The organism is Membranihabitans marinus, assembly GCF_019802045.1.
Lineage (GTDB): Bacteria > Bacteroidota > Bacteroidia > Chitinophagales > Saprospiraceae > Membranihabitans > Membranihabitans marinus_A.
This window is the reverse complement of sequence record NZ_JAHVHU010000008.1, coordinates 115,343-173,013: the sequence shown is the minus strand read 5'-3', so window position 1 is coordinate 173,013 and position 57,671 is coordinate 115,343. Positions and strand designations below refer to the sequence as shown.

Below are 57,671 nucleotides of genomic sequence, written 5' to 3'. Positions count from 1 at the left end.
ACAGGAACACGTCCTGGAGTACGATTCCAATCCTTCGGCGAAGTGAATCCAGTTTATATTGTTTTGTATTGACTTCATCAATCAGAATCTCACCGTGGCGGATTTCATAAAATCGCGTCAGGATATTTATTAAAGTGGTTTTCCCCGATCCCGTACTTCCTACGACCGCCAATGCGTCTCCCGGATCAACCCGAAAATTAATGTCTTTCAGTACATCATTCTCCCCATCGTAGCTGAAGTCCACATTACGAAATTCAATTTCACCTTCCAATTTTTCGATCTCAATATCACCAATATCTTCGATCTGATCCCGACGATCCAGTAAATTGAAAATTCGTTCACCGGCGACAATTCCCATCTGCAGCGTATTGAACTTATCCGCTAGCATACGCATCGGGCGAAAAAGCATATTGAGAAAAATAGGAAAGATTACCAGACTACCAAAAGTCACATCTCCTCCAATGATGCCCCGGGCTCCCCACCATACCAGCAAGGCCAAAGCCAAGGCTGATATGATCTCTACGACCGGAAAAAATATAGCATAATACAGGATCGAATCCAGATTGGCCTGTGTGTAATTCCGGTTTATGGTTCTAAATTTCTGCTTTTCTTTCTCCTCAGCATTAAAGATCTGAACAATATACATCCCACTCAATCGCTCCTGGAGAAAAGCATTCATATTCGCAATCTGCGCCCGGACTTTTTGATAAGCAAACTTGACTTTTTCTTTAAATATATACGTCGCAAAAAGGATCAGTGGCATCGTAATAAGTACGATAACCGTCAGTCGAACGCTGACCACCATCATCGTAATCAACACGGCCACAATCCGAAGTACATCAGCAATCATGATCAGTACACCTTGAGTGAACACCTGATTGATGGATTCAATATCATTGATCGTCCGGGTGGTAGAGGTTCCGACCGGCGTCCGGTCAAAGTAGGTTGGATTCAGTGAAAGTACATGTCGAAATACACGGGTTCGTAAATCCCGAATGACATTCTGTCCCAAGAGATTGGACAAATAAATAAAAAAGTATCGGAGGACAACTTCAGCCAATAACACCGCGATCATAACCAAGGTAATGGTCAGTAATCCTTGAAAATCAAACTGGAGGATATAATCATCAACGGCTTTATTGATCAACAACGGCCGAACAATACTGACTGGAGCGAGTACTACCGCCAATACCGCCGAAGTGACAAATAAGGTCTTATAGTTCCCTCCGAGGGAGAGTATCCTCATGAGAATCGACCAATCGAACTTATTTCCTTTTATTTTTTGTGTCGCCATCTACTAATCTGCAAAGATAATATTACATAACCGTTTTTGAAGAAAGAATGTTTTTTATTGTTGAGAGTTTAGTTAATCAGAAGGTTAAGGTAGAGGTAGAGGTTAAGATATCGATTTTAATAATTTATTGAGTTGATGAATTAATTCATCGTAATGGTTGACAAATTTCTCACATTCTTTTTCTTGAAAACAGCCTAACGCAGTTTCATCTATAAGATGATCTTGAGCTTCAAAAGTGGAGCCTCTTGCCATGTCATATAAGTTCTTTATCAGCTCAAGTTCGTCTTCCATAACCTTCAGCAATATTACTTGAAACACTATTCGTACATCGCCTGATCTGAGCGTTCTAAGCGTAAACCTTATACCTTGGTAAGTGCTTTGTAAGTTTCGCTAATTATTATGAAAGTGACATAGACAACTTCCACACCGCCATATCTCGAAATGATTGAAAATTTGACATAAAATCATATTTTAAATTCCATCAACCTCATCCTTAACCTCATTAAAGGCGTCCTTCATCCGAAAAACTATAAAATCCATGCGCGGTAATAATGATGTGATCCAAAACCTTCACATCAAGATGTTCTCCGGCTTGTTTGAGTTTTTTTGTCAGGTTAATATCTTGTTGGGAGGGACTTAGATTTCCCGAAGGATGATTGTGACTGAGGATCACATGGCTGGCAAATCGTTCGAGCGCCGGCTTAAACACCAACTTTGCATCAACTAATGTTCCTGCGACACCGCCCCTGCTGATCTGTTCCTGACCGATCACTTTATTGCTCCGGTCAAGCAATAGCACCCAAAACTCTTCATGGTTCAGATCCTCGAGATGCGATTTTAAATATAAATATACATCCTTGCTGTCTCTGATCCGGTAATGATCGCCCAATTCAGACTTTTGGCGACGACGACCAAGTTCCAATGCAGCTGCGATAGATACCGCCTTGGCTTCACCGATGCCCTTAAACTTCATCAGATCATTCATGGTCAATCGGCTGAGCATCACCAGATCGTGATTTACAGACTTCAGGATGCGTTGACAGAGCTGAACGGCGTTTTCTTCCCGATTACCATGTCCAATAAGAATAGCTAACAGCTCGGAATCGGTGAGGTCAGCACTGCTTTTTGCCATCAGCTTTTCACGAGGTCGATCAGAAACTTTCCAGCTCTTGATATTGGAAGAATATGGCTTTTTAATGGACATACACACTATGTTTTCACACAGATCCAGTGTCTTACAAAATACAATTTTTATTTTAATAATTCACCATTAACCCAAAATTGACTCTACTTTGTTCCAAGGACAAAGACTGATTCCGCTGAGCTCCCACCGCATAGGAAATCCCGAAGATACCCGCTTTGGTGCCCAGATTGAGACCAATCCCAAAGCTGTAGGGAAAATTCCAGTTATACGGCGCATCCGGCTCGTGTAAAAATCCAAAATCAGTAAACACATAGGCATTGCTTTCTTCCCCAAATAAAAAACGATACTCAGTCGTCAAAGTGGAATAAGCATCCGCCCGGAATGATTTGTCAGGAAAACCTCTGAAATCCTGAAAACCACCCAGCCGCAGCTGCTCGTTTTTGAACAATGGCGCGGAACTCCAGATCCAGCCAGCCTGGACTCCAACCCGAAGTGAACTATATTGACCGACCGGCACATACCCATCCCATTGTACATCCAGCCGGGTTTTCAATGTAGATTGTGACACACTATCGTATTGGGCTGAAAAGGAAGTCTCGTTAGTGGGTAGTTCTAAGGCTAGAATCTGTCCATTGCGAACCAATCTCTTCAGGCCTGCCGTAATCGCTACAGAAAACACCCGTCCCTTTCGTGGATTGATCATATGGTCCAGGGCTTGGTGGCTGATATTAATCCCTGCTGCGGAATAATTATAATCCAATTCTTCGGGCAACTGGCCGCTTGTCAACAATCTCCGTGGATTTACAGAGATTAACCGAGACTGATCCCGCTGTAAGAAAACAGCGTATTTCATAGTAGGGCTCCATCGGTACTGAACGCCTAGTTTGCCATAGACATCAAGCACCGTGGAATCCCGGCGGTCAATCAGACCTTCTGCCAGGACCCCTGATCGAATAAACGGAAGATAAGGAAAGTCAAACCTCAAGTCAATAGATTGGCTGGTGTTCGCATATTTGTCAAATCTAAAGTAGATCCGTTCAGCCATCCGGAGCTGGTTCCGAATATCGAGGTAGGCATTGCCCGTGATTTCATATTTTTTGTCCACCCGGTTGCTTGGCACCAGACCAATTAGTAAGTCAAATCGTGATGGCTGGCTGGGCTCAATATGGTAATTTAGATTGACCGCATAAGGATTGAAGTCGTATTCCAAATTCTTAAGATCTGCAAAATCCCATTGTCTGATAACTTGCCGGGTTCGTTCAATCCGGTCAATGCTAAAATAATCCCCTGCTTTCATCCCAATCATCGTCTCAAAAAGGGATTGATTCATGGAAAACCCACCTTTAATAATGATCTCCTGGATATATATCCGACGTATAGTATCCAGCTCGTACTCCAGTTGCAAGGTATCATGAATTATGGCAATAGGATCAGTCATCAGCCGAGTATAAGGATACCCTTGGTTAGCCAGGGTTGTTAATACCTTATTCCGCTGTTCCACAACCTCATTCCATGGAACAACTTTCTGCCGTGTATATTTGTCCAACAACTCCTGCACCTTTTCATCTGTCCAACGAATAGATACAAAATTGATGTGTGGGCCACAATCCAGACTATATACTGGTGTGATCTCGCCAGCTCCCGAACTGGAATCAATCGACGCGTAAGGGTAACCTTTTTCAAAAAGCCGGTCCAGTAATACCTGCTTCGTAAGAAGGGTATCCAGTCCGGTGATCTCTTCCGGACAATTATTCATGTCTGAAAGAAACATGGAATCCTGCTGACAATATGATATCTTTGCCCCCATTATGGTCAGAAACAGAATGATATTTACCAGTTTTGAATCCATTGTGCTCTGTAAATAACGATAAATCTACAAACAACATCTACCCCTTTGGCAGGAATTTATATCCATATTCCATTTTGTAAACAAAAGTGCAGCTACTGCAACTTTCATTTTTCCACACAGCTGCAGGGAAAAAATGATATCCAGCAGGCCCTTCTCAAAGAACTAGACCTTCGACAGGAAGAAATAGCGATGCAGCCGATAGAGACTATTTATCTGGGGGGCGGAACCCCATCGCTTTGGTCACCGGAAGAATTGGTCCAGTTGTTTACCAAAGTACAATCAATTAACCTGGACAAAAACCTGGAGGAGATCACGATCGAATGCAACCCAGATGATCTAACGGAGGATTATCTGAGAGACCTGAAAACACACACCCCGGTCAACCGGATCAGCATCGGCATCCAATCTTTTCATGAGGATGACCTCCTCTTAATGAATCGGTCTCATAACTCATCAGAAGCACGAAGCGCATTGGAAAATATATTCAAAGCGGGTTTTGATGAGGTTTCTGCAGACCTGATCTTTGGTTTACCAGATTCAGATACCATAAAATGGCGAGATAACCTGAAGATCATCACAGAGTATCCCATCCATCATGTTTCGTGCTACAATCTGACGATCGAAGATAAAACGGTTTTTAAACACCAACTGGAACACGGAAAAATCACCGTCCCGGATGATGAAGCCACCATTGACCAGTTCTACATGGCCAGGGACTTTTTCTCCAGTCGTGGTTTTCTCCATTATGAAATTTCCAACTATGCAAGACCAGATCATTTGGCACTCCACAATACCAACTATTGGAAAAATGTCCCTTACATCGGCATCGGCCCATCAGCTCATTCCTATGACGGTTATCGGCGAAGATGGAACGTGGCGAATAATCAGAAGTACATTAAGGAAGTATCGGCTGGCAATGTATATTGGGAAAACGAAGAACTGAGTGAAAAGGACCGGTACAATGAGTACATCATGACCGGCCTGCGGACGGTGTGGGGCATCGAGTCAACCCTGATTGAAACCTTCAGCATGCCCATCCAGAAGGAGTTTTATAAATTATTGGATCAGGAAATGAAAAAAGGAAACGTGGAAAGGAAGGATTCTGCCTACCGCCTGACCACCAGCGGATTGGCTATTGCGGATCAGATTATGTCGGAATTCTTTTATTTATAATGGCAAGGCTTGGACTCGCACGATCACAACAATATTATATTATTCAAGGAAATACTACAAGTACTTTCTTCGAATGAAGTTCTCTCAGTGTTTTTCCGTTATTTTTTTCGAATGATCTCTATATCGCGCGGATCTGCTTTTCTTATAGGATTATGATAAAACCGCCAACAAAAACACAAATAAAATGAACAGTTAATCTGATCCAGCTTACCAATTCACCTCAACAACTCAACACAACAACCTTATCAAATTTTTCAAAATACTTTACCCATCATCAATCACTTTCTTTTCTTCCCCCTCCTCGGGTACTTGTTCTTCGATGACAATAATGCGAATCGCTCTCAAATAACGGGCTATTTCTGTTTTTACCTGTGGCGCCAGTATAACCAAGCCGATCATATTGGGGAAAACCATGGCGAATAACATCGCATCAGCAAAGAAAACCACAGATTCCATGCTCGAAGAGGCACCGATAATAATGAAAAACAAAAACAGTGCTTTATAAGTCAAATCTGCCACTCGTCCTTTTCCGAACAGATATTTCCAACCCTGAATTCCATAGTATGACCAGGACAGCATGGTAGAAAAAGCAAAAAGAATCACTGCAATAGTCAACACAATGGAGAAATGTGGAATTGTTGATTCAAAAGCTATCGAGGTCAGATCGACTCCACCAAGTGACTCACCGGTGGCATTGAGAATTACATTCCCACTTTCATCCAGATTGGCATAATCAAATAAGTTATTCTTCAGATTCGTGATAACGATCACCAGGGCCGTCATGGTACAGATTACCACTGTATCTACAAAGGGGCCAATCGACGCTACCAGACCTTCACTAGCGGGATACCGGGTACGAACTGCGGAGTGTGCTATCGCCGATGAACCCACACCGGCTTCGTTCGAGAAGGCGCCCCGTTGAAATCCGACGATCATGACTCCTATAAATCCACCCATAGCAGAACGGGCATTGAATGCGCCATCCCAGATCAATCCAAAAGCGGTCGGAATTAAATCATAGTTGATTGCCAAAATGAGTAATGCGGACCCCACAAACATAATTGCCATAAATGGGACTACACGTTCCGTAACCATTCCAATTCGCTTGATTCCGCCAATAATCACCAATCCGACCAAGATGGCGATAACAATACCAAACCAAAATCCGGACTCCAGATCAAAAAGCAATTGAAACTGTGAAGCGGCCTGGTTGGATTGGAACATATTTCCACTACCCAATGATCCTCCAATTACACAGATCGCAAACATTGCAGCCAGGATTTTACCTAAGATCGGCATATTCTTATTAGCAAGTCCCTTTCTGAGATAATACATCGGACCGCCATAAGTTTTACCCTCTTCATCGATCTCACGATATTTGACTCCCAGCGTAGCTTCACCAATTTTAGTTGACATTCCGAGCAAGCCGACCAATATCATCCATATCGTAGCTCCGGGTCCCCCCAATGCGATGGCAATAGAGACACCGGCGATATTCCCCAATCCAACGGTGGCAGATAAAGCTGCTGTAAGCGCCTGAAAATGCGTCACCTCCCCATGCACTTCTTCCTTGCGAACCGTTTCTATGATGTCTCCACCAGGTGTAGAGTCACCTTCTGCTTCATACACCCCATACAGGTCAATTTCATCATATTTTCCCCGCGTCGCATTCACGGCAACCTTAGCTAATCGGATATTGGCGAACTTGAAGTAAATAGAGAAAAATATTCCACCAAGGATTAATATTAATACCACGAAAGGCATTTCATATCCCCCAAATGATATGGGGTAAAATACCAACCAGTAAATAAAATCAGAGATTGGCTTAAACCCTTCTTCAATACGTTGGTCGATGGATTTGCCAGATTCCTGAGCGAAAAGGAAAGCAGGAAAAGTTAGAAATAGGAGCGCTAATACTTTTCTAAAGAGCATATTATGAATTTCAATTGATTTTTTCAAAGGATCGCCCAAGATGTAAAAATATTGTCCGTCCCCCAAATTTGCCCGGTTTTTCTTTCAAAATACCAGCAGTGATGCGCCACTATCCATCCTCATTTATTAATCACACCCGATCAATAACGAACCATTCACCATCAACACTAAATTATTATCCTTTTTCTGCTTTCAGATCAGGATCCGGATTTTCGATCGGCTGGTCCAGTTCATCAATGACATCCTGAAAAAACAAATCTACCCGAATCATATTTTTCATATCAAGCAGCTCTGCATAATTCCATATAATTTCTGTGTATTTCTGGTAGTCCTGGCCATCGTACTTAGCAATTGATTTTTTCAGAGTCAAAGATCCCGAAGATATCAGCTTTTGTATCAACGCATTATTCAACTTCGGAAAACGCTTTGGTTCATACGTGATCAAAATTTCAGAAATCATATTCATTCCGACTCCTTTAATTTTCCGGGCGTATTCCTGACCGTTTTCAAAAACATACCCTGGAGCTTCCTTGCGGTTTTCTTTTACAAAACGCACCAAATCCCGAAAAACCTCAAATTGCTGTGTAATTGCTGATTTTGAACCCTGGAACCCATTTGCGTTCCACAAACCCGGTTCACCTTTTGATCCGATGAGCCGATTCAGGTGGGTGGAAGCTTCTTCTTCTGTCATCAACTTTTGGGACGCAATCCGATTTTGAACTTTTCGGGCCAATCGGTAACTATCAATTGTTTCAATAGCATGTTCGGCATTTTGCGCCAATTTCAACCATGCTTTAGAACGTGCTATCAGATGCTCATCATTATTGATAAACAACTGAGATTCACCCCAGGAAGACGCTGCGTTTTCTTGATTGTTGCTGATTTCTTCATAATACGTTTCATATCGGGCGATAAAGCGTGTGGTCAAAGGGTGTACTACTGATGATCCTATAAGATCTTCGATGTAATGCTTTGCCTGATTCCACAGTTTCTTCTTCTTCGATTTTTTCTGATTCACCGATGCTTCCATGTCGGTCTCCAAGGCTTCTTCCGTGCATGGAGCACTCCCGATCACCAGGTGGTAGTTGTTTTTAGTTTTGAACAAATATACATTGGATTGGAAAATCACTTGATTTTCAGGCAAAGCGACAAAATGTTTACCAGGTAGTTCTTGCTGGAGCTTTGTCAAAGCTACCGGGTCGGTGATCGCAAAATTACCTCCAGTTATGAATCGCACTTTTGGTTTGTTCTTATTTTTGGAAATCCGCTTTATGATAAAATCAATCGATGCCTCATCGGAGTAGGCCGTCACGATATCAATCGAATATGCTTTTTTAAGCAACTTTCTAAACAGGTCTTTGTGTGTTTGATCGGTATTGGTAATTAATTTCATGTATGGCGATTATTTGAGGAAATCCAGCGTTGGTAAGGTACCAAATTTTTTTTATAATTATTGATTTCAGAATTTTGAAACAACACTCAGGGAAAGGCGATTTCATTATTAACCATTGAACAAAATACACCCTATCACTGGCTGAGTCTTCATTGTAAATAACCAATTCCCTACCCTTAAAGCTTCTAACCGACCACCTAAAACTCCTCATTCTACTCCTCCCAACTTTTGTGTATGTGACTTCCCTTTTCAGCATCATTTCGTATGTAAAGATTCATCGCTATCTCATCTTGAAGCGATTCAACGTGCGAGATCACACCAACGACCCGACCTTCTTTTCTCAGCGCTTTTAGAGATTCCATCACCAAACGCAAAGCATCCCCGTCTAACGTTCCAAACCCTTCATCAAGAAAGAAAAAATTCTGATGAGATTGGTTTTGATTCTGCAGACTCTCCGCAAGTGCCAATGCCAGACAGAGCGAAACCTGGAAGGTCTGTCCACCGGATAGGGTTTTCACACTACGAATTTGCCCGTCGTGAAGAAAATCACGTACAAGGAATTGATTATCTTCGCCGAGTACCAACGAATAATGATTATTGGTCAACGCCTTAAACCGGCGATTGGCAATTTCGCAAATCTCTCGCAGATAAACCGTGCTGATGTAATCAACAAATTTTTTTCCTCTGAATAGCCCTTCCAGGACCTTCAGGTTTTCGGCACGTCTGTGCAATCTGGATAGTTCTTCGGTCAATTTCTTCTTTTCATCCAATCGTTTTTGAAACTCTTTGAGCATTTTGCGCTGGTAATTCAATTCCTCTCTGAGCTTTTGCAGCTCTTTTTCCGATTTTTCATGTTGTTGGATCAATTTATCGTGTGCTTCACCGTCAAATGTCAGATCACCAATTTTGGCGTGCAAATCGCGCAAGCTCTCAGTAACCATATGCATATCCCGATCATGGTCCTGAATTCTTTTTTGCACCATTTCAACATCAATATTTTTGTCCAGTACCTGACGAACTTCAGCCAAAGTTTGAAAATTTGACAAAGACAGGATTTGCTCCAATTCTTCTTCTGATTGTCGAAGTTGCTTCTTATCCTTATTAAGATACTCTTTGGTTTCTTTCAGGGAAGTTTCCAGCTGGATGTATTCTTTCATAATCTTTTCCCGCTCATCAGCCACCTTGCGAAATTCTTCCTTTTCCTGTTTTATTTTGCTCATCATTTTTTGGGAAAGAGCATGCCATTCTTCCGCAGAATGCTGATCCAGTTGGTGCAACACAGAATTGACCAGACTGGATTTCAATGAATTGATCTCGCCCCGCATCTGATCGCATTCACTTTTAAATTGATCGACTTTTTGCCGGTACTTATCAAGCTTGGTGGTTTCTTCACGAATTTCTTGCCGGACTCTTTTTATCTCAAGTTCAGATTTTTCCAAAGTCTTTTTCATTCTGGCTGACCGAACCAAATCCCTTTCAACGAGATCAAAATCTGGATACCTCTCGGCATGTTTTTTTATTTTCATTTCGATTTCCCGAAGGGACTTCTCCAGATTTTCCACCTCCTTCCGTTCGTTCACTTCTTGATGCATCCAATCTTTTTCGGCATTGTTTATACTTTTCCATTCCAATAATGCTTTTTGATGCTTATTCTGTTGGGACTCCAGTCCTTCAATTTGAGACTGGGCCTTTTCAATTTGCTGTTCGGCAGCTTCAAAGTGCGCTGGTGCCGGGTGATCTTTGGATCCACACAACGGACATGATTCTCCAGCGGTCAATTGCTCTACAAAGCGCGCCATTTCAGCCTGGACCTGCATTTGATGCAAATTATCACGATGGTTTTGTTTCTTCATCATGCATTGTGAAATTCGTGATTTCAATTCAGATGTAACTTTTGAATTATCATTCACATACTCCGTCAGGTCAAATTCTTCAAAAAAAGCTTTTTTATGATCCAGGAAAGTTTGTCGCGACCGCTGTGTTTTTTCTTTTAATTTTTCAATCTGACTTAATAACTCCTCCTTTCGATCAAATGCACTTCGGAGCTCGAGTAATAGTTCTCGGTCTGGAAGATTGGACTTTAACTCCGCCACTGTCCCTTCCAGTTTATCGACCGTAATCGCTTTATTTTCTATTTTATCCTGCAGATCAATTACTGACTTCATCCCATTCTTGATTCGTTGATCTTTTTGATCAAGAGAAGTCATACTGGTACGAAGTTTACCCGCGATGCCAGCAGATTCAGCATCTTCCCGTAGCACTTCATGACCTTCAATAGCCTTGTTTAGTTTTTCGTAGTTTTGATTAATCTGCTCTTTCGAAGCATGGAGCTTCATTTCTTTTGAGGCGAGACCATCTAAAGTCTTCTGCAGTTGTGACACAGTATCCTTTCTTTGATTGATCTGAGATATCCTGGCTAGAAAATCCCGCCGGGCTTCCTGAAAGTGCTTTAATTCAGTTTCGGCGGCGCGTACATCCGGTTCCTTTTCTGTCATTTCTTTCAGAGCAGTCTGACGAGATTTCAACTGGTCATCCAGTTGCTTAAGCTCAATAGAATCAGCTAGTTTCGTATGTAAATCCTCGTATTCTCGAACACTCTTTTCCACCTGCGACTGAAGCAACTGGAGTTGTTCCCGGGCCCCTTTGATTGCTTCCGGTGTCACCTCTTCATATCCGGTCAGTTGACCTTCCAGGCGATGGACGAGTTCTTTGTTCTGGGAAGTTAATCTCGTTGTTGCTCCAGCCAGGTCATATTTATCCAGTGCGAATAAATCCTGAAGCATCTGTGAGCGTCCTCCGGGTGTCAGTTCCAGAAAATCCTGAAATTTACCCTGAGGTATTATCACCGTTCGTTTAAAATTCTCATAGGACAAACCTGTGACCTGTTCACCATTGCAATGGCCCAAAGATAGCCATTCGCCATCCACCCATTCTGAAGCCATCCGACGATAGGTATTCACCTCATTATACTGTTTGCTATTTCGACGCCCTTCACACTCAAACCGAAATATTTGTCCGGCATAATTTCGAAACTCAAAACCAATATATAGGCGGTCTGATCTCAAGTTCATCATGTTATAATTGCGGTCATCCCGCTTGTTGAGACGTTCGATCTCTCCATACAAAGCCATGCTGATGGCTTCCAGGATGGACGATTTGCCTGACCCGACGGCTCCGAATATTCCAAAAAGACCAGCGTCAAGTAGCGGTCCAAATTCTATAGTCTGCGGCGTTCCCTGATATGAGTATATGCCCTGCATCGTTAATCGTATGGGTATCATAGGTTCTGTTCTGATTGTATTTCCTGGAATAATTCCATCAACTCACCGGAAGGTGTTTGACCATGGCGGAAAATAAAATAATCCTGAAACAATTCGTTCATGGATCGGTCCAGACGAATTTGATGGGTGTTTTCCGCTTCTTCTCGATGATCAAAAGTCACCTCCGGAATGATCGTTACAATGCCATCGTGCGCTTCATACAGTCTTTTTTTATCTGAGGACTTCAGATATTGATCAGAGACCAGCGTGAGTTCTACTAATGTGTCGGGATGTTGATTCAACCAGTCGACGGCATCATCTACAGTATAAAATCGTTTTCTAGCCAGTGACTTCCCTGCTGTAAGTCCTATCTTGTTCAGGCGAATCTCTTTTGCCGGATCCGCATCGATCACTACTGCGTATTTGGTCTGACCAGCCTCTGAAAAACTGTAACACAACAAGCTGCTGCTGTAGACAATTGGATACGCCTGGCCTCTGATGTGCTGATACCGGTGCAGGTGGCCTAAAGCCGCATATTGAATCCCTTGTGGAAGATTATCAGAATAGATGACCTGAGCATTCCCTATGACAATGGGTTTCTCACCGTCAGGTTCTTCAGGAAGTGGTTTAGTCCGTTCAGATACATACAAGTGGGTCATCAAAATATTGACTCCATGATCATCGCAATAGGTATCAGCTATAGATTGCCAATGATCCTGCAACACCGCCCGAAGTTGGTCGTCCATATTCTCAGAGCCCAGATAGGTTTTCATGCGATATTCGTTGGCAAACGGGGTATGTATAATCCGAAGCGGTGGCCGGTCATCTAAAAACTCAATCTCCAAAAAACCGGGGATGGTTCTCGATATCTTCCATTGGTCTTCCACCTGAAAGACAGGTACTTCTGTCTGTGGATGACCAATCAGAACAATGCCACATGATCTGGCCAATGGATCCGACACTTCAATCCGGTCCGGTGAATCATGATTTCCTGCAATAACGATCACAGGTCGCTGTCCCTGGCGAGTCAATTGCTTCAATGTGGAATAAAACAATTCCATAGCTTCCGTAGAGGGGTTAAACTGATCATAAAGATCTCCCGCGATCAATACCGCATCAACCTGTTCCTGGTCGGCCAGGTTCACCAGCTCATGAAGCACCTCTTTTTGTTCTTTTAATCGGGAATACGGACCCAGTTTTTTTCCCAAATGCCAATCCGCGGTATGCAATATTCGTATCATGAAGAGATCTATTTGACTCAAAAATAGGACAATAGTTTTAGTTCTGAAAAACCAGCAATAAAATCCGTTAATTATGTGAGGTTACCCTATTTATTTACCAGATTATATTTACCTTAAGCCAATAATAATAAACTTCAAATAAAGCACAAGATGATATTTATATACATTATTATCTGTCTGGCACTTTTGGTTTTCATCCTCAGTAGTGTCGCACCTCGATCTTATAGTGTAGATCGGAAAATCAACATCAATCGTCCCCTGGAAGCCGTTTATGAGTATCTCCGATATCTACGCAATCAGGATCACTGGGCAAAATGGAATAATATTGATCCAAATATGAAGAAAACCTATAAGGGGGAAGATGGGAAAATCGGATTTCAATCTGAGTGGGAAAGTGATCATAAAAAAGTGGGAGCCGGGCAACAGACGATTACTTCATTGGATGAGAATAAAGCCATTTATACCAGATTGGAGTTTTACAAGCCCTTTAAATCAGAGTCAGATGCCTATCTTCGGATAGAAAAAATCGACGAACAAAATACAGAAGTTACCTGGGGTTTCACCGGTGAAATGAATCCCCCGATGAATATCATGTTGCTGTTTATGAATATGGACAAGCAGGTAGGAAATGATTTTGAGGAAGGACTGGCTAACCTCAAGCAAGTGCTGGAAAATAATGGAAAGGTGAAAGTTTAAGGTTGAAAACCATTTAAAAATTCAGAAAGAACTTTGGAACACTTCCCCGGGAAGCATGAGTTCCAGTTCTTGGTAAAAATAAAGCACACGAGACGGAGCGAGCTAAGTCCGGAGCTATTCTCGACGTATCCTCTTTTTTCACCACGTCAATCTGCAATGGCACATAATATGCGGTGCATCAATTGTTTACATTTCATGATTGGCCATATTACATAACCAAATTTTGGGTGACGGTTGACTTTATCGGGGTAGCCGAGGCAATTACATTCCCATTTTCGGATATACCAAATAATATTTCGTGGTCTCATGTCGGGTATCGCCCAGGTCCGATATTTCCTCAAAGGGACGGATCCGACCATCCTTCATCAAAAATTTGATCTGACGAGGTTTCCAATCATAGAATTGTGTGGTTTCCGATCCAGAGAAGATCAATTGACGAGCCGTGTTTTCATCTATATCCAGCGTATTAACCAATTGTTCCAATATTTTTTCAGAAGTATCAACTGAAAATGGTTTTGTACTAAGTCTGCTACGAAATAATTTACGTTTTAGAATTCCCTCGCTGAGGTATGAAAGCAAAGGATCAGAAAACATTTGATGATTCTTTAAGGCATATATCGCATCTGTATCGTCCAATTGCAGAAACAATTCCAGTGAATTATCCCCTGCCAATAATCTGTGAAATTTTTGGCTGCACTGCGGCACTCCATTTTTATCAATTATCATCTGCATACGAGACACAGCAGAGATTAACATTTTCTCCACGGCCAACACTGTTTTGTGCATATATACCTGCCAATACATAATTTTCCGGGCCATCAGAAATTTCTCAATAGAATACAGTCCTTTTTCTTCGATGACCAACTCGTCATCGACCACGTTCATCATTTTTATGATTCGGTTCGTCCCGATCTTTCCTTCGACCACTCCAGTATAAAAACTATCCCGCCCCAAATAATCCAAGCGATCCACATCAAGTTCACCGGATACCAATTGGTGTAAAAACACCCGTGGATATTCCCCCGTAAATATTTTAATCGCCAATCCCAGATCACCTCGAAACTGATCATTGAGTGCATGCATGATCTCTAGTGAGAGGTCTTCGTGGGATTTTCGAATGAGCGTTCCTTCTAGTGCGTGAGAAAAGGGACCATGGCCAATGTCGTGTAATAAGATCGCTGTACACGCTGCCCGGGCCTCCTCTTCAGTAATCGATATCCCCTTCCCACGCAGCAAACCAATGGATTCCCACATAAGATGCATAGCTCCTAAAGCATGATGAAAACGACTGTGCGTCGCACCCGGATAGGTCAGCTGTGTAAGTCCTACCTGAGAAATACGACGGAGTCTTTGGAACCAGGAATGCTCCATCAGATCGAACAGAATCTCATATGGAATGTTAATAAACCCATAAATGGGATCGTTTATGATCTTCTTTTTATTCATTGACCGAAAATATTGTAATATAAAATTTAAACATAACGTTTTTGAGAACAGCATTGCGGCTGTCCTTCCAAAAATTCAAAATTAAAAATTAAACACTCAAAATTAACTTATGAGCGATATTCGACTACTGTGGGCTGATGATGAAATAGATCTTCTCAAACCCCAATTGATGTTTCTTCAAAAAAAAGGCTACGATGTCACTACCGTATCCAACGGTCATGATGCTTTGGAAGAAGTCACTGACAACGAGTCTTTTGACTGCATCTTTCTCGATGAATCCATGCCGGGTTTGACTGGCCTGGAAACCCTCCATGAAATACGACAAATCGATAAAAATGTTCCAGTAGTCATGATCACTAAGAATGAAGCAGAGACATTGATGGATGAAGCGATTGGTTCGGAAATATCCGATTTTTTGCTCAAACCTGTCAATCCCAATCAGATTCTGCTGAGCTTAAAAAAGATTATCGATAATCGCCGACTGGTCCGCGAAAAAACCGTTCATGACTATCAGGTCGAATTTCGCAAAATTCTAATGGAGATTAACAGTAACCTCAACACCAGTGAATGGGTAACCATTTACCGAAAAATCATCAATTGGGAACTGCGTTTAAGCGATTCTCAAAGTGATCAGATGCAGGATATACTGACCATGCAAAAAAGTGAGGCCAACACGGAATTCTCGAAGTATATCGTCAAGAATTATATGGACTGGATGGAGGAAGAGAATGCACCTGTCATGTCCCATAATTTACTCCGTGAAAAGCTATTCCCCAAAATGGATGAGCGACCGACCATTTTTCTGCTTTTGGACAACCTTCGTTATGATCAATGGATGATTCTTGAATCAATTTTCAACGAAGATTTTCGCATTCTGGAAGAAGACTATTTTTATTCTATACTTCCGACCGCTACGCAGTATAGTCGCAATGCTATTTTCGCGGGAATGATGCCCCGGGAAATCGAAAAGAATTTTCCCAATGAATGGAAAAATGACAACGAAGAAGGTGGAAAAAATCTTTACGAAGAACTTTTTCTCGAGCACCAATTAAAGCGGACTTTCCGCAAAGACATCAAATGGGAATACACCAAGGTATCCAATGCTTGGCAAGCTGGTGAAATGGAATCAAAGGCATTGAATTACCTCAACAATGATCTGACGGTGATCGTGTATAATTTTATCGACATGATGTCTCATGCACGCACAGAAATGGAAATGCTCAAAGAACTGGCTGGTGATGAACGAGCTTATCGATCTCTGACCCGTTCATGGTTCCTGCATTCTTCATTGTGGAGCACCTTGCAAAAATTGGCAGAACACGATATTCAGTTATTCGTGACTACAGACCATGGCACGATCCGTGTCAATGATCCTTCCAAAGTCGTCGGTGACCGGGAAACAACCACGAACCTCCGATATAAAGTCGGTCGGAACCTTAAATATAATGCGAAAGATGTACTGGAGGTAAAAAATCCTGAGGATGCACATCTTCCGCGCCCCAATGTGAGTTCGACATTTATCTTTGCGAAAGAAGCGAAATTCTTCCTGTATCCGAACAACTACAATTATTACAATAACTACTATAAAGATACTTTTCAGCACGGCGGAATCAGTTTGGAAGAAATGATTTGCCCCTTTGTTAGTCTGACCTCCAAATAGATACTTTTAAACATACTGGGAATAATTAGTCACATTCTGGATTTTATTTATTATTTTAAGGTCTTTATTATTGAAAACACACTTTAAATAAAATGAAAATCACTAATTTATCCCCCGTCCTGCTTGTTGCATTCATGTTGTTCTTTGCCTGTAACAATTCTTCCAATCAGGAAGAAGAGGAACTTGTTGAAGATAAGCAGATGGAATCCATTGAGCCATCAGCCACGATGCTTTGGAAAACAGACACCTCATTTGTGGGTTCGGAATCAGCATTGTACCATCCTGAAAAAGACATCATTTTTGTATCGTGCGGTAATACAGATGCAGCGAAAAAAGATGGGGATGGATTTATCGCCATACTTAACCCCGATGGGAGCGTGAATGAAATGGAGTGGACCACAGGTCTGAATGCACCAAAAGGCATGGCTATTTTGGGCAACAGTCTCTACGTAACGGATATTGACGAGATTGTGCAGATTGATTTGTCCAGCGGTGATATCATAGAAAAATATCCGGTAGAAGGAGCACAATTCCTCAATGATGCAGCCACGGATGGATCGGTGATCTTCTTTTCTGATATGAAAGACAACAAAGTTTTTCAACTCGCCGATGGCGAATATGAAGTTATCGCTGAAAACGTGCCCAGTATCAATGGGCTGGAATCCTACAATGGTACTTTGTACGGGCTGAATGGCGAAGGACTGATCAAATTTGATGATAACAGAGGATATGAAATCCTGACCGATGAAGTACAAGGTGGAGACGGACTTGTTATACTGGATGAGGACACTTATATTGCCAGTCGATGGGCGGGAGAGATTTATTACATCGATGGCGATCAGGTTACTAAAATTGTTGACACTACACCCGAGAAGTCCAATACAGCGGACATAAGCTACATTCCGGAAGATAAAATAATCATCGTTCCGACCTTTTTGAAAAATGAAGTGGCAGCGTATCAGTTGAATCTGGGATCGGATAATTAATGTTTTTGATTATTTTGGTGGATGGCTGGTCAAATCCACAATCCGCACGATCGATTTATGAAATCCCTCCTGGGGGATATTCATATAGCCAGGCAATATTTTGAAGCTTTTCTGCCAGGCCATCTAAAGGAAATTCTTGACCTCGCAAAGCTAGAACATTCACCAAATAGTTTTATCTCGGACCGGCTACGAGAGACTATGGCAGATATTGTTTTAAAATGCCCTTTGAGAGAGAGAAATGGAGAACAACTGCTGTATCTGAACTTACTGTTTGAGCACAAGAGCACACCTTACAAGTTTATTTCTATCCAGATCGGTGGATATCTTTTTGACGCTTACCGGGATCAAGTAAAGAACGACCAAGATCCACTTATCCCGGTCATCCCTTTCTTATATTATCACGGGAAAGATCAATGGGTACCTCTTAAAATGGACGAATTATTTGACGAGCCATATTTAAAAACCAATGAATTTATTCCCAGTATTAAATTTCTTTTTGAGAATATTCAAAATTACAGTGATGATCAGATCAGGCAATTGAGTGAAGGGTTATTGACATCCGCACTTTTAACCCAGAAATACACTGGGGAACCCGAGCTTTTAGCTGAAAAATTCAATAATATATTTTCTATATTAGAATCTTGGCAAAATCGGAACCTACTCGAATCTCTTATTGTTTATTATTTCGACATAATTGTTATTGAGAAAAATAGGTTGAAAAATTTAGTTGAAAAATTACCTGAGGTTATGAAAACAGAATTCATCAGTTTAGCGGATCAGCTCAGACAAGAAGGACGTGAAGAAGAATTAAACCGTAAAAACTGGACCGCCACAAAAAACATGTTACTTAAAGGGGTAGATGCGCCTTTTATATGTGATGTATTAGACGTCACCCCAGAATTTGTTAAAAAAGTAAGAAAAGAAATGGAAGCGGGAAATTAATCGAAGCCCATGTGCATTTGAGTCTGCCTCGACTGTTAAGCACCACATCGATCATACCATTCCAGCGCATCATCACGTTTCAATTTAGTGACCTTTATTCTTTATAATCATAACCTTCCGAAAAATGAGATCAAAGCTATTATCTGCCATACTCTGCCTATTATTCACCCTCCCGGCTTTTGCCCAATGGCAGCTCTCACCTATTGTGGGTTTGAACATTTCAAAATTTCGAACCTCCAGCAATTATTCAACTGAAGGTTTTTCTTATGCGTATAAGAATGGTTTGATGGGAGGACTTAATATAAAATATACACCAGATAATCCTTTAAATATTCAATTAGAAAGCACCTTTTCCCAAAAGGGAACTGAGCATAATATTGACGACGAACCTGGTCGAAACATCGTTGATTTAAATTATATAGATCTGGGTGTTATAATAGAATATCCCTTGAACGAGATCATTGCGGTGAATGCCGGCGGAAGTTATGGAATCAATGTAGGTGAGAAATATAATGGAAAAAATAATCCGGCTGGGAAACTACATAATGGAACAGATTACGGTGCGATCGGAGGTTTAAAGTTCTATATCGGGAAGCTATTTATCCGGACCAACTACTATCATGGATTGAATCCGATTTTAGAAGGAATCATTACAGATGAAAATGGTGTACCTACTGGAGACGCTGCTAATGAGTACAATCAGATGTTTCAAGTATCGATAGGCTATTATTTTCTTTAAATTTATTCAATGTACTTCTGCAATAAAAGCAAAGGTGGCCGCGACTCGGAATCATTTATCTAATTCCAGAGGTTGACAATAACTATGAAATTATCCGTCGGTTAGAAACCGCAGCTAACACAGCTCCCGCCATAATACTAATCTGGAACTAAAAGATCGCCCTGAATTTTTTTTATGAAGGAAACTGTAAATTGCCCCTTGCTTAAGTCCAATTAAAAATTCAACATTAAGAATTAAAAATTACGATCCCGCCATTTCCGGCTCCTCCTGCTGTACCCGAACTAGCATCGTCGTATCCAATCCCGAAATGATCTCCGTGTTCAACCCATCCGATATTCCCGTCTCCACTTTCTTCCGATCAAATCCATCGCCATTTTTTATTTCGACGTAGGTCTTACCGTCACCGTCATAAATAATATCCCGCTCCTTTATCGCCAGAACATTATCCTTCTTATGAATAATGATGTCCCCGTTGGCACTATAGCCGGCCCGCAAAAACCGATCACCGGTCTGTTTCACAGCCGCTTTGACTTCAAACTTTACGGTCCCTTCTTCCTTGACACCTTTTGGTGAAATATATTCCAGTATAGCATCGAACTGCTGATCAGGAATAGCGCCTATCTTCAGCAGAATAGGCATCCCTTCATCTATGGAACCTACATCGGCTTCGTCCACCTTGCCCTCGAAAATCAGTGTATTCATATCAGCGACCGTTGCAATCGTCGTGCCTTCATTGAAGTTGTTCCGTTCAATGACTGAGGTACCTTCCTCCAGCGGCACATCCAGGACCATCCCGGCTACGGGTGAATTGACAACATTAGCCACCTGTTTGGAGTTCTGATCAACGCCTTCTTTGAGCAGTCGCAAGTTGGATACAGCGCTGTTCAATTCCTGCTGAGCAATGTCGACCTGGGTTTCGTATTGTGACAGACTGTTCGTGGAAGTAATTTTGGCATTCTCATAAGCATTTCGTCGCAGCTCCAATTCAAGTTTATATTGATTGTACTGCTGTTCGGAAATCACCCCTGCATCAAACAGTTGTCGTTGACGTGCTTCTTCCTGGCGTGCATTCTCAAAATTAGCTTTTGCTGTTTCCACATCCAGGTTGTCTTCATGGATGGTTCGCTGCCGTTCTAGTTCGCGCTGAGCATCTGTTAACCGAAGGCGGGCCAGTTCGACCTGGGACTGTGCCTGGTTAATATTGACCTGACTGGGGACCAGTTTGATCCGGGCCAGTTTTTTACCTTTTTCGATGACCTCACCGGCCACTACGAACAGCTCATCGACCACGCCTGAAACCTGCGGTTTGATGTTGATCTCCTGCCGCGGATTGATGGTTCCCGTCGCGACCACTTTCCGCGATATATCAACGTATGCTGGTTTTTCGGTGGTATTCCTCACAGAGGATCCCTTATTCTGATAAACAAAATAATACACCAATCCGGCTGTCAATAAAACCAAGACCACAATCGTACTTATAAAACATCCTTTCTTCATTCGAATTAATTTAATACCTACACGCCCGGAAATTTAATTCTCCGGGTTGAATTATTCATCTTTCAAAGCCACCACGGGATTGACACGAGCAGCCATCAGTGCTGGAATCAATCCGGCTAAAGTTCCCGATACCACTAAAATCAATAACGCACCTATAGCCACTTGAAAACTTACCTGCGGATTGTAAAACATATCCACATCGACTTCTATCCATTCCATCACCACATCTATGCCTCCGATGACCACCACACCAGCCAGCAACCCCAGGTACCCTGAAATCAGCGTTATAAAAACAGATTCTGTCAATATACTCCGAATAATCATTCCTGGTGTAGCTCCTATAGCCTTTCGGATTCCTATCTCTTTGGTACGTTCTTTGACCGTAATAATCATGATGTTGCTCACCCCAACCACCCCAGCGATCAGCGTCCCAATCCCTACAATCCAAAGGAACAAGCCGATTCCATTGAACAATCCATTGATTCGATCAAACTGCTCTTCCAGATTAAACCCTCCAATCCCCCGCGGGTCATTGGGAGCGACATGGTGCCGGCTTTTAAGTATGGAATTGACTTTGTTTTCAATATCACTTACCTTATAATTTGGCAGTGCAGACAATGCAAAGTAATGGATGCGGCCACCGGTACCAAATGACCGGTGCATCGTCGTCAATGGAATCACGGTAGCCTCCAAATCACTTTCTGTCCAAGGCTTTATTCGTTCCGGTCCAAAAACACCAACAACTTTAAACTCTACACCATTTGCAGTAAGGGATTGACCGATGGCCGCTTCCCAATTACCGGCACCAAAAAGCACTTCTGCCACTCGTTTACCGATCACAATCACCTTCCTGGATTCGGCAACATCCGAAGGATGGATGTAGCGACCTTTATACACTCTGAACCCTTCGACTTTGATCATATCAGCTAATTCACCGCGGATCTCATAGCTTTCTACGATCTCTCCTTTGGTAATATTTCCCGGAACTGTCGTTCGTGGAGCGATATAATCCACTCCTTCTACGTTTTCCAGAAGATAATCCACATCCTCCATGTTCAATCTGGGGGTTCGACCAGGCTGAAACCCCTGATAGGGAAGCGATGTACCACTCGACCATACGTACATGACATTTTTGGCATGGTTTCCAAAATCTCGAAATATAGCATTTCGCAGTCCAGAACCCATACCAAGCATAAAAATCAGCATAAATATTCCCCAGAACACACCCAACGCCGTGAGTGCAGTTCGCAATTTATGCTTCTCAAGTGAAGCAAATATCTCCTGCCATGTATCCCGGTCAAACATATATTAATTTATCTGTATGAGTTCATGATCGCATCGCTTCAATGGGATTAATCTTAGCTGCCTGACGTGCCGGAATAAGACCGGCCAGGGTTCCGGCTATGACCAGAATAAGAACGGCAGCAAAACCGACTCCCAGGTGAATCTCAGGATTTCGGAAAAAATCAGAATCAACACCACTGATCAAATAAAGAACAACTACACCGAAAAAGAAGCCCATGTAGCCGGCCATGAACGTGATAAAAATCGCTTCAGAAAGGACCATTGAAATAATGGATTGCGGCGTCGCTCCCAATGCTTTGCGAACACCGATTTCCTTGGTGCGATCTTTTACAATAATCAGCATGATATTGCTCACCCCGACGATCCCGGCCAAAATACTTCCAACACCTACAAACCAGAGAAAAGCCTTAATGCCAAAAAATAAATTTTGGACGTTTTTATAATCTTCATACCGATTGTTGACGCGAATCGCCCGTTCATCAGCCGGGTTAAATTGATGATTGGCAGCAAGTATATCGATAATACCTTCTTCAAGAGCTTGTACTTCTCCTTCATTCATATCACCGGTTACCAAACCCAGATTACTTATATTTTCATTGCCCTGATAAACAACCTGTCCAACACTTATTGGAATAAGAATCTCCCGCTGTGCCCGATCACTTTCCGCATCAAAGGAAACCCCAATCACGTAGTATGCAGTAGAGCCCAGCATGATTTCCTTTCCAATTGGATTCTCCCCGCCAAAGACATCCTGCCGTACGATCTCACCAATTACGGCTACTTTGCGGATATCACGCTGATCCTTTTCATTGATAAAACGGCCTTTCGTGATATTTATATTCTCGATGTGTCTCATGTCCGGATGTATCGCCCGTACGGAATATCCAAGACTTTTATCTTTATATTTTAATATAAGATTATTGCTCAGGTAGACCCGGCCTGCAAGATATGGAACCTCTGGAAAACGATTAGATATTTCAAGGTAATCATCATTATTAAAGATTATTCGTCGATTCTTAGGAAGACCATTAAACTCCAATGAAGTAGATCCGCCATATATCCATAGACTGTTGATAGCATCGGATCGAAATTGCTGGGCTATTCCATTTTGAAGGCCCTGACCAGCCCCCAGGAGTATAACCAACATAAAGATGCCCCAAAAGACGCCCAATGCAGTTAAAGCTGTGCGCAGTTTATGCTTGCTGATCGAGATAAATATCTCATTCCATTTCTCCGTATCGACCCATTTCATACTTGTTGTGGTGTTAAGATGACACCATCCTGGATCTCAATGATCCGTTCTGTCACTTTAGCAATATCTTGTTCATGGGTCACGATCAGGACCGTTTTTCCCTGTTCATTAATCTTCTGAAACAGTCCCATCACTTCATGTGATGTTTTCGTATCCAGGGCACCAGTTGGTTCGTCTGCCAATAGCACCTTGGGCTCTGTGACCATCGACCGTGCGATAGCGACCCGCTGTTGTTGTCCACCGGAAAGCTGGGTTGGCAAATGACCAGCCCAATCTTTTAACCCGACCATTTCCAGATAGTGCATGGCTTTCTCATGTCGTAGTTTACGATCTACCTTTCGATAATACAACGGTAATGAAACATTTTCTACAGCAGTTTTAAAATTGAGAAGGTTAAAGGACTGGAAGACAAATCCTATAAATTGATTTCGATAATAGGCCGCTTGTTTTTCTGAAAGATCCTTCATAAGCTGACCGGCTAAGTGATACTCGCCGGAATCATATTCATCCAGAATGCCCAAAATATTTAATAATGTGGATTTGCCCGATCCGGAGGATCCCATTATAGAAGCAAACTCTCCCTCCTGAATATCCAGATCAATTCCTTTCAACACTTGCAGACTGGTAAATTCTGTTTTGTACGCTTTGTGTATATCTCGTAATTTAATCATTGAACCATTTCCCCATTTATTTAATATGGACTGACGTAAACTACACAAATACATGGCGTCGACGAACATAAATTCTGCAAGAACTTCTGTATTATCGACCAAGTATTCATTTCATCGATTTTATAGGTTAAAATTGCTTGTAAGCTCCTCAGTATATGGTGGAATAGCTCCAGCATGAGAGGCGACATATCCGCCCAGTTGATTTCCTTTTTTTAGGGATTCTTCCACATCCTTCGTTCGGACCCATGTATGCAAAAATCCGGCACTAAAAGCGTCCCCAGCACCAACCGTGTCTTTTGTTTTCACTTCATCACTGGTGGCCTCAAGCATATTGCCCCGATACCATGCTTTGGAACCTGCTTTACCCCAGGTATACACCACCAGATCAATCAGGAAATCTGCATTAAGTCGTCGAGCAAAATCCTCCGGAAATAGTACCTCGTCATAGATCAATTTTGAGGCTACTTTTATTTCATGCTCATTGAACTTTCCTATATTGGCAAAATGCAGCGATTTTTCCAAAACAGACTTTGTAAAAAACTCTTGCCGAAGATTACAATCAAAATAAATCCATGAAGCCTGAAGCTGGCTAAATAATTTATGATAAAAAGTTTGATTGTGCGTACTGCGTTGGGCCAACGACCCCAGGGCCACTACAGACCATTTCTTTGTACTGATTCGATCAAAATCAACCTCCAGATAATCCCACGCCACATCCCGAACGATCTCGTATTCCGGTTCCCCATTCTCAAATTCTACCTGTACGGTCCCTGTTTTCTTTTGTGCGTTTTGAAAAATCAGATCCGTGTTTACACCCAGATCCTCAGCTTCATTAATAATCTGGTCGCCCAACTCATCCTGTCCCACTGCAGAGAGTATAAAACTTTCGTTGCCCAGCTTAGCCATATGTGCCGCGACATTGAACGGGGCGCCTCCCAGCTTATATGCACCATTGATTACATCAAACAACACCTCTCCGACAGCCAATACTTTATATTCCGTCAAAATAATTTTCTTTTATTTATGTTTTCACAACACATCTGCTCCGCGATCTGTTGCGTATTTGCAACATCCAAGATAATAAATAAATTAAATGCGCGTCCATGAAAAATCTTCTTTTACTTATTATTACTCTTACGATGATTTCCTGTAAAGTATCCAAATTCAAGGGGGAATCATCCCCCGTGAGCCACACCATTTGGGATAGTTTACTCATGGCCCATGTTGCTGACAACGGATTGGTCGACTATCAGGGATTTATCCAGGACAGCGCCCGTTTGAACCAGTACCTCACTGCTTTATCTACTCATCATCCGAATGACAAATTCTGGACCGAAGATGAACAGCTCGCTTACTGGCTCAATGCTTACAACGCGTATACTATAAAGTTGATTACCGATCATTACCCGGTCGCAAGCATCAAAGATATTAAGCCCGGGGTTTCATTTGTTAATTCTGTATGGGACATTAAATTTATCAATATTGAATCCAGAACCTATGATCTCAACAATATAGAACATGGAATTATTCGCAAACAATTTGATGAACCCCGAATCCACTTTGCGGTTAATTGTGCCTCCATTTCCTGCCCCAAACTCCAGCAAAGGGCATATACTGCGAAAAACCTAGATCAACAATTGACCCGCGCTGCCAAAGAGTTTCTTTCGGATTCCAGCAAAAATAAGATCACAGAAACCAAAATAGAGATCTCACCCATAATTAAATGGTTCAGTGGTGACTTTACAAAGAACGGCAACCTGATTGACTTCTTAAATCAATACAGCCCCGTTAATATCAATAATAACGCAACCATCATTTATCAAACCTATGACTGGAATCTCAACGACACAAAATCAGTTGGTGGATAGTGATTGATTGAAAAAACATATGGTGTAATTTTTAGAAGATTTTTTTTGGTCATGGGTCTTCCTTTTTTGACACCCCTGATTTTCAAATCACAAAAGTAAGATCAGTCTCTATACTTATCCTTCGTTGGAAGAGAACAATCTGGCTTACCCTCCTATCAAATCCTAATCTAAGAGGGATCCAAACCACTATATTTCACCCAGGAGAAGGATGTTAAATTAACAATTGATGTATATTTTTTTTATATTTATGGCGTTATGCATTTTACTAAAGAGCTCTGGCAGCTCCCATTCATTTAGAAACTAAAACAAATAGTACACATGAGAAACTTATTCAAAGTAACTATGACCGCGCTAATCGGCCTTTTTATGGTGGTCGGCTTACAAGCGCAGAATGAACACCCCGCTAAAAAAGAACATCCTTCATCCAATGAACACCCTGCTAAAAAAGAAGCTAAAGCCAGTCCGGCCAAAGAGGCTTCCGGTAAAATCGGTGATGCAACGATCACCATCAACTATAGTAGCCCCGGTGTTAAAGGTCGGAATATTTGGGGGGAGCTGGTACCACTGAACAAAGTATGGCGCGCTGGTGCGAATGAAGCTACCACATTTAAGACAGATAAAGATCTCTTGGTGGAAGGAAAAGAATTACCTGCAGGTACATATAGCTTTTTTGTAATTCCCCACGAAGATGCAACGGCTACTGTAATTTTCAACAAAGAAGCAGATCAATGGGGTGCTATGAAATATGATGAAAGCAAGGATGCACTTCGGGTTAATGTTTATCCCAGTCAAAGCAACATGACCGAACGACTCGAATACAAGGTTAATGACGACGGCATCGTTATGGCTTGGGAGTATTACAAATTACCTATAAAAATCAAGGTCAAATAATTATTCTTCATTTGACCCTAAATAAAAAAGCGATAATGGAAATTCCATTATCGCTTTTTTTATATTCATGAATTTAGTTGCTGCAAGATATCACATCAACAGCCTTACCAGTTTAAAATCATTTTGATTCCGCTTCCTCTTTCGGTGTATGTACCAACAGGGAAACTTCATTTTGTAAAAGCTCCACAAAACCTTGATCAATCAAAAAAGATTCCATTTCACCATTTGATTTTTTGATTTGCACCCTGCCTTTTGTCAACGCAGAAACGATGGGGGCGTGATTATTTAAAATCTGAAATTGACCATTGATTCCAGGAACCGTCACCGATTCGATTTCTCCAGAAAACAGTTTTTCATCGGGCGTTATTACATCAAGAAGCATATATGTTAGTTGTAAGTTCTTAGGCGCTGCGCTTATAGTAGTATGGGCACAGCGCTTTTAGTTCGTTATTTAAATATCATTCTTACGGTCGCTAAAATAGCTGTCACAAAAAACTTTCACCACTCAGCGAACATAATCGCCGGCAGCCTCTAATTCCAAAGGTATCTGTCGACCAAATTGGAAACCGCCAGTCTATATCTTAAGTCGTCTGGCGATCGAACCGCCAAACTACACTTAGGTATTAGGCTTCTTCCGCTTCAGCAATTAATCTTTTCCCTTTCTCAATGGCTTCATCAATAGTACCAACCAGGTTAAAAGCAGCTTCCGGATATTCATCCACTTCCCCATCCATGATCATATTGAACCCACGGATGGATTCTTCGATGGGCACCAATACACCCTTCAATCCGGTAAATGCTTCGGCCACGTGGAAAGGCTGAGAAAGGAATCGCATCACCCGACGCGCACGGTGCACGACGATCTTATCTTCATCACTCAACTCCTCCATACCGAGAATAGCAATAATATCCTGAAGTTCTTTATTTCTCTGAAGCAGGTTGATCACGCGCTGTGCTGTGTTATAATGCTCATCGCCCAATATCTGCGGGCTCAGGATCCGTGAAGAGGACTCCAGAGGATCGATCGCCGGATAGATACCCAAAGAAGCCAATTTACGGCTCAGAACCGTAATGGCATCGAGGTGCGCAAAAGTTGTTGCTGGCGCCGGATCCGTCAAGTCATCCGCAGGCACATATACAGCCTGTACAGATGTAATGGATCCTCGTTTCGTAGAAGTAATTCGCTCCTGCATAAAGCCCATTTCCGTGGCAAGTGTCGGCTGATACCCCACTGCTGAAGGCATACGCCCCAGAAGTGCAGACACCTCAGACCCCGCCTGGGTAAATCGGAAGATGTTATCCACAAAAAACAGTATATCACGTCCGCCAGCTGGATCACTCATATCACCGTCCCGGTAATACTCTGCGATGGTCAATCCGGACAAAGCTACTCGTGCCCGGGCACCTGGAGGTTCGTTCATCTGACCAAATACAAAGGTTGCTTTAGAATCTTCCAATTCCGTGTAATCGACCTTGGTCAGATCCCAACCACCTTCTTTCATGGATTCCATAAAAGCATCTCCATATTTGATGATATCAGCCTCCAACATCTCTCTCATCAAATCATTTCCTTCACGCGTTCGCTCCCCTACTCCTGCAAATACAGATATTCCATCATACCCTTTTGCAATATTATTGATCAACTCCTGAATTAGAACAGTTTTTCCTACCCCCGCTCCGCCAAACAGTCCAATTTTCCCTCCTTTGGCATAGGGTTCGACAAGATCAATGACTTTGATCCCGGTATACAGCACTTCGGTATCCGTAGACAAATCCTCGTAAGAAGGTGGTTTCCGGTGAATCGAGTAGGCCGTATCCCCCTTTTCTGTCGGTTTCAACCCATCGATGGGCTCTCCCACAACATTGAATAATCGTCCTTTGATCTGATCACCCACTGGCATCCGAATTTGCGCACCGGTATCAATCACTTCCTGACCTCTGATCAATCCATCGGTGGCATCCATCGCTATCGCACGCACACTATCTTCACCCAGGTGTTGTTGGACTTCAAGAATAAGATCATCAAACCCATCGCGTTTGATCGCCAATGCGTTTAGGATCTGTGGTAAATGGGATTTTTCATCCTGAAAACTAACATCCACTACAGGGCCAATGACTTGCTTTACTTTACCTATATTTGCCATAAGAATTATTAAATTGGGTAATTGAACTATATAAATTTTGCGCAAAGATAGCGTTTTATATGGAATGGCAAAAGGGAACTTTGAATATTCAAAATAATTTCATCCTCCCATTTTTATTTCTTCAAACAGCACTTTCGCCATAAAGACTAAAATTTTGAACTTAAAGAGACAAAAGCTTCTTCAAACACAACTATTGCTGAGTCATACAGATGCTTCACCCGAAGAATATCAAAAATTCTTTACTCATTTAATCGAGCACCGATTCCGGAGACTTCTTTCTATCTATGGTCACAAAGATAAGCAACAGTCTTTTCAGACAATTGAAGCACCACTTCCCCTGGAACACGAATTGAATCATTTGCTGCAATCCGGACATCCGGAACTTTTCTTTAAAAATGTGTTGTATCATCTTGGTCGCACTCTTAAAAAGATCCCAACCGGTATAGTCCCTACCCTATTGACTCTATTTAAAAACCATCCAACAATGTGGTCCACCATTTATGCACAGCATCCGGAATTGACGTTGGCGCTTTCGCGAAATCATGGGACCTGGAATTACATCCTTCGCGCTTTTGATCATAAACTAACCCTGGCCATAGGAAGTCCGGGCTATTATGACGCCCTGAAGGTGCGCATGGAGGTCTTGCCTTTGCCCACCTTTTCCTATATTAAAGATATCTATCCGAAGGTCTCCGCCCCCCAACAGGCCAGGCTATTGGATATTCTCCATAAAGATCTTTCACCCGATGTCGGTCAATTCATCGAGACCCAACTGAGCCATTCCCGAAAACCCGTTCGGCTGGCTGCCCTGAATGCATGCGTGTTACGAAAAGTAAAAAGCGTCTATGATCCGTTAAAAAATGAATTACTGAAATACATTAAAGCTCCCCAAAATGATGATTCGCTCATCCGGCTTCCTCCATTATTATCCTGGAAAGACCTCGAAGGCCTTGGACATAAAACAACTAAGACAGACATCCTGATTGCATTGGTCGATCCGGATGATTATCTGAATAAACAATCTAAGTCATTTCAATCAGAGCATCAACCTGCACTTATCGAAGCGGCTACCCTTCATCGGTCTCAAAAAACGCTAAGCCACCTCGCGCAGGGAACACCGTCGCTGCTTCATGATTCTGCATTCGTCAAGGCTCTCGATGGCTCTACTGCGCTTGACATTTTGAAAATTTTTATTGACGATCCGCATTCTTCCTTTGATCAACAATTTATCAACCTTCTAAAAAAAATCCATCCTTTCCTGAATGAATCTGATTCAGATCTGGTATGGCAAAGATTTGTAAAGCAATGGGCCGAAATGCCGTTCACAGTCGAAGAACTAGCGCTCGAAGTCCTGGCACTTCGCATTCATCCCAACCGGATCAGGCCGATCTGGCAACATTCATTATTGCAGGACACCGCTCCACCACTGCAGAAAATACGCGATATATTGAAAAACCGGCTGGAATTGATGAAGAAATGCTATGCATAGTTCTTAGTTGATAGTCGTTGGACCTTAGCCCGCTTAATTCACCACGTCAATCTTTTATGATACGTAAGATGTAGTGCATCAATTGCTTAAAATCCAAAATTGGGCATATGACATAGCCCAATTTTGGGTGACGTTTGACTTTTGTGGGTTAGGTTAGAATAAAACATTGAATCTTCTGAAAACTCAACAAAATAAAAACCAAAATTTAATTCTGACTGATCTCATATAACACTGATTATCTTAATTTTTTATAGATGATGACAAAACATAACTACATCAGCAGCTCCCCGACCTTTCAATCTTCACACAGACTGGAAAGCCCAAGATTGCTTCCATGTTTTTACCGGGGCGAAAAAGCACGGGCTATACATCCGTAAACTGAGCCATCTGAGCAAGTTCAAAGATTAACCATTAATAATTATAAATTCTTTCTCATCTTTACTACTATTCCGGCAAACCAGATACACCCAGCTATAATATGAACACCAAATCTGACTTATTACGTGAAAAAACAGAGATAGCCTATAAAGAAGAACTCGAATGGCTTCAAAAGCATGATCAGGAGGACAAACCAGTCAATTGGCTGTTATCCCCCCGGTCTGTATTGACTTTTATACTTGGTGGTGACGTGGAAGGAAAGGCCATTTCCCCCAAATACATCGGTCAAAAATCCTTGATCGAAACCGCTATAGCCACGCTGGTCACCGATCGGGCTTTGTTGCTTACGGGGGTACCCGGCACCGCCAAAAGCTGGGTGGGCGACCACCTTGCCGCAGCCATCAGCGGGGATACATCCTATCTCATTCAGGGCAGTAGCGCAACTACAGAGGAAGATTTGCTCTTCGGCTGGAACTACGCCAGCCTGATCGCCCATGGCCCTTCGGAGAAAGCGCTGGTACCGGGTGCCGTTTTTAGGGGGATGACAGAGGGGAAATTGGTGCGAATCGAAGAATTGACACGGATTCCGGCTATCATCCAGGACAACCTTTTATCGCTCCTATCCGAGAAGATGATGATGATACCCGAACTCAAGTTAGAAGTCCGCGCCCGGCAAGGATTCAATATCATCGCCACAGCCAATGACAAGGATCGTGGCACCTATGCATTAAGTGACGCATTGAAACGACGATTCAATGTCGTGCACCTGCCATTGCCCGACACGCTGGAAGAGGAGGTTCAAATCATACGCTACAAACTGGATGGTGAATCAATCAATGAAAGCATAGAATCCATCCTTCCGGAAAAAGAGATTCAACGGATCGTCCAAATATTTCGGGAACTCCGAAGCGGCATCACGGAAGATGGAAAACAAAAGATAAAACCGACTGAAAACACACTGAGCACAGCAGAAGCGATCTCCACCGCCCGCCAATCGATGAATATGGCTCGCTTTTTCGGAAATGGGGTAGTCTCAGCCCGGGAGGTAGCATTGACTCTGCCCGGATCCATTATCAAAAACCCCGAAAAAGACGGACCGGCCTGGCAGGATTACCGAAATACGATTATTGCACAACGAAAAGAGTGGAAAGATTTGTTTGAAGCACTTGCACAAAAAGAAAAAGAGTGAAATTATTTCACAAAGCTACACAGAGGATATCACGGAGAGACACCAAGTATTAATTATTTAGTTAGAGCTGAAATTTACATATCACGTGGTTCCAAACCAGGACGAGTCAGACCAAAAGAGGTTGATGGAAGAGTCTGTCCGTCTTCGGGCGGAAACTTACCGCATGCCGCAGCCCGCGGCATGCCTAGCAGGAAGCTTGAGGGGTGCCCTACACCTGGTAACCAGCTGATAGTAAGTTCAAAGCCCCCCAAAACAGGAATGTTTTGGTTCCCGCATCAAAGCAATATTTAGCTGCTTTGGTCTTGGCTGAGCCAATATTTTATTTGGTCATATGGGACTCCGCGAAAGTCCTTCGTGGAACTCCGTGAAAGTCCTTCGTGGGACTCAGTGAAAATCCTTCGTGGGGCTCCGTGAAAGTCCTTCGTGAGACTCCGTGAAAGTCCTTCGTGGGAATCCGTGAAAGTTCTTCGTGGGACTCCGTGAAATTACTCAGCGGATCTCTATGAAAAAATAAATACATGAGCAAAATACAATTATACGGCATACGGCACCACGGTCCGGTTTCAGTATTTTGGTTTATGCCACTTGCGGTGGGCAGCGTCGGAAAAACGCGTGGGTGACTGAATGGAATCGGAGTGAAACGAAGATCAAAGGTGGTAAATTCACCTTTGATGAAAGAACCGAAACGACCTCGTTTCGGACGGGTGGCCTAGTGGGCGTATGAGGGATGCATAGCGGGCATGCATTCGTTTTTCCTAGACTTTTGTTCTAATTTGTGTCATGACAAAGTAGAAAAGAGAACTTCATGAGCAAAATACAATTTTACGGCATACGACATCACGGCCCGGGCTCCGCGCTCCGGCTCAAAACCGCTCTGGAGGAATGGAAACCGGATCTGATCCTGATTGAACTTCCGGCGGATGCTCAACCGCTCCTGGATACTTTTTCGCCCGGGAACATGACACCACCCGTTTCTATACTGATCTATGACCCCAAGTCATTCACGCAAGCCTCCTATTTTCCATTGGCAGAATTTTCCCCAGAATGGCAAGCGCTGCTTTATGGCCATCACCATATGGTTCCCACCAAAGCGATTGATGTACCGATGAAGAAGTATTTCCAAAAGGAATTTTCACGCGAAAAATGGACAACGAACCCTTTCCAATTGTTGGCAGATCAAACCGACTTCCCGGATGTGGAGCAATGGTGGGATCACTTTCTGGAAAACAATCAATCCTCCCGGGACCTTTTCCATGCCATCGATCAACTGATGGAGGTATTGCGCGAAGGACTCCCTGTGTCCCAGGAAAACGAATGGCGAGAGCACTTTATGAAAACTCAAATAAAAAAGTACACAAACCAGGACTATGAGCGCATAGCGGTCGTCTGCGGGGCCTTTCACGTACCGGAACTACGACAATTCAATAAAAAGAAAAAAGCGCCTGATCCTAAAGTCAAATCTAAGAAAACAGAAGCCATCTGGATTCCCTGGTCCTATGAACGGCTCACTCAAAAAAATGCCTACGGAGCCGGCATTCAGCACCCGATCTGGTACGAAGCCTTGTTCCGTCATGAAGCAGAAGCGGGTCAGTACTGGATCGCCCAAGCCATGACGGCAATCAGACAAAAAGGCAAAAACATCAGCAGCGCCCATGGACTTGAGGTGCTCCGGCTGGCGGAATCACTCCGGCGTATCCGGAAGAAAAACAGGATGGGCCGGCCGGAGCTGGAAGAAGCCCTGACCTCAGTCGTTTTTGATGGGGATAGGAGCTGGATCACCCTGTATGGAAATGACCTGTACATCGGCTCCAAAAAAGGCCACTTCCCCGAGGAGATGTATCAGATTCCGCTTCAAAAAGACTTCCGCAACCGCATCAAAAAAGCCCGGTTGTCCAAAGTGTTGTCCGAGCACACGGAAGTACAAAAAAACCTCGATCTTCGAAAAGATCTTCATCGGGAACACTCCCGGTTTTTTCATCAAACCGGACTCCTTCAGATTCCACTGGCCCGAACCCTGGAAGCCAATACAGGTGCATTGGGCACCTTCAAGGAATCCTGGGATATCAAGTGGGATCCGGTTTCAGAATGGACCATCGTCCAGGCAGGTACGTATGGAACAACGATCGCCTCTGCCGCTGAAAACAAGCTCTGTAAAACGATTCATCAGGCAGAAGAAATGGAAACGCTGGTCACGGGGCTGAAAGAAGCCTTTCTCTGTGGATTTGAAAATCTTTTCAAGGATATCCAAGATAAAATGGTCTTGATGTATGCCGTTTCGGATTCGATTGTCGCATTACTCGACAGTCTGGAGACGTTATTATACGTTGACCAGTATGGCCATATACGATGGACAGAAACGCCAGACCTGTGTCCATTGATCGAACGGATTACGATGCGGGTTGCGGACTTGCTTCCTGCGGCTATTCTCCACCTGGAAGAGAAAACCGACCAACAACTGCGCCAGCATTTAAATCAGATTCAGTATGCACTGGCCAATCCTGTGTATCGGCCGGTAAGAGACCTGTTGGCCGAAACCTGGATCCGGATCCTCAGTCAAAATAATCATACAGACTTTTACCATGGGCTCGCGCTCAAGATGGCCATGAACCAGGATCTGATCGGATCGGGATTTACAGAAGATCAGTTTCTCCGTCATTTTTCGGATTCTGACCCCGAAAACATCCTGGACTGGCTGGAAGGATTGTTGTCCGGTCAGATTTTGTGGATCGTCTATGACCGGTCCTTTCTTCAGCGTCTGAATTCCTGGATAGGACAAATGAGCCCCGATTCTTTTACGAATAACCTGCCGATATTGAGGAAAATATTCACCCGGTCCGGGCCGGAGGAACGTCAGAAATTGTTTCAAGTTATACAACATCCTGTGCAGGAGGTGCATGAACAAGATCTTACGGATTATTCCGAAGAGATCGAAGAATATGTAGCGGATTTGGTACAACAGTATGGTGAGTTGAAAGCCTAAAAATGAAATGGTTTTACAAATGATTCTCATGTTCTTCTGACGTCCCCATGGGACTCCCAAAAGGTTAATCACGCCCCAGCGTCTCACGACCCTGTCTATGAGCTATCGTCCGCAATGCGGACTTTTGTTTTGTGGGGATAGCTAAGCATTTGACTTTCGCTAGTGATACAAATCCTAAATGCATATAGTTATTTAGGGGATCGGCAATCCACCTGCACACGCGCCTCCCATTGGCTTGCCGATCCCAGGCTAGTAGTGGGATCGGCAAGCTTGTGGGCGTGGCTGGAGCGTGAGGAAGATTGCCGAGCCCTTACCTATACGAACTTCGAGTTTGGTGCACTAGTTTATCGTAAGATGGTAAAGGCAAGTAAAAATCTTCCATTTAATACTTGCGAACCTTAAGTTTAACCACTATACGGTAAATACATTAGGAAAAAGGATTACATCACTCCTCCTCCTCACCATCGGCCCCATCCTTAACCTCTTTGTCCGCCGTAGCTTTAGGGGAGGAGGATTCCTCCAGCCAAAATGAATTCCTTGTTTCTCCCAGATGGATGCGCACCCGCTGACTATTGATCAATTCCAGCAAAGCCAGAAAGGTCACAATCGCGTGCAGCCGGTTGACCATGGTGTCAAAAATCTGATCAAAGGAAGCCCGATGTTCGCGTTGGATGGTATCCATAATGTAGGTTCTTTGATCTTCGATGGTGTAAGGAATGCTCACCACCTTGTGCATGACCCGGTTCTTATCGGCCTCAAAACGTTCCATCGATCGTTGAAACAGTTGGAACAACCGATACAAATCAACCGACTCCCATTCTGATTCGACCATTACTTGTTCGGAAAACTGACGTAACTCGTCCGCGATATTTCCCCGGTGATGGCGTTGACTGCGTGCTTCTTCCATGGCTGCCAGATCTTTCAGGACGGCTTTGAACCGTTTGTATTCGATCAGCCGCTGGACGAGTTCTTCCCGGGGATCGACTTCATTTCCTTCTTCATCCACTTCCTTACGGGGGAGCAACATCCGGGTCTTGATCCGCATCAGGGTCGCAGCTACGACGATAAATTCTGATGCCAATTCGATATTCAGCCGCTCCATCGAGTGCATATAGGTCATAAAATCGGTGGTGATCTGAGAAATGGGTATATTCTGAATGTCCAGTTCATCCCGTTCAATAAAAAAGAGGATAAGATCAAAAGGCCCCTCGAACTGCGGCAGCTTAATATAGTATTGATCCCTGGTATTCTCGAACATGGGGCAAATATAGGTAGACTAATGGAAATTGATTTTACTTTTTGAAATCAATTTCTACTTCCTAGATTAAGTGAAGAAAAACCAAAATCAGCCAAAACCTCTAATATCTTAACCGCTTTGCCTCTATCCGTCCAAACCCAAAAATCTATATCCTGCGTAAATCGGGGATATCCATGAATAGCCAAAGCGAATCCGCCCACAATGAGATATTCTACATTATGTTCGTTTAACCATTGAATATATTCTTTGAAATCCTGGTTTAGAATCATTTAAATTATGCCATTTTATATATCTGGTTCTTAGCTCTTCCAGATGTTTTAATCTATCGCCCAAAGACAATGACAAATAATACGATAGATATTCATCAGCATTATCTCCCTTTTTTAAAATTCTAATTGATTTAGCCGTACCCATCATTTTGATCTGGATAATTACTCAATATACGAATTTATTTTCACTCCACAGGATATTTTGTGATATCAGGTTCGCTGTGCTCAAAAAGTCCGGTTTCATCTCGAAAATTTTTGTCTTTACCAAAAAAAGAAATTAAGTTCATTTCTGGACAAATGATAGATAAGAAATTTCAATCCTTTTCTTTGCTTAAGCAGTTGGACAATCACAGGGGTATTACCAGTTATTATGCTGGAAGCAATGTACTAAAAGCTCAGTACGGACAGGTGTCACTAAGCTTTTCACACACCTCTCCTGCAAGTGTCAGACACCAATCCAACTCTTGCAAAAAAATGCAGAAAATAATGAGGGTAGAGACTTAATAACTGATAACCCATAACCTATATCTACCTCACTACCAATACTCAACTGGCTATCGTCTCTATTTCACCCTGCCCCTTCTCGTACGTCACCTGCACCATCACCACTCCCGGTGGAATCCGAGAGCTAATCCCCAACTCGTTGGGGACGGCTACATACCAGCGCCCTGATTTCGACTAAAGAAAGGATTGATCGTTTTATACGGCTTTTTCCTCAAACATGCCATACCTTGTGGACGCAAAATACTTTTATATTTCTTACTTTCAACCCATGAAAAACCAAACCCGACTCTACCTCATTCCTACCGCCCTCAGCCCGGAGGACACGCCACACCGCCAAGTCATGGATGTATTACCTACGATCGATGTATTTATCTGCGAACGGATCCGAACCACGCGACGTTGGTTGCGATCGGCGATCTCAGACTACGATATCGATGGCCGGACCTTTCTGGAATTTGACAAACACAAAAAGCAATATCCGATGCGGCAAATCGAATCGCTCTGGAAACAACGCAAGGTCTGCGGACTGACTTCTGAAGCGGGTACACCAGCGGTGGCAGACCCCGGGTTTCAGGTCGTGGCCGCAGCCCATCGGAAAGATATTCCCGTGATTCCCTTACCAGGCAACAATTCGCTAATCCTGAGCCTGATGGCTTCCGGACTGAATGGCAATCAATTCACCTACCACGGCTACTTCCCGATCAAAGACAAGCCTTTCGAACAAACCATCAGCCGTATTCTGCCCACTATTCGCCAAGGGTATACTCAAATCTTTATAGAGACTCCTTTCCGAAACCTCAAAACAATGGAGTCGCTGATCAGATACCTCCCGGACGAGACCTATTTATCGGTTTCATCAGCGATTGGGTTTCCGGAAAGTCGCTCGAACACCAAAAAAGTCAAAGAATGGAAGAAGATGGACTTCACTTATCTCAACAAAGTGCCCGCGGTTTACGTTATTGGAAGTCAACAGGTTCACAGAAGAAAAAAGAAGAAATAATACCTGACGTTTGATAAATAAAGATCGATATGAAAGTACTCAGACAGTAGTATTCTTGTAATGAAAAACTGATCATAGTAATACTGATTCATTTTTCTACGTGTAACCTTAGCGCCACAAAGTAGGACCCCATGGGGATGATTCTCCCCTTCAAAAAGGTTTCCGCACAGATGGACCGAACTGGTTAGGAAATGTGTTTTTAATGTGCACTATTGGGATTGATCTTTAAATTTTATACATTTGACTTAACTATATAGCCATGATAGCAACAGAAGATTTAAAAATAGCGGACCGGAACCTGGAAAAGAAAGGGTTTCTGGATGTAGACATCGATCCAAGCCTGGATCTGGAAGACGAGATTGAGCGGCTCAAAAAAGAAAAGAACGCCATCATCCTGGCTCATTATTACCAGGAATCGGATATTCAAGACATCGCTGATTACATCGGTGACAGTTTGGGGCTCAGTCAAAAAGCAGCCACCACGGACGCTGACATTATCGTTTTTGCCGGCGTACATTTTATGGCGGAAACGGCTAAAATGTTGTCCCCGGAGAAAAAAGTCCTCCTGCCAGATCTGAAGGCAGGATGTTCGTTGGCTGATTCCTGTCCGCCGGCGTTGTTCCGAAAGTTCAAGGAGCAGCACCCCAATGCCGTAGTGGTCAGCTACATCAATTGCACCGCAGAATTGAAGACTTTGACCGATATTTGCTGCACCTCTACCAATGCGGTGGATGTGATCAACAGCATCCCCCGGGACAAGGAGATAATATTTGCCCCGGATCGCAATTTAGGTGCCTATCTCGAGAAAAAAACCGGCCGGGATCTTATCCTTTGGAATGGTTCTTGTATGGTACATGAAGTATTCAGTAATGAAAAAATTACTAAATTGCAACTGCAATACCCGGATGCTAAGCTTATAGCGCATCCCGAATGCGAAGAGCACATCCTGGAAAAAGCAGATTTCATCGGGTCAACGAGTGGCCTGCTCAAATACACCAAGGATTCTGATGCGGATACGTTCATCGTAGCGACCGAATCGGGGATCCTCCATCAGATGGAACTCAGAGCACCGGATAAAACATTTATCGCCGCTCCCCCATCCAATGAATGTGCCTGCAACGAATGCCCGCACATGAAAAGAAATACGATGGAAAAATTATATTTGTGTATGAAATATGAAAAACCTGAAGTAAATTTGCCCCCCTGGGTAATTAAAGAAGGAGTAAAGTCCATCGAGCGAATGTTGGAGATATCGGAGAAAGCGGGATTGGGCTTGAAAGATTAAATTTTGGATTCAGACTGACGTTATTATACAGTTACTTCGTTAGTGGCCTTGCCTTTCACAAAATGATGGCAAGGCTTTTTTTTATCACACAATTCCAGGGAAAATATACCCATGGATAAACACACTTTTTATGAGTTTGACTATTATAGGGACCGTTGCCTTTGATTCTGTAAAAACACCATACGGAGAAGTAGACAAAGTTATTGGTGGGGCCGCTACTTTTGCTGGCTGGGCCGCTTCTTATTTGTACCAGCATATTCAATTGGTCTCCATCATTGGGAACGACTGGCCCGAGGCAGAGATGAAAAAAATGACCAGCCGTGGGATCGATGTAAGTGGGATCGAAATTGTCAAAGGAGGAAAATCCTTTTATTGGAAAGGAGAATATGACAAAAACATGATTGACCGGACAACTTTGGCCACCGATCTAAATGTTCTCGATGACTTTGACCCGAAGTTACCTGAGCACTACAAAAAAAGTGAGTATTTAATGTTGGGTAACCTGACCCCAGAAATCCAACAACAAGTCATTGGACAGATGACCAAAAAACCAAAGCTGATTGTCATGGATACCATGAATTTTTGGATCGATATCGCCCGGGACGCACTGATAGATACCATCCGAAAAGTCGATGTACTGAGTATTAATGATGAAGAAGCCCGGCTACTGAGCGGAGAATACAATCTTTTGCGGGCAGCAGATCGCATCCTGGAATATGGTCTCCAGTATCTGATTATCAAAAAAGGGGAACACGGCGCTTTACTATTTAGCAAAGACGATATGTTTTTCGCTCCTGCCCTCCCACTGGCCGAAATTACGGACCCAACCGGAGCCGGTGACTCGTTTGCCGGCGGGATGATGGGCTATCTGGCCAGCCAGGGCGATGTTAGCTTTGAACACATGAAAATGTCCTTAATATATGGCGCAGCTATGGGTTCCTTTTGTGTAGAAGATTATTCGATTAAAAAATTGCAAAGCCTCACCCCAGAGATGATAAAAACAAGAGTGAAGGACCTCATTGAATTATCGAAGATTAATATCGAAGCCTGAATAGGGTTTGAGGCCTGGGGCAGTTTGGGGTTTGAGCAGTGCGTGCGTTTGTGGTTTGAAGCCTGGGGCAATTTGTGGTTTGAGGGCTTCCGCCGATCGTAGTTTGGGGTTTGGACATCACTAAACGTTACGACCATGGAAAGGTCGGATTTGATTAGCTGGTAGTAAAATAATCCGGAATTTCTCAACAAGATATTGGTTTGTGCATTTAACTATTATGAACAAATCATTTTCAAAAATACCCATTTCCATTTTGGATCTGGCAGTGATCACAGAAGGAGGATCACCGGCATTGTCTTTTAAAAACAGCGTGGATCTAGCGCAAAATGCGGAAAACCAGGAGTATCACCGTTTCTGGGTTGCGGAACATCATAATATGGACAGCGTCGCGAGTTCGGCCACCACAGTGCTTATGGGTTTTATCGCTGCCAATACCTCCTCCATCCGGGTCGGTTCTGGGGGTATAATGCTACCCAATCACGCGCCACTGGTGGTCGCTGAACAAATCGGAACCCTTGAATCCATCTATCCGGGACGGATCGACCTGGGATTGGGTCGCGCTCCCGGCACAGATCCGCTGACGGCCTATGCACTGCGCAGAGATGAACAATCCGCCCATCGGTTTCCACAAAGTGTTCGGGAAATACAAACCTATTTATCTGCAGATAATAAAGGAGCAAAGGTCCGGGCCATTCCGGGAGAAGGTCTCGACATTCCGATCTGGATTCTTGGTTCGAGTACCGATAGTGCCCGTTTGGCAGCAGCTATGGGTCTCCCCTATGCCTTTGCCAGTCACTTCGCACCTCGTCAGCTGCACGAAGCAGCATCCATCTACCGCGCCGATTTTCAACCATCAGCACAGCTTAGTGAACCATTCTTTATGCCGTGCGTCAATGTAATACTATCCGATTCACAAGAAGAAGCTGAATTACTGGCAACCTCTGCTCAAAAACTTTTCATAGGGATCATTACAGGCAACCGGTCACCCTTACAACCCCCGGATCCTGATTTTGAGATGCCATTAGCTGCACAGGCAGCCATGGATCAAATGACGAAATATTCATTTATCGGGGACTCTGATACGGTTGAAAAACAAATTAATGATTTTGTGGATGCCACAGCAGCCGATGAATTGATGGTGGTCTCACACATATTTGATCATGAGGCTCGGCTTCATTCTTATTCCTTGTTGAAGGAGATGCAATAGCAGTTTCGGTCAGAGTTTGAGTTAATGTAACAAAAGCATTTGGCTTTTGGAAAATAAATCATGTCCGGCGCTGAAAGCTCCGGCTACTTTGAGCTTTCTTGCTTTGCGCGTCATTGCTTTCCTGCGTCTGAAATAGTACTTTGAAGTAAAACACAGGTCAGTCTGTACCACATAGAACAATTACAATAATAAAATCAACTTCTCTCCAAAATCCATTTTATTCCAGATGCTGGCAGAGCCCGTCCTGCTATATCGTGATTATAGTACGTGCAACCTTTCTCCTTTGGACTTATTTGCTTTCAACTTTCACTTTTGAGCTTTCACCTTGTGTCTTTAAGCTTCTAATATTTTCAAGCTTAAATCCACCGCTTTTACTCCATGAGTTAAGGCACCCACTGATATAAAATCCACACCGGTTCTGGCGACGGGTACCAAATCAGAATAGGTAATGCCCCCGGAAGCTTCCACTTCATACCGTCCATCAATCTGACTTACCGCTTCCCGCATTTCAGTCACACTAAAATTATCCAGCATAATCCGTTGGAACCCGCCTACCACGATCGCTTCATTTAGTTCCGAAAAACTGCGGACCTCTACAGTAATCAATAGATTAAGATTCTTTTTTTTCAGATAATCGTGTACCGCATGCAAGGCATTGCGCATTGATCCTGCTGCATCGATATGATTATCCTTGATCATTATCCGGTCGTACAAACCACTCCGGTAATTCGTACATCCCCCGATGCGAACCGCCTCTTTTTCAAGAAACCGCATCTGCGGCGTCGTTTTTCGGGTATCCAATATTTTCACATCGAAGTCCTCCACCGCATTCGCATATTTTCTGCTCATGGTAGATATTCCGCACATTCGCTGAACGGTATTGAGCAGCAATCGTTCGATTTTCAGCAGTGCTCTTGTATTCATGGTTACATACATCGCCACCTCACCTGATTTGGCTAATTCACCATCCTTCATGACGGTCTGAATATCTGCTTTTTCATCTACGAACCGGATCATCTCTTTAGCCACTTCCATACCGGACAAGACACAATTTTCTTTGACCAGCAAATGTGCTTTGGATCTTTGGTCCTCAGGTACGCATGCTCTGGAGGTATGATCTCCATCCCCGACATCTTCTTTTAGTCCCCGGACCACAAAGGTCTGCAATTCAGTGCCAACATCTTGATCTAATATCATACTATATGGTTATTGAATTTTCACAGCTAATTGGATTCCAAATTGGTTGAGCGCGCCTTTGGAGTCTTCTTTAATGGTTTTCATCCCGCCCCCTTCCACATCAATCACCTGGGTCCCTTTATTGCGGGTCACGTCAACCAGTCCAGTGTTTATAAATATCATAAGGCTTAGATCCTTATTCCACCGTTCAAACTGAGTTCCCAAGGCCATGCCCCACATAAAATTAAAAAAACTTAAATCTTTTCCAATTTTCTCCTTTTCAAGCAAAATACTTCCGGCTTCTATATTGCCTCGTGCCCGGTTCCGTACACCCAGCGTAATTACAGGAATTCTGGCAAAAACATTTACGTTGTATGCCACCGGAAATTGAAATTGCAAGCCGGCAGGAATTTCAATATAATTAATCGTGTACCGGATGTTTGTGTTATCCGGCAGTGGTTTATCTCCTTTATTCAAATCGGGATTGGATAATTTGGATTTTGGTAAAAAATTCCCTCCTTTCCGGTACAATAATTGGCCTCCGGACCACAATGTAAAATCCAATCCGGTAGCCAGACCAACCCAATCCGCAAATTTGAAGTTAACCGTTGCACCCAGCTTGATGCCAAGATTAACACCATTTGCATCGATATAATCACTCGAACTATTCAGTCGACTAAACGTTGGCGACAGGTGAAAATCCAGTTCTTTATCATCTAACTGTTGTCCGGATACACTTCCTGATAGTAAAAATAATAGGAAAATCAACCCGATGATGTACTTGTGATTCATGCTTGTGGATTACTTAAATATCGAAGACAATATAAAAATTTTATTCCCATTTGATGTCATAAATTCAGGATATAGAAAAAATACAAATTTAAAACAACATTTTTTTTTGGTCATCCTGCAATCATTACCGCCTCTGTACGTTTGTCATCAGGAAGGAAATATCAAACAGTTTTTTTAATTTTTTTATGCCTGGTTTTCGAAAAATAGTATCGTTTCTGGGGTTAATCCCGTTGTTTGTTATCATTTTGTCTTGTTCAGAAGAGAACACTGCATCCCGGTCCACACCACCCGTCTCGGCCAAAGAAATAAAAATCGTACGGTTTGATCAGGAGCTCTGCAAAACTGCAGAACAATCGGATAATCAATTATTGGAAGATTTATTAGATAAATACCCGATCTTCACCGATGTGTTTTTCAACCAGGTGATTTTTCCACGGAACACCGAGTCTATCCAGCTGAATGAATTGATCCGCAATTACTGCGCCGCACCAGCTATCCAACACCTGATAGATACCAGTCGAATACTCTTTCCAGACCTACGACAGATGGAAAACGAACTGGGCCTGGCTTTTGGGTATTATCAAAACTATTTCCCTGAGCAACCGGTTCCCAAGGTTTTCACCTATGTTTCCGAGTTTGGATTGGGGACCTTCACCGTCGACCATCGGGTTTTGGCGATCGGACTGGATTTTTTCTTGGGGGAGGATTATCCGTATTACGACCCGGCGGTCTTTTCTGCATACTTACGTAAAACCATGAGCAGTGAATTCATGGTATCCAAAGCCATTCGGACACTGACACAAGGACTCCTTCCCTCGGTAAGCAAAGGAAATATGTTGGATTTTATGATCCGGAATGGCAAAATAATATACCTTACTTCAATGCTTTTGCCGGATAGTCCGATGCACAAGATTTGTTTGTATACCCCCGAACAAATGGAGTGGGTTCAGGACAATGAACTCAATATATGGTCCTGGTTGCTTGACCTGGGATACTTTTATGAATCGGACCAAAGAAAATTTAAAAAATTTACAGACCCAGCTCCGAATACCCCTGGTTTACCTCAGGAAGCGCCCGGGCGGATAGCAAATTGGATTGGCTATCGCATTGTGGAATCTTATATGAATCACCATCCGGATGTCACATTAAAAGAATTGGCAGATAATACGGACTTTCAGTCTATTATGGACAGATCCAAATACAAACCAAACCGGCCTCAATAATTTCCTCGGTGCTTCAGTCCAGATTTTGTATATTAACCGCTGCATAGATAAATAAGGTATGACCTTATTCCTACAACAAATACACCTAATACCAAAAAGAATGCCTGAAAAATTACTACCACGAATTTCATTGGAAGATTTCACACAAGGAAATGATGATAAAAAACAGAAATTTGTTCAAGATCTCGGAAAAGCTTTTCATAAATGGGGCTTTGTAATCATCAAAGACCACGGAATTTCCCAGGAATTAATCTCCCGGTTCTACCAAAAGTCAGAAGCATTTTTCAAACTACCGAAAGCCACCAAACGGCGATATGAGATCAAAAAACTGGCTGGTCAACGAGGTTACACATCGTTTGGGACAGAGCACGCCAAACACGCTGATGTTCCTGACCTAAAAGAGTTTTTTCAGATCGGCCAGGAAGTTGCCGACGATCATCCGAAGAAAGAAACGTATCCGGACAACATCCGTGTCACTGAGGTCGAGCAGTTCACTGAAAGCGGGATGGAATTGTTCAAAGCTTTTGAAAACGCCGGCCAATCACTTCTACAGGCTATCGCTCTTTATCTCAATCTCCCCGAAAATTACTTCAATGATCTTATCCGGGAAGGCAATAGTATCCTCAGATCGATTTACTATCCACCGATCAAGACGGACCCAAAATCTGCCGTTCGCGCAGAGGAACACGAAGACATTAATCTGATCACCCTGCTGGTTGGGGCATCAGCAGGTGGACTTCAACTCCTGAATCAGCAAAATGAATGGATGCCTGTGCTGCCCTCGGAAGATGAGATCGCTATCAATGTAGGGGATATGCTTTCGCGTCTGTCCAATGATTATCTCAAATCAACGACCCATCGTGTGGTTAATCCACCCCGTGAAGAATGGCACATTCCTCGTTTGTCTATCCCGTTTTTTCTGCATCCTATAGCAGAAATGGATCTTACATCCCTGGACCAATGTATTCCTGAAGGAGAAACAGCCAAGTATCCGCCTACAACTGCCGGAGCATTCCTTGATGAACGACTTCGAGAAATAGGCCTGAAAAAATAAAGGAACCCGTTTGAGAACGCATGCACTCAATTACTCTTATCTGTAATAGCTTGATCCGATTTCCCAGACCGGGTGTGTAGATTAATAAAATGGTCATAGATAAGCCTGGACACTTCAACCATCGCCTGGTCAGCTTTTTCCATATCGCTTACGTTTTTAGAGAGCATCACCAACACATATTTTCGTCCATCCGGAAGAATGATAATGCCAGAGTCGTGGTGTACCCCGGTAATAGACCCCGTCTTATGAGCCACCTGAACCACATCAGGTAAAGGCGCTGGAATTAACGTGTTAAATTCCTGGTTAAGCAATACATCTATCATAGCCTGACTACTCGAAGAGTCCACCACTTGGTATTGAGCTAATTTTTCATAAATATGCAACAGGTCCAGTGCTGTCGTGGTATTACTTAATCCCGCTTCATAAGCTTTGAGATCTTCCACTCCACGCAATACCTGGATTTTATTGGCTCCCAGGCGGCGCATGCTTTTGGTCACATTCTCAGCACCTAGTTGGTCTATAAGAATATTGGTAGCCAGATTACTACTTCGGGTGATCATACGATCAATCAAATCCACCCAACTTATTTTTTGATTGAGAAGGTCATAAAGCTCTGGATCACTATCGTTCTCAGGCGTAAGGTGATACTCACTTTTATCGACAATGCTGTAAAATTTATTGTAAACAACAATGGAATCCGTCATTTTTTGACCTTGTTCTTTTCGCTGTTTATAGGCTTCTATCATGACCGGTGTTTTCATAGTACTCGCCGCATGAAACACCTCATTGGCCTGAAGTGATATCGTATCGCCGGTTTGCATGTCCATATAAGCTATCGCAAAATCTCCCTCCACAGAATCGAGGACAGCATGGATGGAGTCTCTAAGTAAAGTCGGCGTCTGACCAGTCTCACAAGCCTGAAGCCAAATAAGAATAAAAATAATACTACTCAAAAACGCGGTATGTCGATTCATATTCGATCCATTTTGTAATCAACTTCAGGGTCTAATACTACAAATTAATGCGTGCAATGCATGTTTTTTTTAAAATAACATTTAACTAAAATCACAAATCTCCCTGTACTGGTCTGAGAACTACTTCTTCCATGACCGCATTCGGGGCCAAATCAATTGCAGTCTTTATGACAGCAGCTACCTCCTGATTATCCATTAATCGATGCTTCGGGTAATCCATACCTTCCCAGCTGTGGCTCCAGGTTGGTCCTGGTAAAATATTTGTAACCCGAATCCCGAATTCCCGGACTTCCGCTCTCAGTGTTTTCCCAAATCCCAGTAAAGCATGTTTCGAAATGGCATAACTTCCACCGTTGACGGTGCCTTGAATACTAGCTACTGAGCAAAGATTGATGATATGACCTGCTTTTCGTTTAACCATTTCGGGTAAGAATGTCTTTGTCATAAAATAGGCACTGTGCAAATTGGTCTCCAGAACCCGATCGAAAGTCTCTGGCTTTTCATCTACGATCATGCCGGGTACAAAAACACCCGTATTGTTGACCAGTACATCCACAGATCCAAATTTTTGCAAAACAGACCGCCCAAAATCATCGATAGCATCCCGGTCTCGTATGTCAAAAGCTTGTATATAAACTAATTTGGATTTTCCCCGATCCAATATCTCATTCTTTACTTTTATCAGATCAGCCTCAGTGCGTGCACACAATGCCAATTGATGGCCATTTTCCGATAAAGTATGCGCAATAGCCCGTCCTATTCCTTTCGTTGCCCCTGTAATAACAACCACCATTATTCGTTTTTTTATTAGTTTATTCCATTCGGATGTGATCAAATATAGAATATTTTGTGATATTTACACTCCCATGATAAAACCTTTGCTATTCCATACTGGTCGATATTTTGTGATGCTGGGATCTACGCTGCGAAAGCCCTCCAATTTCCGAATGTACTGGAAAGAGACGGTTCGTCAGATGTACGACATCGGCGTGGGATCAGTAACCATCGTTGTACTCATTTCTGTATTTATAGGAGCTGTGTCTGCTGTACAATTTAGCTATCAGATAGGGGGAACATTTATACCGAAATACTACATTGGCTATATTGTAAGAGATATGACGATCATCGAATTAGCTCCCACCTTTACAGGTTTGGTATTAGCAGGCAAAGTCGGATCAAACATGGCTTCCGAAATCGGAGGAATGCGACAGAAAGAGCACATTGATGCCATGGAAGTCATGGGGGTGAATACCGCCAGCTATCTGATCTTGCCAAAGATCATCGCAGCTGTGGTAATCATACCCATCCTTGTCAGCATTGGCGCCTTTGTAAGTATCATTGGGGGATACATTGCTTCAGTTCCGTTTGGTGATCTGACCAATCTGGATTACATCAAAGGATTGCGGTCGTTTTTTGTCCCATTTAATGTGGTGATGATGCTTATAAAAGCACTGGTATTTGCTTTTATATTGACCTCTGTTTCATGCTATCAGGGATATTATGTAGAAGGTGGATCCATTGAGCTCGGAAAAGCAAGCACCAATGCCGTTGTGATCAGTGATGTGATGATTCTTCTTGCTGATTATATCATTGTACTAATGCTTACCACCTGAAACGGCTTTAAAAAAGAAAGTTATGATTCGTTGCGAAAACATATTTAAAAGTTTTGACGAAACAGAAGTTCTTAAGGACATCTCAATCGTTTTTGAATCCGGAAAGAACAACTTAATCATTGGTAAAAGTGGGGCTGGAAAGACCGTACTACTGAAGATACTCGTCGGACTTCTAAACCCAACCTCAGGAAAGATCTGGTATGATGGCCACGACTTCACCAGTCTTAATCATAAAGAACTTCAAAAACTACGGAATGAGGTCGGGATGCTATTTCAGGGTTCCGCTCTGTTTGACTCAATGACAGTGGAAGAGAACATTCGCTTCCCAATGGATATGTTTACCAAAAAAACCAAGAAAGAGAAAAAAAATCGGGTCAATTACTGTCTGGAACGTGTGAATCTGGAAGGAATTAACGACCAATTCCCCTCGGAGATATCCGGTGGTATGCAAAAAAGGGTTGGCATCGCCCGATCCATTGTCATGGAGCCCAACTATCTTTTTTGCGATGAACCCAATTCAGGTTTGGACCCAAAAACTTCTATTGTCATTGATGAACTTATCAGCAACATCACTTATGATGATAATATTACAACCATTATCAACACCCATGATATGAATTCCGTGCTTGAAATAGGGGACAACATCAATCTACTCCACAATGGAAAACTGGCCTGGCAGGGCACTAAATCTGAAGTTCTCAAATCACAAAGTGAAGAATTAGTGGACTTTATCTTTGCCTCACCTTTCCTCAAGAAACTGAGAGGGCAAGCCATTGACGAACTATAGTTCGCAACGTACGCTCTGACGTGTATAAGTGGTCTCACAGCGGACGCCATCACGGATTCGGAGCACTCCCCATCCCCTGTCCAAGGGATAAGCCTCCAGACAGGAAACAGGGAGCGACCCAAATTCGGATTATTTACGAATTAGCGTAATCCAGACTTTGCTTTACAAAATCTGTGAGTGCTTTTCCATTCAACATGTTCTGGTTGAGCAGAGCCAAATTGTACAAATATTTAGTAAAGTCAACCTTTTTCTCCTCACTGCGCATATTATTAAGCTTCTGAGCGATCAGCGGGTGATTACCGTTGATAACAATCTGATGCATTCCCAGTCCCTGCCCAGGCAATTGGCCGGATTGCATCCGCTGCATATCCTCCATTCGTCGCATAAATTCAGGTTTGACGATCTGAACTGGCGCCGCATCTACAGGCAATGGCCGAATTTCAAGTCGATGGTCATCCAGTGAAAGAACGTCTTTAAAAATTCCTTTTATCTTTTCTTGCTCCTTCTCACTCAAAGCAGTTTCTTTTTCCTCATCTTTCGCGACCAATTGATCCACGGTTTCACTATCGACACGTACAAATCGGACCTTATCCCATTTTTGCTCGACGGTCTGTATAAAGTGGTTGTCCAATACCTGATCAAGTAGCAATACATCATACCCATAATCTTGAGCCGCTGTGACATAACTGTCCTGAGCGTCTTTATGGAAGGTATAAATCACTACCCGTACATCATTTTTATCGGTTTGCGAATCCTTTATTTTATCGAGATAAGCATCGATGGTGTGGTACTCTCCTTCTGTACTTTTCAGAAGAACAATATCCTTTACTCGGTCATAGAATTTTTCATCGCTGATCATTCCATATTTGATAAACACCCCGATGTCTTCCCATTTGGCTTCGTACTGTTCCCGATCTGTATTATACAGTTCTTTGAGTTTATCCGCCACTTTTTTCGTTATGTAACCTGTAATCTTTTTTACATTCCGGTCGCTTTGCAGAGCGCTCCGCGATACATTCAATGGGATATCGGGAGAGTCAATAACGCCGTGCAATAAAGTCAAAAACTCTGGCACAATCTCTTTCACTTCATCAGTCACATACACCTGATTGGAGTAAAGGTGTATTTTGTTTTTCTGAACTTCCAACTGATTGTGAATTTTCGGAAAATACAATACTCCGGTCAGATGGAATGGAAAATCTATATTAAGATGAATCCAAAACAACGGCTGATCACTATATGGATAAAGCTCATCATAAAAGTCCAGATAATCCTGATCATTTAAATCGGTTGGATTCTTCTTCCAGAGCGGATGTGTATTGTTAATAATATTGGGGACTTCCTCGGTTTCAACTTCCTTTGCTTTATCTTCGGCCTCATCCGTTGACTCATCGGTCGCAGTCTCTACGGGTACTTCTTTGGTTCCAAACTGAATAGGAACAGGTAAAAATTTACAATACTTTTCCAACAGGTCGCTAATGGTACGCTCTTCCAGATATTCTTCATCCTCTCCTTCAATATGCAAAATCACATCCGTACCCACCTGATCCCGGGTGGCATCCTCGATCATATATTCCGGTTCTCCTTCACAGATCCACTTGACAGCTTTCGCATCTTTCTGCCAGGACTTGGTCACGACTTCCACCTTTTTTGCCACCATGAACGAGGAATAAAAACCCAATCCAAAGTGACCGATAATGCCTGTTCCTTCATCCTTGTACTTGTCCAAAAAATCGTTGGCGCTCGATAGTGCCATTTGGTTAAGGTACTTCTTTACTTCCTCTTCGGTCATACCCAATCCCTGATCGGAAATGGTTAATGTCTTTTTGTCAGGATCGATTTCAATTTTAATTCTAAGATCTTCAGTTGACCCCTTAAACTCACCTTTTCGACTGAGTGTTTTAAGCTTTTGAATGGCATCCACAGCATTGGATACCAACTCACGCAGAAAGATATCCTGATCCGAATACAGAAATTGCTTAATAATCGGAAAAATGTTCTCTGACTGTACTGAAATGTGTCCTTTATTCATGAATCGTATATTTTTATTTCCTCCATTAAGTTCAAATAATATGCCACCTGCCTTTTCGTGTCAAAATGACATAAAAACCGACGGAAAAATTATTTTTACGACAGTAAAATAAATAACAGTCCGTAGCAGTTGTAGTATATGTAAATGAGATCATAGAAAATCTGCCGAAAAGGCAGATGTGATATGCACTTATTTTACTCATGGTCTAGACCGGTTCTTACATAGGGGGATTTATCGAGCCGGTCTTTTTTTTCTCCTACAAATCCAGCGAATCCCGAGGAATCAAAAAACAAACACGCCTCCAGGGCTCGATCCCTTTCCTGCTATTCAACCAAGTTACTCTAAGCCCCAATTACTTTGATCTTAAAATTTCAAATGCTTTACAGTCAGGGAGTTGTTAATCAATTGTTTTAAACTATCAATCCCAATACTGAGATGTAATTCTACAAAGGTTTCAGTCACGATGGAATCACTTTCTTCCGATTTTACCCCTTCCGGAACCATGGGAATATCTGACACCAACAACAAAGCTCCGGCTGGCATATGATTCTTGAATGCAGCGGTAAAAATAGTCGCAGATTCCATATCAATTGCCATGACCCGCAGTGTTCGCAGATAATCTTTAAAATCTTCGCGATGTTCCCACACGCGTTTATTCGTCGTATAAACCGTTCCGGTCCAGTAGTCTTGCCCGTACTCCCGGATAGTTGTGGAAATCGCTTTTTGAAGGGCAAATGCCGGGAGCGCAGGTACCTCGGGTGGTAGATAATCATCAGAAGTTCCTTCGCCACGGACCGCAGCAATCGGTAAGATAAGATCCCCTACTTTATTCGTTTGCGTTTTGAGACCACCACATTTACCCAGAAAAAGCACAGCCTTTGGCTGAACAATACTAAGTAAGTCAATGATGGTCCCGGCGTTTGGGCTTCCCATTCCAAAATTGATGATCGTAATATCTCCATACGTTGAAGACTTCATCGCCCGGCCTTCCCCTTTTATTTCCGTTCCAAACCAGAGTGAAAACAATTCCACATAAAGATTAAAATTGGTCAGCAATATGTATTGACCAAATTCGTCCACTTGAGTTCCTGTATATCTTGGCAACCAATCAGTAACAATATCTTTTTTTGTTTTCATAATGCTGTATTATGGTTTGTGAGTTCTGGTCCATGTGAACACGGTGCCCTAAAGGGGTACTGCGAAACAAACTTCCTCGTTCACTGAGTCCAATCAAACTATAGGTGTTCCAGTGGGTCAAACTTCAGAGATAAAACAGACCTCTTTGATCTCATACTCCAGAACAAAATAATTTGAAGCAAAATAATCAAAAATTTCATACTTTTGTTTTAGAATAGACGCGACAACCGAACCGTCCGCTTTCATGACAGTCATAGAACAAATCAAGTAAAGAAAAAGTTATGAAATTAAAACCCATCGAAAAAGTAAGTGGTCTCAGTTCAAAAGAGTTTCAAGAACAATATCTGAAAACAAAAACCCCCGTTGTCTTGAAAGACCTGGCTGCATCCTGGCCAGCCACGGATAAATGGACGTGGGAATTTTTATCATCGGAATACGGACACCTCGAAGTTCCTCTCTATGGAAAGGATTACCACAAAGCGGGCAAAGGCTACATGACGCCAACTACCACGATGAAACTTGGCGAATATTTGGATCTTATCCGCCATAAGCCAACTGACCTGCGCATGTTTCTGTACAATATTTTTGAACATGCTCCGGCTTTGAGCAATGATTTTTCGATGCCCACCATCATGGATGGCTTTCTCAAAAATCATCAATATATGTTTTTCGGAGGAGCAGGCGCTAAGGTAGCCCTTCACTACGACATCGACTATTCATGCGTGTTTCACACTCATTTTCAGACCCAGAAAGAATGCATATTGTTTGATGAAGATCAGAGAATACATCTTTACAACCACCCCTTCACAGTGCAAAGCCATGTCGATGTCCTAAATCCCGATTACGATCGATTTCCAGCACTACGACACGCGGAAGGATACCATACGATTTTGGAACATGGAGAGACATTGTTCATGCCGATGGGATGCTGGCATTTCATGCATTATGTAGTAGGTGGTTACTCGCTAAGTCTGCGTGCCAATGCTTCGCTCATGACCAAAGCCAAAGGTTTGATGAATATTTCACGACACTTTATCGTGGACAAAGGCATGAACAAAATCATGGGCGAAAAATGGAAGACGCTCAAAGAGGATATTGCGCACAAAAGAGCTGATAAAGTTTTAACATAACCAAGTGTGTACAGCTCATTCCCAAAGAAAAGGACGAGCTCCAGCCTATCCTGTTTAATTTTGTATCTTTGCCGGTTCAGACACCAAAATTGATTATGAAAAAACCTTTTATCAGTGGAATTCAACAAGTGGGAATCGGCGTATCCGATGTTCACGAAGCGTGGAGCTGGTACCGCGAGCACTTGCAGGTTGATGTACCTATCTTTGAAGAAAAAGCAGAAGCGCGTCTTATGTTGCCGTATACTGGGGGAAAACCCAGAAGTCGGCATGCCGTTCTCGCACTCAATCTCAATGGTGGCGGCGGATTCGAAATATGGCAATACGTAGGCCGAACACCCCAGCCCGCAGAGTTTGAGATAAAACCTGGCGATTTGGGTATCAATGCTATAAAAATTAAATCATTCGATGTCAAGAGTGTCTATGATCAATTAAGTCAATCAGGCGTTCATATGCTATCCCGGATCACTAAAGATCCAGCCGGTCAGGATCACTTCTATTTCCAGGACCCTTATGGCAATCCTTTTGAGATCGTTCATTCCGAAAATTGGTTCAATAAAAAACGACAGCCAAACGGCGGGGTTGGAGGAGTAGTCATTGGTGTTAGTAACATGGAAGCATCGATGGACTTTTACAAATCCATCTTGGGCTATGATAAAGTGATTTATGACACCGACGGGCCTGCAGCTGATATGGAGGACTTTGACCAGGATCAACAAAGCTTCCGACGGGTCCTGCTCGAACGCAGTGCACCGGTTACCGGGCCTTTTTCAGGACTACTTGGCGATTCTTCCTTAGAATTGATTCAGACAAAAAGCCGGGAGCCACATAAAATATTTAAAAACCGATTCTGGGGAGACCTCGGATACATCCACCTGTGCTTTGATATTATAGGGATGGATGAAATGCGGATCAAGTGTGAAAAATATGGCACGCCTTTTACTGTAGACAGCAGCAATCAATTTGATATGGGCGAAGCAGCGGGCCACTTTAGCTACATCGAAGATCCGGATGGAACCCTTATCGAGTTTGTAGAAACACATAAAATTCCGGTATTAAAAAAATTAGGGTGGTATCTTAACCTACTGAAACGCGATCGGACCAAACGTTTACCCAAATATATGTTGCGTGCATTATCTCTGAACAGAGTAAAAAAATAAATGAATACGTTCAAAAACAAATGGATTTGGATTACCGGCGCATCTTCAGGGCTCGGTAAAGCCATGGCCATAGCCCTTGCGGAGGAAGGGGCTCATTTGATTCTATCTGCTCGCAGCGAAGAAAAATTGCACCAGGTGGCAGAATCATGCCAAGGATCGGGCAAAAAACACATCCTGCCCTTAGACCTGACTCAGTCCGATTCCTTTCAGGAAAAAGTCAACAAAGCATTATCCTATGGCGGATACGTGGATATAATAATCAACAATGGTGGCATCAGTCAGCGAGCACTTGCTGTAGAAACCCAACCATCTGTTTCCAGGGAACTATTTGAAGTAAACTTCTTCGGCACCATTGAACTGACCAGGCTACTGTTGCCGTCCATGTTGGAAAGAAAGTCCGGGCATATTGTCACTATTTCTAGCATCGTAGGAAAATTTGGCAGCCCCAAACGTTCCAGTTATTCGGCCAGCAAACACGCTTTGCATGGGTACTTTGACTCTCTACGGTTTGAAGTAGAACCCGATGGAATTGATGTAACCCTTCTGTGTCCGGGATTTATTCAAACGGATATTTCAAAGAATGCGTTAACTGCTGATGGTCAGCCACAGAACACCATGGATGAGAAAACAGCTCAGGGTCTGACCACGGACCAATTTGCCTCCAGGGTCCTAAAAGCCATACGAAATAAGAAAAAAGAAGCCAACATTGGAAAATATGAAATAATGGGTGTCTATATGAAACGATTTCTACCAGGCCTGTTCCGAAAAATACTGGCTAAATCAGAAGTCACCTGATACAATTCCTTCCCGGCGAATTTTATAGTTGGATCAATTTGAAATTAACTTGTATTGCAAATGATAAATCATTCGCTCAAAATAAAATCAGCAATCATTCGGGCATGCAATTGAGTCGTTGGCAACAGAGGAATCCGATACGCTTCATCACCCAGCAGCATGGGCAGTTCTGTACATCCCAATATTATTCCATCAGCACCTCTTGATTCCAACCGATTGATCTGATCCAGGTAAAAATCTGTCGCTTCGTTTGTAAACTTTCCCTGTGTAAGCTCTTTGGACACATAGTCATGTGATGGATCAATAAATTCCTCCGCCGGTATAAGAGTCTCGATATTAAACTTTGATTGAAGGAAAAGGGGTATAAAATCCCCCGTCATCGTCGGTCGATTCCCCAACAGTCCCAGTTTCTTCAAGCCTTCTTGCCATGCTACCTTGCCGGTTGCGTCTGCGATATGCAGGATTGGTATAGATATTTGCGGCTGCACATAGGGATAAACCATATGCGGCGTATTCGCACAAATTGCTATGGCATCAGATCCATTTTGTTCCAATTTTTGGGCCACTTCCAGGTACTTCTCATTGATCTCCGCCTTATTATGTCGCCGCATTAAATCGATATTGAGACTGTGAATCCAAATCGGTGGATTTTGATCAGAGCCTATTGTTTCACTCACCATTTCATTAATGAGTCTGTAGTATACGATCGTGGAATGCCACGAGGTGCCACCTATTAATCCGATTGTTTTCATAGACTAAAATTATCATTATGACTTCACGATCACTGTGCTTTTTCTCACATAACCGTCCAGTCATAAACAATATAAGATCCACCGGGTTTCAATAAATGCTTAAGGTTTTACAAAAATGCATTTATGAAATTACTAGAGCAATTGCAATGGCGATATGCAGCCAAACGCATGAATGGATCGGAAGTATCCGATGATAAATTACAAAAAGTATTGGAAGCCATTCGTCTGGCACCTTCTTCCATGGGGCTTCAACCCTTTCAGGTCATCGTCATTGATGATGAAAAAATACGGGAAGATATATTTCAAAATGCATGTGGTCAACCACAGATTCTGGAATGTTCACATTTGCTCATTTTTTGTGGGTGGAATTCTGTGTCCAAACCTCAAGTTGACAATTACATGAATTCAATCGCTCAAACCCGACAGATCGATGTGGAGTTGCTCGATGATTTCAAAGAAAGTATCTTAAAATTCACGGGTTCACTATCCCCTGCAGAGACCCGGGAATGGTCAGCGCGTCAAGTCTATCTGGCGCTTGGTACAGCTATAGATGCATCGGCGTTGTCCCATATAGATACCACACCGATGGAAGGCTTCAACGCCGCAGCCTTGGATGAAATGCTTGGGTTACCTGACCGGGACCTGCATTCTGTTGTTTTACTGGCTTTGGGCTACCGGGATGAACACAAAGATGAATTTGCAAACACACCCAAGGTGCGGCGGAAATTTGAAGATTTATTTGAATTTATTTGATGACAATCGCGTGCTGGTCGTTGAGCCAGTGTAAGAAATGCTTCATGGCTATTTCGGTTTTGAACTGGCTGATAAGAATTTCGATATTCTATTTTATATACTCCTCCAATAAGTGCAATGCAGATGTCGTGACCGGTGTTCCCGGTCCGAAAATATAGTATACACCAGCCTGATAAAGCGACTCATAATCCTGTTCCGGGATGACTCCGCCAACGACGACTTTTATATCATCCCCCCCCAGACGGTTGAGTGATTTGATCGTCTCCGGTACCAGGGTGTCGTGTGCACCGGCCAGCGATGAGA

The 57,671-nt window shown here is 42.9% G+C and carries 50 protein-coding genes (2 of these 50 running past the window's edge); 23 read left to right on the top strand and 27 right to left on the bottom strand.

Annotated elements, in window-relative coordinates; genetic code table 11:
* The 5 genes from KUV50_RS09510 to KUV50_RS09490 all read right to left on the bottom strand — a co-directional run.
* Nucleotides 1-1,246, bottom strand: partial view of an ABC transporter ATP-binding protein gene (locus tag KUV50_RS09510; RefSeq protein WP_261395076.1) — the 5' portion only. It extends 470 nt beyond the left edge of the window; only the first 1,246 of its 1,716 coding nucleotides appear in the window; the start codon lies at nt 1,244-1,246; its stop codon lies off the left edge, out of view.
* A 150-nt stretch (nt 1,247-1,396) separates the two neighbouring features.
* Nucleotides 1,397-1,585 (bottom strand): four helix bundle protein, encoded by a 189-nt coding sequence (locus KUV50_RS09505; protein ID WP_222579902.1) that lies wholly within the window; start codon nt 1,583-1,585, stop codon nt 1,397-1,399.
* Entirely contained in the window at nt 1,569-1,631 is a 63-nt protein-coding gene (locus KUV50_RS19730) for a four helix bundle protein (protein WP_222580003.1), read from the bottom strand. Before KUV50_RS19730 ends, KUV50_RS09505 begins: the two co-directional genes overlap by 17 nt.
* Nucleotides 1,632-1,796: 165 nt before the next feature.
* Nucleotides 1,797-2,498 (bottom strand): RadC family protein, encoded by a 702-nt coding sequence (radC, locus tag KUV50_RS09495; RefSeq protein ID WP_222579901.1) that lies wholly within the window; start codon nt 2,496-2,498, stop codon nt 1,797-1,799.
* Nucleotides 2,499-2,550: 52 nt separating this feature from the next.
* Nucleotides 2,551-4,287 carry a BamA/TamA family outer membrane protein gene (locus KUV50_RS09490; protein WP_222579900.1) on the bottom strand — a complete coding sequence of 579 codons (1,737 nt, stop codon included), beginning with the start codon at nt 4,285-4,287 and terminating at the stop codon, nt 2,551-2,553.
* Nucleotides 4,288-4,332: 45 nt separating this feature from the next.
* On the opposite strand from KUV50_RS09490, the gene hemW reads away from it, so the two are divergent.
* On the top strand, nt 4,333-5,460 hold the full coding sequence (gene hemW / locus KUV50_RS09485; RefSeq protein ID WP_222579899.1) for a radical SAM family heme chaperone HemW: 1,128 nt from the start codon (nt 4,333-4,335) through the stop codon (nt 5,458-5,460).
* A gap of 264 nt (nt 5,461-5,724) precedes the next feature.
* On the opposite strand, the gene KUV50_RS09480 is transcribed toward hemW, so the two are convergent.
* The 4 genes from KUV50_RS09480 to KUV50_RS09465 form a co-directional block, all read right to left on the bottom strand.
* Nucleotides 5,725-7,392: an alanine/glycine:cation symporter family protein gene (locus KUV50_RS09480; protein WP_222579898.1), complete on the bottom strand. Its 1,668-nt coding sequence runs from the start codon at nt 7,390-7,392 to the stop codon at nt 5,725-5,727.
* 175 nt (nt 7,393-7,567) lie between these two features.
* Nucleotides 7,568-8,785, bottom strand: coding sequence for a phospholipase D family protein (locus tag KUV50_RS09475; RefSeq protein WP_222579897.1), 1,218 nt, complete (start codon nt 8,783-8,785; stop codon nt 7,568-7,570).
* A 212-nt stretch (nt 8,786-8,997) separates the two neighbouring features.
* Nucleotides 8,998-12,066, bottom strand: coding sequence for an AAA family ATPase (locus KUV50_RS09470; protein WP_222579896.1), 3,069 nt, complete (start codon nt 12,064-12,066; stop codon nt 8,998-9,000).
* Nucleotides 12,063-13,286 carry an exonuclease SbcCD subunit D gene (locus tag KUV50_RS09465; protein ID WP_222579895.1) on the bottom strand — a complete coding sequence of 408 codons (1,224 nt, stop codon included), beginning with the start codon at nt 13,284-13,286 and terminating at the stop codon, nt 12,063-12,065. The genes KUV50_RS09470 and KUV50_RS09465 overlap by 4 nt, the downstream gene beginning before the upstream one ends.
* A gap of 150 nt (nt 13,287-13,436) precedes the next feature.
* On the opposite strand from KUV50_RS09465, the gene KUV50_RS09460 reads away from it, so the two are divergent.
* Entirely contained in the window at nt 13,437-13,982 is a 546-nt protein-coding gene (locus KUV50_RS09460) for an SRPBCC family protein (RefSeq protein WP_222579894.1), read from the top strand.
* 261 nt (nt 13,983-14,243) lie between these two features.
* On the opposite strand, the gene KUV50_RS09455 is transcribed toward KUV50_RS09460, so the two are convergent.
* On the bottom strand, nt 14,244-15,428 hold the full coding sequence (locus tag KUV50_RS09455; protein WP_222579893.1) for an HD domain-containing protein: 1,185 nt from the start codon (nt 15,426-15,428) through the stop codon (nt 14,244-14,246).
* A 109-nt stretch (nt 15,429-15,537) separates the two neighbouring features.
* Between KUV50_RS09455 and KUV50_RS09450 the strand changes: the two genes are divergently transcribed.
* The 4 genes from KUV50_RS09450 to KUV50_RS09435 all read left to right on the top strand — a co-directional run bounded on the left by KUV50_RS09450 (nt 15,538) and on the right by KUV50_RS09435 (nt 19,755).
* Entirely contained in the window at nt 15,538-17,088 is a 1,551-nt protein-coding gene (locus KUV50_RS09450; RefSeq protein ID WP_222579892.1) for a response regulator, read from the top strand.
* A gap of 92 nt (nt 17,089-17,180) precedes the next feature.
* A complete protein-coding gene (locus tag KUV50_RS09445; RefSeq protein WP_222579891.1) occupies nt 17,181-18,074 on the top strand; it encodes a hypothetical protein in 894 nt (297 codons plus the stop codon).
* Between the two features lie 21 nt (nt 18,075-18,095).
* On the top strand, nt 18,096-19,016 hold the full coding sequence (locus KUV50_RS09440; RefSeq protein ID WP_222579890.1) for an Rpn family recombination-promoting nuclease/putative transposase: 921 nt from the start codon (nt 18,096-18,098) through the stop codon (nt 19,014-19,016).
* Between the two features lie 124 nt (nt 19,017-19,140).
* A complete protein-coding gene (locus KUV50_RS09435; RefSeq protein WP_222579889.1) occupies nt 19,141-19,755 on the top strand; it encodes a porin family protein in 615 nt (204 codons plus the stop codon).
* Between the two features lie 240 nt (nt 19,756-19,995).
* Here the strand turns inward: KUV50_RS09435 and KUV50_RS09430 are convergent, their stop codons facing one another.
* The 5 genes from KUV50_RS09430 to KUV50_RS09410 all read right to left on the bottom strand — a co-directional run bounded on the left by KUV50_RS09430 (nt 19,996) and on the right by KUV50_RS09410 (nt 25,485).
* On the bottom strand, nt 19,996-21,252 hold the full coding sequence (locus KUV50_RS09430; RefSeq protein WP_222579888.1) for an efflux RND transporter periplasmic adaptor subunit: 1,257 nt from the start codon (nt 21,250-21,252) through the stop codon (nt 19,996-19,998).
* Nucleotides 21,253-21,303: 51 nt separating this feature from the next.
* Nucleotides 21,304-22,557, bottom strand: a complete 1,254-nt coding sequence (locus tag KUV50_RS09425) for an ABC transporter permease (protein WP_222579887.1) — start codon at nt 22,555-22,557, stop codon at nt 21,304-21,306.
* 22 nt (nt 22,558-22,579) lie between these two features.
* Nucleotides 22,580-23,809, bottom strand: coding sequence for an ABC transporter permease (locus tag KUV50_RS09420; RefSeq protein ID WP_222579886.1), 1,230 nt, complete (start codon nt 23,807-23,809; stop codon nt 22,580-22,582).
* The gene (locus tag KUV50_RS09415; protein WP_222579885.1) at nt 23,806-24,480 is read right to left on the bottom strand and encodes an ABC transporter ATP-binding protein; all 675 of its coding nucleotides are present in this window, start codon (nt 24,478-24,480) and stop codon (nt 23,806-23,808) included. Before KUV50_RS09415 ends, KUV50_RS09420 begins: the two co-directional genes overlap by 4 nt.
* 120 nt (nt 24,481-24,600) lie before the next feature.
* Entirely contained in the window at nt 24,601-25,485 is an 885-nt protein-coding gene (locus tag KUV50_RS09410; RefSeq protein WP_222579884.1) for a PfkB family carbohydrate kinase, read from the bottom strand.
* A 98-nt stretch (nt 25,486-25,583) separates the two neighbouring features.
* Between KUV50_RS09410 and KUV50_RS09405 the strand changes: the two genes are divergently transcribed.
* Both KUV50_RS09405 and KUV50_RS09400 read left to right on the top strand, forming a co-directional pair.
* A complete protein-coding gene (locus KUV50_RS09405; RefSeq protein WP_222579883.1) occupies nt 25,584-26,348 on the top strand; it encodes a DUF547 domain-containing protein in 765 nt (254 codons plus the stop codon).
* A gap of 318 nt (nt 26,349-26,666) precedes the next feature.
* Nucleotides 26,667-27,239, top strand: a complete 573-nt coding sequence (locus tag KUV50_RS09400; RefSeq protein ID WP_222579882.1) for a DUF2911 domain-containing protein — start codon at nt 26,667-26,669, stop codon at nt 27,237-27,239.
* A 118-nt stretch (nt 27,240-27,357) separates the two neighbouring features.
* Here the strand turns inward: KUV50_RS09400 and atpC are convergent, their stop codons facing one another.
* The gene (gene atpC, locus KUV50_RS09395; protein ID WP_222579881.1) at nt 27,358-27,621 is read right to left on the bottom strand and encodes an ATP synthase F1 subunit epsilon; all 264 of its coding nucleotides are present in this window, start codon (nt 27,619-27,621) and stop codon (nt 27,358-27,360) included.
* A 241-nt stretch (nt 27,622-27,862) separates the two neighbouring features.
* Entirely contained in the window at nt 27,863-29,383 is a 1,521-nt protein-coding gene (atpD, locus tag KUV50_RS09390; protein WP_222579880.1) for a F0F1 ATP synthase subunit beta, read from the bottom strand.
* A gap of 193 nt (nt 29,384-29,576) precedes the next feature.
* Here atpD and KUV50_RS09385 point away from each other — a divergent pair, with 193 nt between their 5' ends.
* The 3 genes from KUV50_RS09385 (at nt 29,577) to KUV50_RS09375 (ending at nt 35,419) form a co-directional block, all read left to right on the top strand.
* Nucleotides 29,577-30,872, top strand: coding sequence for a hypothetical protein (locus KUV50_RS09385; RefSeq protein WP_222579879.1), 1,296 nt, complete (start codon nt 29,577-29,579; stop codon nt 30,870-30,872).
* 478 nt (nt 30,873-31,350) lie between these two features.
* Nucleotides 31,351-32,439, top strand: coding sequence for an ATP-binding protein (locus KUV50_RS09380; protein WP_222579878.1), 1,089 nt, complete (start codon nt 31,351-31,353; stop codon nt 32,437-32,439).
* Between the two features lie 805 nt (nt 32,440-33,244).
* Nucleotides 33,245-35,419, top strand: coding sequence for a DUF5682 family protein (locus tag KUV50_RS09375; protein WP_222579877.1), 2,175 nt, complete (start codon nt 33,245-33,247; stop codon nt 35,417-35,419).
* 445 nt (nt 35,420-35,864) lie between these two features.
* Here the strand turns inward: KUV50_RS09375 and KUV50_RS09370 are convergent, their stop codons facing one another.
* Both KUV50_RS09370 and KUV50_RS09365 read right to left on the bottom strand, forming a co-directional pair.
* Entirely contained in the window at nt 35,865-36,677 is an 813-nt protein-coding gene (locus KUV50_RS09370; RefSeq protein ID WP_222579876.1) for a segregation and condensation protein A, read from the bottom strand.
* Between the two features lie 47 nt (nt 36,678-36,724).
* Entirely contained in the window at nt 36,725-36,946 is a 222-nt protein-coding gene (locus tag KUV50_RS09365; protein WP_222579875.1) for a hypothetical protein, read from the bottom strand.
* Nucleotides 36,947-37,718: 772 nt separating this feature from the next.
* On the opposite strand from KUV50_RS09365, the gene KUV50_RS09360 reads away from it, so the two are divergent.
* The 4 genes from KUV50_RS09360 (at nt 37,719) to KUV50_RS09345 (ending at nt 41,993) form a co-directional block, all read left to right on the top strand.
* A complete protein-coding gene (locus KUV50_RS09360) occupies nt 37,719-38,450 on the top strand; it encodes an SAM-dependent methyltransferase (protein ID WP_222579874.1) in 732 nt (243 codons plus the stop codon).
* 259 nt (nt 38,451-38,709) lie between these two features.
* The gene (nadA, locus tag KUV50_RS09355) at nt 38,710-39,735 is read left to right on the top strand and encodes a quinolinate synthase NadA (protein ID WP_222579873.1); all 1,026 of its coding nucleotides are present in this window, start codon (nt 38,710-38,712) and stop codon (nt 39,733-39,735) included.
* A 130-nt stretch (nt 39,736-39,865) separates the two neighbouring features.
* Nucleotides 39,866-40,786, top strand: coding sequence for a PfkB family carbohydrate kinase (locus KUV50_RS09350; RefSeq protein ID WP_222579872.1), 921 nt, complete (start codon nt 39,866-39,868; stop codon nt 40,784-40,786).
* A 217-nt stretch (nt 40,787-41,003) separates the two neighbouring features.
* A complete protein-coding gene (locus tag KUV50_RS09345) occupies nt 41,004-41,993 on the top strand; it encodes an LLM class flavin-dependent oxidoreductase (RefSeq protein ID WP_222579871.1) in 990 nt (329 codons plus the stop codon).
* A 333-nt stretch (nt 41,994-42,326) separates the two neighbouring features.
* Here KUV50_RS09345 and nadC read toward each other — a convergent pair whose 3' ends face one another.
* Nucleotides 42,327-43,190 carry a carboxylating nicotinate-nucleotide diphosphorylase gene (nadC, locus tag KUV50_RS09340; RefSeq protein WP_222579870.1) on the bottom strand — a complete coding sequence of 288 codons (864 nt, stop codon included), beginning with the start codon at nt 43,188-43,190 and terminating at the stop codon, nt 42,327-42,329.
* A 9-nt stretch (nt 43,191-43,199) separates the two neighbouring features.
* A complete protein-coding gene (locus KUV50_RS09335) occupies nt 43,200-43,961 on the bottom strand; it encodes a PorT family protein (protein WP_222579869.1) in 762 nt (253 codons plus the stop codon).
* 185 nt (nt 43,962-44,146) lie between these two features.
* Here KUV50_RS09335 and KUV50_RS09330 point away from each other — a divergent pair, with 185 nt between their 5' ends.
* Together KUV50_RS09330 and KUV50_RS09325 are read left to right on the top strand one after the other, a co-directional pair.
* A complete protein-coding gene (locus KUV50_RS09330; protein ID WP_222579868.1) occupies nt 44,147-45,184 on the top strand; it encodes a hypothetical protein in 1,038 nt (345 codons plus the stop codon).
* Nucleotides 45,185-45,284: 100 nt separating this feature from the next.
* Nucleotides 45,285-46,238, top strand: a complete 954-nt coding sequence (locus tag KUV50_RS09325) for an isopenicillin N synthase family dioxygenase (RefSeq protein ID WP_222579867.1) — start codon at nt 45,285-45,287, stop codon at nt 46,236-46,238.
* A gap of 26 nt (nt 46,239-46,264) precedes the next feature.
* Here KUV50_RS09325 and KUV50_RS09320 read toward each other — a convergent pair whose 3' ends face one another.
* Both KUV50_RS09320 and KUV50_RS09315 read right to left on the bottom strand, forming a co-directional pair.
* Nucleotides 46,265-47,212: a serine hydrolase gene (locus tag KUV50_RS09320; protein ID WP_222579866.1), complete on the bottom strand. Its 948-nt coding sequence runs from the start codon at nt 47,210-47,212 to the stop codon at nt 46,265-46,267.
* 91 nt (nt 47,213-47,303) lie between these two features.
* Complete coding sequence (locus tag KUV50_RS09315) at nt 47,304-48,005, bottom strand: SDR family oxidoreductase (protein ID WP_222579865.1); 702 nt, start codon at nt 48,003-48,005, stop codon at nt 47,304-47,306.
* 73 nt (nt 48,006-48,078) lie between these two features.
* Here KUV50_RS09315 and KUV50_RS09310 point away from each other — a divergent pair, with 73 nt between their 5' ends.
* Nucleotides 48,079-48,825, top strand: coding sequence for an MlaE family ABC transporter permease (locus tag KUV50_RS09310; RefSeq protein ID WP_222579864.1), 747 nt, complete (start codon nt 48,079-48,081; stop codon nt 48,823-48,825).
* A 22-nt stretch (nt 48,826-48,847) separates the two neighbouring features.
* Nucleotides 48,848-49,612 (top strand): ABC transporter ATP-binding protein, encoded by a 765-nt coding sequence (locus KUV50_RS09305; protein WP_222579863.1) that lies wholly within the window; start codon nt 48,848-48,850, stop codon nt 49,610-49,612.
* 133 nt (nt 49,613-49,745) lie between these two features.
* Here KUV50_RS09305 and htpG read toward each other — a convergent pair whose 3' ends face one another.
* A complete protein-coding gene (htpG, locus tag KUV50_RS09300) occupies nt 49,746-51,644 on the bottom strand; it encodes a molecular chaperone HtpG (RefSeq protein ID WP_222579862.1) in 1,899 nt (632 codons plus the stop codon).
* Between the two features lie 363 nt (nt 51,645-52,007).
* Nucleotides 52,008-52,781, bottom strand: a complete 774-nt coding sequence (locus tag KUV50_RS09295) for an AMP nucleosidase (protein WP_222579861.1) — start codon at nt 52,779-52,781, stop codon at nt 52,008-52,010.
* Between the two features lie 281 nt (nt 52,782-53,062).
* Between KUV50_RS09295 and KUV50_RS09290 the strand changes: the two genes are divergently transcribed.
* From KUV50_RS09290 to KUV50_RS09280, 3 genes are all read left to right on the top strand, one after another.
* Complete coding sequence (locus tag KUV50_RS09290) at nt 53,063-53,911, top strand: cupin-like domain-containing protein (RefSeq protein WP_222579860.1); 849 nt, start codon at nt 53,063-53,065, stop codon at nt 53,909-53,911.
* Between the two features lie 95 nt (nt 53,912-54,006).
* Complete coding sequence (locus tag KUV50_RS09285) at nt 54,007-55,068, top strand: VOC family protein (protein ID WP_222579859.1); 1,062 nt, start codon at nt 54,007-54,009, stop codon at nt 55,066-55,068.
* Nucleotides 55,069-55,863, top strand: coding sequence for an SDR family oxidoreductase (locus tag KUV50_RS09280; protein WP_222579858.1), 795 nt, complete (start codon nt 55,069-55,071; stop codon nt 55,861-55,863). It abuts the gene before it with no gap.
* Between the two features lie 68 nt (nt 55,864-55,931).
* Here the strand turns inward: KUV50_RS09280 and KUV50_RS09275 are convergent, their stop codons facing one another.
* Nucleotides 55,932-56,615, bottom strand: coding sequence for an aspartate/glutamate racemase family protein (locus tag KUV50_RS09275; RefSeq protein ID WP_222579857.1), 684 nt, complete (start codon nt 56,613-56,615; stop codon nt 55,932-55,934).
* 123 nt (nt 56,616-56,738) lie between these two features.
* Here KUV50_RS09275 and KUV50_RS09270 point away from each other — a divergent pair, with 123 nt between their 5' ends.
* Nucleotides 56,739-57,368: an NAD(P)H-dependent oxidoreductase gene (locus tag KUV50_RS09270; RefSeq protein WP_222579856.1), complete on the top strand. Its 630-nt coding sequence runs from the start codon at nt 56,739-56,741 to the stop codon at nt 57,366-57,368.
* 88 nt (nt 57,369-57,456) lie between these two features.
* On the opposite strand, the gene scpA is transcribed toward KUV50_RS09270, so the two are convergent.
* Nucleotides 57,457-57,671 carry the 3' end of a methylmalonyl-CoA mutase gene (gene scpA / locus KUV50_RS09265; RefSeq protein WP_222579855.1) on the bottom strand. 1,789 nt of this gene lie beyond the right edge of the window, so 215 of the gene's 2,004 nt are visible here — the last part of the coding sequence; its start codon lies beyond the right edge, outside the window — the gene reads right to left on this strand; it ends in the stop codon at nt 57,457-57,459.

Coding starts and splice junctions, on each gene's coding strand:
- KUV50_RS09465 (WP_222579895.1), bottom strand. CDS start 13,286: ATGATACGAATATTGCATACCGCGGATTGGCATTTGGGAAAAAAACTG.
- htpG (WP_222579862.1), bottom strand. CDS start 51,644: ATGAATAAAGGACACATTTCAGTACAGTCAGAGAACATTTTTCCGATT.
- KUV50_RS09295 (WP_222579861.1), bottom strand. CDS start 52,781: ATGAAAACAAAAAAAGATATTGTTACTGATTGGTTGCCAAGATATACA.
- KUV50_RS09415 (WP_222579885.1), bottom strand. CDS start 24,480: ATGATTAAATTACGAGATATACACAAAGCGTACAAAACAGAATTTACC.
- KUV50_RS09475 (WP_222579897.1), bottom strand. CDS start 8,785: ATGAAATTAATTACCAATACCGATCAAACACACAAAGACCTGTTTAGA.
- KUV50_RS09345 (WP_222579871.1), top strand. CDS start 41,004: ATGAACAAATCATTTTCAAAAATACCCATTTCCATTTTGGATCTGGCA.
- KUV50_RS09445 (WP_222579891.1), top strand. CDS start 17,181: ATGAAAATCACTAATTTATCCCCCGTCCTGCTTGTTGCATTCATGTTG.
- KUV50_RS09280 (WP_222579858.1), top strand. CDS start 55,069: ATGAATACGTTCAAAAACAAATGGATTTGGATTACCGGCGCATCTTCA.
- KUV50_RS09380 (WP_222579878.1), top strand. CDS start 31,351: ATGAACACCAAATCTGACTTATTACGTGAAAAAACAGAGATAGCCTAT.
- atpC (WP_222579881.1), bottom strand. CDS start 27,621: ATGCTTCTTGATGTAATAACGCCCGATGAAAAACTGTTTTCTGGAGAA.
- KUV50_RS09480 (WP_222579898.1), bottom strand. CDS start 7,392: ATGCTCTTTAGAAAAGTATTAGCGCTCCTATTTCTAACTTTTCCTGCT.
- nadC (WP_222579870.1), bottom strand. CDS start 43,190: ATGATATTAGATCAAGATGTTGGCACTGAATTGCAGACCTTTGTGGTC.
- KUV50_RS09290 (WP_222579860.1), top strand. CDS start 53,063: ATGAAATTAAAACCCATCGAAAAAGTAAGTGGTCTCAGTTCAAAAGAG.
- KUV50_RS09470 (WP_222579896.1), bottom strand. CDS start 12,066: ATGATACCCATACGATTAACGATGCAGGGCATATACTCATATCAGGGA.
- KUV50_RS09310 (WP_222579864.1), top strand. CDS start 48,079: ATGATAAAACCTTTGCTATTCCATACTGGTCGATATTTTGTGATGCTG.
- KUV50_RS09375 (WP_222579877.1), top strand. CDS start 33,245: ATGAGCAAAATACAATTTTACGGCATACGACATCACGGCCCGGGCTCC.
- KUV50_RS09435 (WP_222579889.1), top strand. CDS start 19,141: ATGAGATCAAAGCTATTATCTGCCATACTCTGCCTATTATTCACCCTC.
- KUV50_RS09440 (WP_222579890.1), top strand. CDS start 18,096: ATGGCTGGTCAAATCCACAATCCGCACGATCGATTTATGAAATCCCTC.
- KUV50_RS09275 (WP_222579857.1), bottom strand. CDS start 56,615: ATGAAAACAATCGGATTAATAGGTGGCACCTCGTGGCATTCCACGATC.
- KUV50_RS09405 (WP_222579883.1), top strand. CDS start 25,584: ATGAAAAATCTTCTTTTACTTATTATTACTCTTACGATGATTTCCTGT.
- KUV50_RS09370 (WP_222579876.1), bottom strand. CDS start 36,677: ATGTTCGAGAATACCAGGGATCAATACTATATTAAGCTGCCGCAGTTC.
- KUV50_RS09455 (WP_222579893.1), bottom strand. CDS start 15,428: ATGAATAAAAAGAAGATCATAAACGATCCCATTTATGGGTTTATTAAC.
- KUV50_RS09460 (WP_222579894.1), top strand. CDS start 13,437: ATGATATTTATATACATTATTATCTGTCTGGCACTTTTGGTTTTCATC.
- KUV50_RS09320 (WP_222579866.1), bottom strand. CDS start 47,212: ATGAATCGACATACCGCGTTTTTGAGTAGTATTATTTTTATTCTTATT.
- KUV50_RS09430 (WP_222579888.1), bottom strand. CDS start 21,252: ATGAAGAAAGGATGTTTTATAAGTACGATTGTGGTCTTGGTTTTATTG.
- KUV50_RS09420 (WP_222579886.1), bottom strand. CDS start 23,809: ATGAAATGGGTCGATACGGAGAAATGGAATGAGATATTTATCTCGATC.
- KUV50_RS09315 (WP_222579865.1), bottom strand. CDS start 48,005: ATGGTGGTTGTTATTACAGGGGCAACGAAAGGAATAGGACGGGCTATT.
- KUV50_RS09325 (WP_222579867.1), top strand. CDS start 45,285: ATGCCTGAAAAATTACTACCACGAATTTCATTGGAAGATTTCACACAA.
- KUV50_RS09285 (WP_222579859.1), top strand. CDS start 54,007: ATGAAAAAACCTTTTATCAGTGGAATTCAACAAGTGGGAATCGGCGTA.
- KUV50_RS09350 (WP_222579872.1), top strand. CDS start 39,866: ATGAGTTTGACTATTATAGGGACCGTTGCCTTTGATTCTGTAAAAACA.
- KUV50_RS09360 (WP_222579874.1), top strand. CDS start 37,719: ATGAAAAACCAAACCCGACTCTACCTCATTCCTACCGCCCTCAGCCCG.
- KUV50_RS09365 (WP_222579875.1), bottom strand. CDS start 36,946: ATGATTCTAAACCAGGATTTCAAAGAATATATTCAATGGTTAAACGAA.
- KUV50_RS09270 (WP_222579856.1), top strand. CDS start 56,739: ATGAAATTACTAGAGCAATTGCAATGGCGATATGCAGCCAAACGCATG.
- KUV50_RS09305 (WP_222579863.1), top strand. CDS start 48,848: ATGATTCGTTGCGAAAACATATTTAAAAGTTTTGACGAAACAGAAGTT.
- KUV50_RS09400 (WP_222579882.1), top strand. CDS start 26,667: ATGAGAAACTTATTCAAAGTAACTATGACCGCGCTAATCGGCCTTTTT.
- KUV50_RS09450 (WP_222579892.1), top strand. CDS start 15,538: ATGAGCGATATTCGACTACTGTGGGCTGATGATGAAATAGATCTTCTC.
- nadA (WP_222579873.1), top strand. CDS start 38,710: ATGATAGCAACAGAAGATTTAAAAATAGCGGACCGGAACCTGGAAAAG.
- KUV50_RS09335 (WP_222579869.1), bottom strand. CDS start 43,961: ATGAATCACAAGTACATCATCGGGTTGATTTTCCTATTATTTTTACTA.
- radC (WP_222579901.1), bottom strand. CDS start 2,498: ATGTCCATTAAAAAGCCATATTCTTCCAATATCAAGAGCTGGAAAGTT.
- KUV50_RS09330 (WP_222579868.1), top strand. CDS start 44,147: ATGCCTGGTTTTCGAAAAATAGTATCGTTTCTGGGGTTAATCCCGTTG.
- KUV50_RS09490 (WP_222579900.1), bottom strand. CDS start 4,287: ATGGATTCAAAACTGGTAAATATCATTCTGTTTCTGACCATAATGGGG.
- KUV50_RS09505 (WP_222579902.1), bottom strand. CDS start 1,585: ATGGAAGACGAACTTGAGCTGATAAAGAACTTATATGACATGGCAAGA.
- KUV50_RS09425 (WP_222579887.1), bottom strand. CDS start 22,557: ATGTTTGACCGGGATACATGGCAGGAGATATTTGCTTCACTTGAGAAG.
- atpD (WP_222579880.1), bottom strand. CDS start 29,383: ATGGCAAATATAGGTAAAGTAAAGCAAGTCATTGGCCCTGTAGTGGAT.